The 56,853-nt window shown below is 70.1% G+C and carries 53 protein-coding genes and 1 pseudogene (1 of these 54 only partly in view); 18 read left to right on the plus strand and 36 right to left on the minus strand.

The window, feature by feature from the left end; all coding sequences use genetic code 11:
- Positions 1 to 212: 212 nt before the first annotated feature.
- From nuoN to J5X75_RS25355, 19 genes and pseudogenes are all read right to left on the minus strand, one after another.
- On the minus strand, positions 213 to 1,745 hold the full coding sequence (nuoN, locus tag J5X75_RS25265; RefSeq protein WP_208469984.1) for an NADH-quinone oxidoreductase subunit NuoN: 1,533 nt from the start codon (positions 1,743 to 1,745) through the stop codon (positions 213 to 215).
- 2 nt (positions 1,746 to 1,747) lie between these two features.
- Positions 1,748 to 3,286, minus strand: a complete 1,539-nt coding sequence (locus tag J5X75_RS25270; protein WP_208469985.1) for an NADH-quinone oxidoreductase subunit M — start codon at positions 3,284 to 3,286, stop codon at positions 1,748 to 1,750.
- Positions 3,283 to 5,205, minus strand: coding sequence for an NADH-quinone oxidoreductase subunit L (gene nuoL / locus J5X75_RS25275; RefSeq protein ID WP_208469986.1), 1,923 nt, complete (start codon positions 5,203 to 5,205; stop codon positions 3,283 to 3,285). Before nuoL ends, J5X75_RS25270 begins: the two co-directional genes overlap by 4 nt.
- Before the next feature lie 11 nt (positions 5,206 to 5,216).
- Positions 5,217 to 5,516 (minus strand): NADH-quinone oxidoreductase subunit NuoK, encoded by a 300-nt coding sequence (gene nuoK, locus J5X75_RS25280; RefSeq protein ID WP_183225904.1) that lies wholly within the window; start codon positions 5,514 to 5,516, stop codon positions 5,217 to 5,219.
- A gap of 34 nt (positions 5,517 to 5,550) precedes the next feature.
- Positions 5,551 to 6,294 carry an NADH-quinone oxidoreductase subunit J gene (locus J5X75_RS25285; RefSeq protein WP_208469987.1) on the minus strand — a complete coding sequence of 248 codons (744 nt, stop codon included), beginning with the start codon at positions 6,292 to 6,294 and terminating at the stop codon, positions 5,551 to 5,553.
- A complete protein-coding gene (gene nuoI / locus J5X75_RS25290; protein ID WP_208469988.1) occupies positions 6,291 to 6,923 on the minus strand; it encodes an NADH-quinone oxidoreductase subunit NuoI in 633 nt (210 codons plus the stop codon). The genes J5X75_RS25285 and nuoI overlap by 4 nt, the downstream gene beginning before the upstream one ends.
- Position 6,924: 1 nt before the next feature.
- Positions 6,925 to 8,310, minus strand: coding sequence for an NADH-quinone oxidoreductase subunit NuoH (nuoH, locus tag J5X75_RS25295; RefSeq protein WP_307798252.1), 1,386 nt, complete (start codon positions 8,308 to 8,310; stop codon positions 6,925 to 6,927).
- A complete protein-coding gene (locus J5X75_RS25300; protein WP_208469989.1) occupies positions 8,307 to 10,805 on the minus strand; it encodes an NADH-quinone oxidoreductase subunit G in 2,499 nt (832 codons plus the stop codon). The genes nuoH and J5X75_RS25300 overlap by 4 nt, the downstream gene beginning before the upstream one ends.
- Positions 10,805 to 12,121 carry an NADH-quinone oxidoreductase subunit NuoF gene (gene nuoF / locus J5X75_RS25305; RefSeq protein WP_208469990.1) on the minus strand — a complete coding sequence of 439 codons (1,317 nt, stop codon included), beginning with the start codon at positions 12,119 to 12,121 and terminating at the stop codon, positions 10,805 to 10,807. Before nuoF ends, J5X75_RS25300 begins: the two co-directional genes overlap by 1 nt.
- A 35-nt stretch (positions 12,122 to 12,156) precedes the next feature.
- A pseudogene (gene nuoE, locus J5X75_RS25310) lies at positions 12,157 to 12,858 on the minus strand (NADH-quinone oxidoreductase subunit NuoE); the annotation flags it as partial.
- Complete coding sequence (locus J5X75_RS25315; protein WP_208469992.1) at positions 12,855 to 14,180, minus strand: NADH-quinone oxidoreductase subunit D; 1,326 nt, start codon at positions 14,178 to 14,180, stop codon at positions 12,855 to 12,857. The gene J5X75_RS25315 and the pseudogene nuoE, both read right to left, overlap by 4 nt.
- Positions 14,177 to 14,884: an NADH-quinone oxidoreductase subunit C gene (locus J5X75_RS25320; RefSeq protein WP_208469993.1), complete on the minus strand. Its 708-nt coding sequence runs from the start codon at positions 14,882 to 14,884 to the stop codon at positions 14,177 to 14,179. Before J5X75_RS25320 ends, J5X75_RS25315 begins: the two co-directional genes overlap by 4 nt.
- The gene (locus J5X75_RS25325; protein ID WP_183225912.1) at positions 14,881 to 15,552 is read right to left on the minus strand and encodes a NuoB/complex I 20 kDa subunit family protein; all 672 of its coding nucleotides are present in this window, start codon (positions 15,550 to 15,552) and stop codon (positions 14,881 to 14,883) included. Before J5X75_RS25325 ends, J5X75_RS25320 begins: the two co-directional genes overlap by 4 nt.
- 6 nt (positions 15,553 to 15,558) lie before the next feature.
- Complete coding sequence (locus J5X75_RS25330) at positions 15,559 to 15,924, minus strand: NADH-quinone oxidoreductase subunit A (RefSeq protein WP_203737666.1); 366 nt, start codon at positions 15,922 to 15,924, stop codon at positions 15,559 to 15,561.
- A gap of 93 nt (positions 15,925 to 16,017) precedes the next feature.
- On the minus strand, positions 16,018 to 17,310 hold the full coding sequence (locus J5X75_RS25335) for a geranylgeranyl reductase family protein (RefSeq protein ID WP_208469994.1): 1,293 nt from the start codon (positions 17,308 to 17,310) through the stop codon (positions 16,018 to 16,020).
- Between the two features lie 122 nt (positions 17,311 to 17,432).
- Positions 17,433 to 17,690, minus strand: a complete 258-nt coding sequence (locus tag J5X75_RS25340; protein ID WP_208469995.1) for a hypothetical protein — start codon at positions 17,688 to 17,690, stop codon at positions 17,433 to 17,435.
- 49 nt (positions 17,691 to 17,739) lie between these two features.
- Positions 17,740 to 18,435 (minus strand): demethylmenaquinone methyltransferase, encoded by a 696-nt coding sequence (locus J5X75_RS25345; protein WP_307798253.1) that lies wholly within the window; start codon positions 18,433 to 18,435, stop codon positions 17,740 to 17,742.
- A gap of 297 nt (positions 18,436 to 18,732) precedes the next feature.
- A complete protein-coding gene (gene mqnC / locus J5X75_RS25350) occupies positions 18,733 to 19,971 on the minus strand; it encodes a cyclic dehypoxanthinyl futalosine synthase (RefSeq protein ID WP_208469997.1) in 1,239 nt (412 codons plus the stop codon).
- A gap of 46 nt (positions 19,972 to 20,017) precedes the next feature.
- Positions 20,018 to 20,773, minus strand: coding sequence for a TetR/AcrR family transcriptional regulator (locus tag J5X75_RS25355; RefSeq protein WP_307798254.1), 756 nt, complete (start codon positions 20,771 to 20,773; stop codon positions 20,018 to 20,020).
- A 67-nt stretch (positions 20,774 to 20,840) separates the two neighbouring features.
- Between J5X75_RS25355 and J5X75_RS25360 the strand changes: the two genes are divergently transcribed.
- The 4 genes from J5X75_RS25360 (at position 20,841) to J5X75_RS25375 (ending at position 26,407) form a co-directional block, all read left to right on the plus strand.
- Complete coding sequence (locus J5X75_RS25360) at positions 20,841 to 21,221, plus strand: VOC family protein (RefSeq protein ID WP_208469999.1); 381 nt, start codon at positions 20,841 to 20,843, stop codon at positions 21,219 to 21,221.
- Positions 21,222 to 21,428: 207 nt separating this feature from the next.
- On the plus strand, positions 21,429 to 24,434 hold the full coding sequence (locus J5X75_RS25365; RefSeq protein WP_208470000.1) for a DEAD/DEAH box helicase: 3,006 nt from the start codon (positions 21,429 to 21,431) through the stop codon (positions 24,432 to 24,434).
- Position 24,435: 1 nt separating this feature from the next.
- A complete protein-coding gene (locus J5X75_RS25370) occupies positions 24,436 to 25,269 on the plus strand; it encodes an SWIM zinc finger family protein (RefSeq protein ID WP_208470001.1) in 834 nt (277 codons plus the stop codon).
- A gap of 190 nt (positions 25,270 to 25,459) precedes the next feature.
- Positions 25,460 to 26,407 (plus strand): aldo/keto reductase, encoded by a 948-nt coding sequence (locus J5X75_RS25375; RefSeq protein ID WP_208470002.1) that lies wholly within the window; start codon positions 25,460 to 25,462, stop codon positions 26,405 to 26,407.
- Positions 26,408 to 26,476: 69 nt separating this feature from the next.
- On the opposite strand, the gene J5X75_RS25380 is transcribed toward J5X75_RS25375, so the two are convergent.
- The gene (locus tag J5X75_RS25380; protein ID WP_208470003.1) at positions 26,477 to 28,003 is read right to left on the minus strand and encodes a COG1361 family protein; all 1,527 of its coding nucleotides are present in this window, start codon (positions 28,001 to 28,003) and stop codon (positions 26,477 to 26,479) included.
- An 86-nt stretch (positions 28,004 to 28,089) separates the two neighbouring features.
- Positions 28,090 to 28,941, minus strand: coding sequence for a menaquinone biosynthetic enzyme MqnA/MqnD family protein (locus J5X75_RS25385; RefSeq protein ID WP_208470004.1), 852 nt, complete (start codon positions 28,939 to 28,941; stop codon positions 28,090 to 28,092).
- Between the two features lie 102 nt (positions 28,942 to 29,043).
- Between J5X75_RS25385 and J5X75_RS25390 the strand changes: the two genes are divergently transcribed.
- The 3 genes from J5X75_RS25390 (at position 29,044) to J5X75_RS25400 (ending at position 33,789) form a co-directional block, all read left to right on the plus strand.
- Positions 29,044 to 30,762, plus strand: coding sequence for an ATP-binding protein (locus tag J5X75_RS25390; protein WP_208470005.1), 1,719 nt, complete (start codon positions 29,044 to 29,046; stop codon positions 30,760 to 30,762).
- Between the two features lie 160 nt (positions 30,763 to 30,922).
- Positions 30,923 to 32,923, plus strand: a complete 2,001-nt coding sequence (locus J5X75_RS25395; protein ID WP_208470006.1) for a HelD family protein — start codon at positions 30,923 to 30,925, stop codon at positions 32,921 to 32,923.
- On the plus strand, positions 32,923 to 33,789 hold the full coding sequence (locus J5X75_RS25400; protein WP_208470007.1) for an LLM class flavin-dependent oxidoreductase: 867 nt from the start codon (positions 32,923 to 32,925) through the stop codon (positions 33,787 to 33,789). Before J5X75_RS25395 ends, J5X75_RS25400 begins: the two co-directional genes overlap by 1 nt.
- 55 nt (positions 33,790 to 33,844) lie before the next feature.
- On the opposite strand, the gene J5X75_RS25405 is transcribed toward J5X75_RS25400, so the two are convergent.
- Positions 33,845 to 34,258: a GNAT family N-acetyltransferase gene (locus J5X75_RS25405; protein WP_208470008.1), complete on the minus strand. Its 414-nt coding sequence runs from the start codon at positions 34,256 to 34,258 to the stop codon at positions 33,845 to 33,847.
- Positions 34,259 to 34,320: 62 nt separating this feature from the next.
- Between J5X75_RS25405 and J5X75_RS25410 the strand changes: the two genes are divergently transcribed.
- The 6 genes from J5X75_RS25410 (at position 34,321) to J5X75_RS25435 (ending at position 39,011) form a co-directional block, all read left to right on the plus strand.
- A complete protein-coding gene (locus J5X75_RS25410; protein ID WP_208470009.1) occupies positions 34,321 to 34,932 on the plus strand; it encodes a transporter in 612 nt (203 codons plus the stop codon).
- Positions 34,929 to 35,255 carry a winged helix-turn-helix domain-containing protein gene (locus J5X75_RS25415; protein ID WP_208470010.1) on the plus strand — a complete coding sequence of 109 codons (327 nt, stop codon included), beginning with the start codon at positions 34,929 to 34,931 and terminating at the stop codon, positions 35,253 to 35,255. Before J5X75_RS25410 ends, J5X75_RS25415 begins: the two co-directional genes overlap by 4 nt.
- Positions 35,252 to 36,133: an ABC transporter ATP-binding protein gene (locus J5X75_RS25420; protein WP_208470011.1), complete on the plus strand. Its 882-nt coding sequence runs from the start codon at positions 35,252 to 35,254 to the stop codon at positions 36,131 to 36,133. Before J5X75_RS25415 ends, J5X75_RS25420 begins: the two co-directional genes overlap by 4 nt.
- Positions 36,130 to 36,870: an ABC transporter permease gene (locus J5X75_RS25425; RefSeq protein WP_208470012.1), complete on the plus strand. Its 741-nt coding sequence runs from the start codon at positions 36,130 to 36,132 to the stop codon at positions 36,868 to 36,870. Before J5X75_RS25420 ends, J5X75_RS25425 begins: the two co-directional genes overlap by 4 nt.
- Before the next feature lie 97 nt (positions 36,871 to 36,967).
- Positions 36,968 to 37,729, plus strand: coding sequence for a VOC family protein (locus J5X75_RS25430; protein WP_208470013.1), 762 nt, complete (start codon positions 36,968 to 36,970; stop codon positions 37,727 to 37,729).
- Positions 37,730 to 37,838: 109 nt separating this feature from the next.
- Positions 37,839 to 39,011 carry a S8 family peptidase gene (locus J5X75_RS25435; protein ID WP_238489202.1) on the plus strand — a complete coding sequence of 391 codons (1,173 nt, stop codon included), beginning with the start codon at positions 37,839 to 37,841 and terminating at the stop codon, positions 39,009 to 39,011.
- 43 nt (positions 39,012 to 39,054) lie between these two features.
- Here the strand turns inward: J5X75_RS25435 and fliQ are convergent, their stop codons facing one another.
- From fliQ to mqnE, 9 genes are all read right to left on the minus strand, one after another.
- Positions 39,055 to 39,324 carry a flagellar biosynthesis protein FliQ gene (fliQ, locus tag J5X75_RS25440; RefSeq protein ID WP_208470015.1) on the minus strand — a complete coding sequence of 90 codons (270 nt, stop codon included), beginning with the start codon at positions 39,322 to 39,324 and terminating at the stop codon, positions 39,055 to 39,057.
- Positions 39,325 to 39,401: 77 nt separating this feature from the next.
- Complete coding sequence (locus J5X75_RS25445; protein ID WP_208470016.1) at positions 39,402 to 40,172, minus strand: ABC transporter ATP-binding protein; 771 nt, start codon at positions 40,170 to 40,172, stop codon at positions 39,402 to 39,404.
- The gene (locus J5X75_RS25450) at positions 40,169 to 41,218 is read right to left on the minus strand and encodes a FecCD family ABC transporter permease (protein ID WP_307798255.1); all 1,050 of its coding nucleotides are present in this window, start codon (positions 41,216 to 41,218) and stop codon (positions 40,169 to 40,171) included. Before J5X75_RS25450 ends, J5X75_RS25445 begins: the two co-directional genes overlap by 4 nt.
- Complete coding sequence (locus tag J5X75_RS25455) at positions 41,215 to 42,138, minus strand: ABC transporter substrate-binding protein (RefSeq protein ID WP_208470017.1); 924 nt, start codon at positions 42,136 to 42,138, stop codon at positions 41,215 to 41,217. Before J5X75_RS25455 ends, J5X75_RS25450 begins: the two co-directional genes overlap by 4 nt.
- Before the next feature lie 230 nt (positions 42,139 to 42,368).
- Positions 42,369 to 42,980 (minus strand): signal peptidase I, encoded by a 612-nt coding sequence (gene lepB, locus J5X75_RS25460; protein WP_208470018.1) that lies wholly within the window; start codon positions 42,978 to 42,980, stop codon positions 42,369 to 42,371.
- Positions 42,977 to 43,303 carry a PadR family transcriptional regulator gene (locus tag J5X75_RS25465; RefSeq protein ID WP_208470019.1) on the minus strand — a complete coding sequence of 109 codons (327 nt, stop codon included), beginning with the start codon at positions 43,301 to 43,303 and terminating at the stop codon, positions 42,977 to 42,979. The genes lepB and J5X75_RS25465 overlap by 4 nt, the downstream gene beginning before the upstream one ends.
- A gap of 63 nt (positions 43,304 to 43,366) precedes the next feature.
- Positions 43,367 to 43,678, minus strand: coding sequence for a DUF4229 domain-containing protein (locus J5X75_RS25470; protein WP_208470020.1), 312 nt, complete (start codon positions 43,676 to 43,678; stop codon positions 43,367 to 43,369).
- A 12-nt stretch (positions 43,679 to 43,690) separates the two neighbouring features.
- Positions 43,691 to 44,101: a hypothetical protein gene (locus J5X75_RS25475; RefSeq protein WP_208470021.1), complete on the minus strand. Its 411-nt coding sequence runs from the start codon at positions 44,099 to 44,101 to the stop codon at positions 43,691 to 43,693.
- Positions 44,102 to 44,123: 22 nt separating this feature from the next.
- Positions 44,124 to 45,293 (minus strand): aminofutalosine synthase MqnE, encoded by a 1,170-nt coding sequence (mqnE, locus tag J5X75_RS25480; protein ID WP_208470022.1) that lies wholly within the window; start codon positions 45,291 to 45,293, stop codon positions 44,124 to 44,126.
- Between the two features lie 291 nt (positions 45,294 to 45,584).
- Here mqnE and J5X75_RS25485 point away from each other — a divergent pair, with 291 nt between their 5' ends.
- The 4 genes from J5X75_RS25485 (at position 45,585) to J5X75_RS25500 (ending at position 52,240) form a co-directional block, all read left to right on the plus strand.
- Positions 45,585 to 47,132: a C40 family peptidase gene (locus J5X75_RS25485; RefSeq protein ID WP_238489204.1), complete on the plus strand. Its 1,548-nt coding sequence runs from the start codon at positions 45,585 to 45,587 to the stop codon at positions 47,130 to 47,132.
- Positions 47,133 to 47,316: 184 nt separating this feature from the next.
- The gene (locus J5X75_RS25490) at positions 47,317 to 49,026 is read left to right on the plus strand and encodes a hypothetical protein (protein ID WP_208470024.1); all 1,710 of its coding nucleotides are present in this window, start codon (positions 47,317 to 47,319) and stop codon (positions 49,024 to 49,026) included.
- Positions 49,027 to 49,333: 307 nt separating this feature from the next.
- Positions 49,334 to 51,145: a DEAD/DEAH box helicase gene (locus tag J5X75_RS25495; RefSeq protein ID WP_238489205.1), complete on the plus strand. Its 1,812-nt coding sequence runs from the start codon at positions 49,334 to 49,336 to the stop codon at positions 51,143 to 51,145.
- 471 nt (positions 51,146 to 51,616) lie between these two features.
- Entirely contained in the window at positions 51,617 to 52,240 is a 624-nt protein-coding gene (locus J5X75_RS25500; RefSeq protein ID WP_208470026.1) for a putative glycolipid-binding domain-containing protein, read from the plus strand.
- Here the strand turns inward: J5X75_RS25500 and J5X75_RS25505 are convergent.
- The 3 genes from J5X75_RS25505 to J5X75_RS25515 are packed head-to-tail and all read right to left on the minus strand — an operon-like array spanning position 52,224 to position 55,061.
- Positions 52,224 to 53,480, minus strand: a complete 1,257-nt coding sequence (locus J5X75_RS25505) for a gluzincin family metallopeptidase (protein ID WP_208470027.1) — start codon at positions 53,478 to 53,480, stop codon at positions 52,224 to 52,226. The two genes, J5X75_RS25500 and J5X75_RS25505, sit on opposite strands and share 17 nt — an antisense overlap.
- 34 nt (positions 53,481 to 53,514) lie before the next feature.
- Positions 53,515 to 54,612 (minus strand): L-cysteine desulfhydrase Cds1, encoded by a 1,098-nt coding sequence (cds1, locus tag J5X75_RS25510; RefSeq protein WP_208470028.1) that lies wholly within the window; start codon positions 54,610 to 54,612, stop codon positions 53,515 to 53,517.
- Positions 54,612 to 55,061, minus strand: a complete 450-nt coding sequence (locus tag J5X75_RS25515) for an Lrp/AsnC family transcriptional regulator (protein ID WP_183225949.1) — start codon at positions 55,059 to 55,061, stop codon at positions 54,612 to 54,614. Before J5X75_RS25515 ends, cds1 begins: the two co-directional genes overlap by 1 nt.
- A 215-nt stretch (positions 55,062 to 55,276) precedes the next feature.
- On the opposite strand from J5X75_RS25515, the gene J5X75_RS25520 reads away from it, so the two are divergent.
- A complete protein-coding gene (locus J5X75_RS25520; RefSeq protein ID WP_183225950.1) occupies positions 55,277 to 55,552 on the plus strand; it encodes a BldC family transcriptional regulator in 276 nt (91 codons plus the stop codon).
- Here J5X75_RS25520 and J5X75_RS25525 read toward each other — a convergent pair.
- Entirely contained in the window at positions 55,549 to 56,172 is a 624-nt protein-coding gene (locus J5X75_RS25525) for a UbiX family flavin prenyltransferase (RefSeq protein WP_208470029.1), read from the minus strand. The two genes, J5X75_RS25520 and J5X75_RS25525, sit on opposite strands and share 4 nt — an antisense overlap.
- 12 nt (positions 56,173 to 56,184) lie before the next feature.
- Positions 56,185 to 56,853 carry the 3' portion of a hypothetical protein gene (locus J5X75_RS25530; protein ID WP_208470030.1) on the minus strand. It continues 342 nt past the right edge of the window, so only the last 669 of its 1,011 coding nucleotides appear in the window; its start codon lies off the right edge, out of view — the gene reads right to left on this strand; it ends in the stop codon at positions 56,185 to 56,187.

Consider the following 56,853-nt stretch of genomic DNA (forward strand, 5'->3'; position numbering starts at 1 on the left):
CCGTCCATCCGGTTTCTGTCCCAGGGTGGCACGCGACAAGATCAAAAATCCGACAGCAGGGGTACGGGCGACGCGGCGCCCCCGGCGACCAGGCCGCATCCTCGACCCGGCCGGTGTCGGCCATGGCTGATAGATATCGGTCACAAGCGTCTGAGCCCCGTGGACGACGAGAGCCCCGGCCGACGGCCGGGGCTCTCGCGTACCGATCATGGTCAGCGCACGAACTCTGACGCTTCCCGGGTGAGGTCGATCAGCGGCGCGGGCACCACGCCCAGCGCCACCGTCACGATCACGCCGATCCCCAGCACCGCCGAGGTGAGGAAGCCCGGGATCGACACGGTCGGCGCCGACTCGCCCGGCTCGGACAGCCACATCAGCACGACCACCCGCAGGTACGGGAAGGCCAGCAGCATGCTGGTGATCACACCGAAGATGACGAGCCAGGTCTGCCCGCCCTCGACGGCCGCCCCGAAGACCGCGAACTTGCTGGTGAAGCCGCTGGTCAACGGAATGCCCGCGAAGGTGAGCAGGATGAAGGTGAAGACACCGGCCAGCAGTGGGCTCTTCCGGCCGATGCCGGCCCAGCGGGACAGGTGGGTGGCCTCGCCGTCCGCGTCGCGCACCAGGCTGATGATGGCGAACGCGGCGAGCACCGAGAAGCCGTACGCCACCAGGTAGAACATCGTGCCGCTGAGGCCCTCCTCGTTGAGCGCGAGCACACCCACCAGCAGGTAGCCGGCGTTCGCGATCGACGAGTAGGCCAGCAGGCGCTTGAGGTCGGTCTGGGTGACCGCCAGGATCGCGCCGATGAACATGGTGAGCACCGCGATCGTCCCGAGGATCGGCTGGAAGCTCCAGCGCACCCCCTCGAACGCCACGTAGAGGATCCGCAGCAGGGCCCCGAACGCGGCGACCTTGGTGCAGGCCGCCATGAACGCGGTGACCGGCGTGGGCGCGCCCTGGTATACGTCCGGCGTCCAGACGTGGAACGGGGCCAGCGCCGCCTTGAAGAGCAGGCCGATCGCGACCATCGCCAGGCCCACGTAGAGCAGCACCTCGCTGCGCTGCGGGTTGGCGACCGCCTCGTGCACCACGTCGAGCTGGATCCCGCCCGCGTAGCCGTAGACGAAGGCCACGCCGAACAGGAAGAACGCCGAGGCGTACGAACCGAGCAGGAAGTACTTGAGCGCCGCCTCCTGGCTGAGCAGACGCCGCCGCCGGGCGAGCGCGCACAGCAGGTAGAGCGGCAGCGAGAAGACCTCCAGCGCCACGAACATGGTGAGCAGGTCGTTGGCCGCGACGAACAGGAGCATGCCGCCGAGCGCGAAAACGGTCAGCGGGTACACCTCGGTGGCGCCGGGGCGGCCGCCGGCCTGTTGCATGTCCTTCTGCGAGCCGACGGTGATCGCGGCCTGCGAGACGAACGCCCCGCCCCTCTCGATCGAGCGCTCGCCGATCAGCAGCAGCGACACCCCGCCGAGCACCAGGATCGAGCCCTGCAGGAACAGGGTCGGCCCGTCGACGGCGACCGCGCCGCCGATGGTGATGGTCCGGGTGCCGCGCTGCCACACCACCGCGACCAGGGCCGCGACCACGGCGAGAAGAGCCAGACCCAGCTGTACGGCGTTACGCGCCCGCTGCGGGATCAGCACCTCGGCGACGACGCCGAGGCAGGCCGCCCCGAAGAGGATCAGCATGGGCAGCAGTGCCCCGTAGTCGATCGGGGGCAGTTGTAGGGATTCCATGGTCAGCCGCCCACCTTTCCGCCGGCCTCCACCGCGGGGACCGGGTCATTCGCGCCGACGTCCTGCATCGTCGCCTGCACCGCGGGGTTGATCACGTCGGTGACCGGCTTCGGGTAGAAGCCGAGCACCAGCAGAAGCAGGATCAGCGGCGCCACGACCGCCTTCTCCCGCAGGGTGATGTCCTTCGACATGGCCGGAACATCGGTGAGCGCCGGGTTGAGCGTGCCCTGGGTGGTCCGCTGGATCATCCACAGCACGTACGCCGCGGCCAGCACGATCCCGAGGGTGGCCACCACGGCGTACCCCTTGTGGGTGCTGAACGTGCCGATCAGCACCAGGAACTCGCTGACGAACGGGGCCGTGCCGGGCAGCGCCAGCGACGCCAGACCGGCGAAGAACAGCACTCCGGCCAGCACCGGCATCAGCTTCCCGGCCCCACCGAAGTCGCTGACCAGCGCCGAGCCGCGCCGGGCCACGAACATGCCGACCACGATGAACAGCAGGCCGGTGGCCAGACCGTGGTTGACCATGTAGAGCACCGCACCGGTCCCGGCCTGGGTGGTGAAGGCGAAGATGCCGATGCCGATGAAGCCGAAGTGGGCGATCGACGTGTACGACACGAGCCGCTTCAGGTCGTTCTGCCCGACCGCGAGCAGCGCCGCGTAGATGATGCCGATCACCGCGAGAACCATGGCGGCCGGTGCGAACCAGCGCGACGCCTCCGGGAAGAGCGAGAGGCAGTAGCGCAGGATGCCGAACGTGCCGACCTTGTCCATCACACCGACCAGCAGCGCCGCGGCGCCCGCCGGGGCGGCCCCACCGGAGTCCGGCAGCCAGGTGTGGAACGGGAAGAACGGCGCCTTGATCGCGAACGCCACGAAGAAGCCGAGGAACAGCCACCGCGCGGTGTTCTGGTCGATCTGGGCGGTGCCCTTCACCAGCTCGGCGAAGTCGAACGTGTGCCCGCCGAGCGCCCACAGCCCGATCACCGAGGCCAGCATGAAGAGGCCGCCGACCAGGCTGTAGAGGAAGAACTTGACGGCCGCGTACTGCTTCTGGCCGCTGCCGAACGAGCCGATGATGAAGTACATCGGGATCAGCATGATCTCGAAGAACACGTAGAACAGGAACACGTCCGCCGCGGCGAACACCCCGATCATCGTGAATTCGAAGGCCAGCAGCAGCGCGAAGTAGGCCGGCGCCGACCGGGTGCTCTGGTCGACGTCGTGCCAGCTCGCCAGGATGACGACCGGGAACAGGATCGCGATCAGCAGCAGCATGACGAGCGCGATGCCGTCGGCCGCGAAGGTGAGCCGGGCGTCCCAGGACGGGATCCAGGCGTACGACTCACGGAACTGGAACCGGTCGCCGCCGATGGTGAACGCGGCCCACATGACGGCGCTCAGCACCAGGACGGCCAGCGACCAGCCCAGCGCCACGATCTTGGCGAGCTCCGCCTTCGTACGCGGGATGAAGGCCACCACCGCCGCGCCCACCAGCGGCAGGAACGTCAGGATGGACAGGAACGGGAAGTCTTTCACGCCAACCACCCCAGCTGGATCGCGAGGAAGGCGCCGACCACCAGCATCGCGCCGGTGAGCATGGACAGCGCGTACGAACGAACGAATCCGGTCTGGAGCCGGCGCAGTCTGCCGGACCCACCGCCGACCGCGGCCGCGAGGCCGTTGACCAGGCCGTCGATGCCCTTGCCGTCGAGGTAGACGAGCGCCCGGGTGAGGTAGATGCCGGGCCGTTCGAAGACCGCCTCGTTGAACGCGTCCGTGTAGAGGTTGCGCCGCGCCGCGGTGACCAGGACCCCGGCCGGCTGCGGCTCGAGGGCCGTGCCCCGGCGGAAGAGCGCCCAGGCCAGGCCCGCCCCGATGATCGTGACGACCAGCGACAGGACGGTGATCACGGTGTGCGAGAGGACGCCGTGCGCCTCCTCACCGTGCTCGCCGAAGACCGGGGTCAGCCAGTCCGGCACGCTGGTGCTCATCAGGAAACCGGCGCCGACCGAGCCGATCGCCAGCAGGATCAGCGGGATCGTCATGATCGCCGGAGACTCGTGCGGGTGCTGGTTGTCCTCGGTCCAGCGGGCCGGGCCGTGGAAGGTCAGCACGAAGAGCCGGGTCATGTAGAACGCGGTCAGGCCGGCGCCGATCAGCGCGGCCATCCCGAAGACCCAGGCCTCCCAGACGACCTCACGCTCGAAGGCGGCCGCGATGATCGGCTCCTTGGAGAAGTAGCCGGACAGCGGCGGGATGCCGATGATGGCGAGCCAGCCGGTGCCGAAGGTCAACCAGGTGATCTTCATGTGCTTCGACAGGCCGCCGAACCGCCGGATGTCGACCTGGTCGTGCATCCCGTGCATGACCGAGCCGGCGCCGAGGAACATGTTGGCCTTGAAGAAGCCGTGCGCCAGCAGGTGCACGATGGCCAGCGCGTACGCCCCGCCGCCGAGCCCGACGCCGAGGAACATGTAGCCGATCTGGCTGACCGTCGACCAGGCCAGGACGCGCTTGATGTCGTCCTTGGCCGCACCGATGACACAGCCGATCAGCAGGGTCAGCGCGCCGATGCTCACCACGACCAGCTGGAGCGTGGTGTTCGCCGAGAAGATCGGGTTGGACCGGGCGATCAGGTAGACGCCGGCGGTGACCATGGTCGCCGCGTGGATGAGCGCGGAGACCGGGGTCGGGCCCTCCATGGCGTCCGGAAGCCAGGCCTGCAACGGGAACTGGCCGGACTTGCCGCAGGCCCCGAGCAGCAGCAGGATCCCCATGACGAGAACGGTTCCGGCGGCCAGCGAGTCGACACCGTTGAAGACGTCCGAGTACTGGGTGCTGCCCAGCTCGGTGAACATCAGGAAGATGCCGATCGCCAGGCCGGCGTCGCCGACCCGGTTCATCAGGAACGCCTTCTTGCCGGCGGTGGCCGCGGACGGGCGCGTGTACCAGAACGAGATCAGCAGGTAGGACGCCAGACCGACGCCCTCCCAGCCGAAGTACAGCATCACGTAGTTGTTGCCCAGGACCAGCAGCAACATCGCCGAGACGAACAGGTTGAAGTAGGCGAAGAACTTCCGCCGGCCGGGGTCGTGCTCCATGTACCCGACCGCGTACAGGTGGATCAGCGAGCCGACACCGGTGATCAGCAGGACGAAGACGCCGGCCAGCGGGTCGAAGAGCAGGCCGAAGTCGACGTTCAGCCGGCCGACCACGATGAAGTCCCAGAGGCTCAGCTCAGCCGACCTCTGCGAGGCCTCCAGACCGGACAGACTGACGAAAAAGATCAGGCCGAGTACGAACGAGGCCGCCACCGAGGCGACGCCGAGCCAATGGCCCCATTTGTCGGCCCGTTTGCCGAGCAGCAGCAGGATCGCCGCGCTGGCCAGCGGGATCGCCACGAGCAACCAGATGTTGCTCAGCACTCCCGTAGCCGGGGCGTAACCGATTTCCACGTCAGGCCCCTTCAGTACTTCAGGAGGTTCGCGTCGTCGACGCTCGCCGAGCGTCGCGTACGGAAGATCGACATGATGATGGCGAGGCCCACCACGACCTCGGCGGCCGCGACGACCATCACGAAGAACGAGATGATCTGGCCGTCCAGGCCGCCGTTGATCCGGCTGAAGGTGACCAGGGCCAGGTTCGCCGCGTTCAGCATCAACTCGATGCACATGAACAGGACGATCGCGTTCCGGCGGACGAGCACCCCGGCAGCGCCGATGGTGAAGAGAATCGCCGAGAGCACCAAATAGTAATCAGGTGTCACTTCGCTGATCCCCCCTGCGATCCGTTCGCTGCGCTCACTTCTCGGTTCCCTTCGGCGCGACCTCGGACGGGGTCAGCTCGCGGATCGGGAGGATCGGCGAGATGCTCCGCTCGGCTCCGTTGCCGTCCGGCAGACGACCCGGCGCGGCCACCGACATGGTGTTCGCGTAGACGCCGGGGCCGGCCTTCGGACCCGGGTAGTTGCCCGGCCGGAACCGCTCCTTCATGAGCGTCACCTGGTCCCGCTTCTCCTCCTTGGCCTTCTCGACGTGCGCCAGGATCATGGCGCCGACCGCGGCGGTGATCAGCAGCGCCGAGGTGACCTCGAAGGCGAAGACGTACTTGGTGAAGAGCAGCGAGGCCAGACCCTCGACGTTGCCGTTCCGGTTGGCCGCGTCCAGGCCGACCGACGGGGTGCCGCCGAGCGCGCGGGCCAGACCGGTGCCGATCAGGGCGGCGAAGCCCACACCCAGCACGATCGCGGCGACCCGCTGGCCGCGCAGCGTCTCGATCAGCGAGTCCGACGCGTCCCGGCCGACCAGCATCAGCACGAACAGGAACAGCATCATGATCGCGCCGGTGTAGACGATGATCTGGACGAAGCCCAGGAACGGCGCCGAGTTGATCACGTAGAAGAACCCGAGGTTCAGCATCGTGACGACCAGCCAGAGCGCGGAGTGGACCGCGTTGCGGGCCAGCACCATGCCGAGCGCGCCGATCACCGCGAGCGAGCCGAGGATCCAGAACGCGACCTGCTCCCCGGTGGATACCTCGATCATGCCGCTCCCTCCCGGCGAACCGTGCCGGCCGTCTCCGGGCGGGCGGCGTGCTCCTCGGGTTCGGACGCGTCATGCGTGGCCGACGCGGCCCACGGCGCCCGCTCCGCGCCGACCGAGGTGCCCGGGTTGGTGAGCGCCCCGAGGTAGTAGTCCTTGTCGGTCTCGCCCAGGCGCATCGGGTGCGGCGGCTGCTCCATGCCGGGCAGCAGCGGGGCCAGCAGTTCCTTCTTCGTGAAGATCAGGTCCTGGCGGCTGTCGCGGGCCAGCTCGTACTCGTTGCTCATGGTCAGCGAGCGGGTCGGGCAGGCCTCGATGCAGAGCCCGCAGAAGATGCAGCGCGCGTAGTTGATCTGGTAGATCTTCGCGTACCGCTCACCCGGCGAGAACCGCTGCTCGTCGGTGTTGTCGCCGCCCTCGACGTAGATCGCGTCGGCCGGGCAGGCCCAGGCGCACAGCTCGCAGCCGATGCACTTCTCCAGGCCGTCCGGGTGCCGGTTGAGAATGTGCCGCCCGTGGTAGCGCGGCGCCGGCTTCGGCGGGGAGAACGGGTAATCGGTGGTGATCACCTTGCGGAACATGTGCGCGAAGGTCACGCCGAACCCTTTGAAGGAGCCGGTAAACGTGCCCACGTCACACCTCCTTCGTTTCGGGCTCGCCGTCCACAGAGGCGGGGACGGTGGCCGGGGCGCGTTCGGCCACGGCACGGCGGGCACGGGGGCTCGGCGGGACCTGCAGATCCATCGGCGGGACCGGGAAGCTGCCCGGCGGCCGCTGGTGCAACTCCTCCTCGAGGGAGAGCTGCTTCGGTTTCTTCGGTGACGGCCAGCCCCAGGCGACGGCCAGGACCAGAACCGCGACGACCGCGGTGGTGGTCCACCGGGCGGTGTCCGAGATCTGGCCGCTGCGGGCGACCTTGAAGAACGCCAGGCAGAGGATCCACACCAGGTTGACCGGGATCAGGACCTTCCAACCGAACCGCATGAACTGGTCGTAGCGCATCCGGGGCAGCGTGGCCCGCAGCCAGATGAAGCCGAAGAGCAGGATCAGCACCTTGCCGAAGAACCAGAGCAGCGGCCAGTAGCCGGAGTTGGCGCCCTCCCAGAAGGTGGTGATCGGGGCCGGAGCCCGCCAGCCGCCCAGGAACAGCGTGGTGCAGAACGCCGAGACGGTGATCATGTTGATGTACTCGGCCAGGAAGAACAGTGCGAACTTGAACGACGAGTACTCCGTGTGGAAACCGCCGACCAGCTCGGACTCGGCCTCGGGGAGGTCGAACGGGGCCCGGTTGGTCTCACCGACGGCCGCGATCATGTAGATGATGAAGCTCGGCAGGAGCTGGACCGCGTACCAGCCGGGGGCGGTCACCTCGGTGCCGAAGATCTCCACCGGGGTGCCGGCGCCCTGCGCCTTGACGATCTGCGAGGTGCTCATCGTGCCGGCGGTCATGAACACCGCCACGATGGACAGGCCCATCGCGACCTCGTACGAGATCATCTGAGCGCTCGACCGCAGACCGCCGAGCAGCGGGTAGGTCGAGCCGGAGGCCCAGCCGGCCAGCACCACGCCGTAGACGCTCATCGACGAGCAGGCGAGCAGCACCAGCACGGAGACCGGTACGTCGGTGAGCTGGAGCGCGGTCTTCTGACCGAACATGGTCACCACGCCGCCGAACGGCATCACCGAGAAGGCGGTGAAGGCCGTGGTCGCGGAGATCACCGGGGCGATGAAGTAGACCACCTTGTCGGCGGTCTTGGGGATGATCTCCTCCTTGAACGGCAGCTTCACGCCGTCGCTGAGGCTCTGCAACCAGCCCTTCGGACCGACCTGGTTGGGGCCCGGCCGGACCGCCATCCGGGCCACGACCTTGCGCTCATAGTTGATCGTGAACAGCGTCAGCAGCAGGAGCAGGACGAAGACGCCGACCAGCTTGATCAGAACGATCCACCAGACGTCGTTCTCGAACGTCTCCAGGGTGGGATCGACGGCGTGCGCCGCGACCACGAAAGATCCGCTCACTGGACCGCTCCCTCGGCGAGGATCGGGCCGGGAACCCCGGCGCTCAGCTTGACCACCGCGCCGGCGGTGACGCCGAGACTGCGCCGGACCGTCGAGCCCGGTGAGTTCGTCGGCAGCCACACCACCCGCGGCGGCAGGTCGGTGATCGCGGCCGGCAGCGTGACCGTGCCACGGACGGTGCTCACCGTGACCAGGTCGCCGTCGCCGACGCCCAGCGACTCGGCGAGGTCCTTGCCGATCCGGGCCACCGGCGGCCGGGCGGTGCCGGCCAGCACCTGGTCGCCGTCGAGCAGCGAGCCCAGGTCGATCAACTGGTGCCAGGTGGCGAGGACCGCCTCGTCGCCGGCCGGCTGTGCGGGCCGGGCCGCCTCGGCGGCGGGCTGCGCCGGGTTCGGCGCCGTGCTGCCGGGCAGGGCGCCCAGCTCACGGCGGATCGCCATCACGTCCCCGGTGTTCAGGGTGACGTCGAGCAGCGCGGCGATCGCCTCCAGCACCCGGCCGTCGGTCATCGCCGTGCTCTTCAGCACCGCGCCGAACGACCGCAGCCGGCTCTCCCAGTCCATGTAGGTGCCGGCCTTCTCGACGGCCGGCGCGATCGGCAGGACCACGTCCGCCCGCCGGGTCACGGCGCTCTGCCGCATCTCGAGGCTGACCAGGAAGGGCACCGCGTCGAGCGCCTCCTCGGCCAGCCGCGGGTCGGTCAGGTCGGCCGGGTCGACGCCGCCGACCAGCAGGGCGCCGAGAGTGCCGTCCGCGGCGGCCGCGATGATCCGGTCGACGTCCCGGCCGGCCGTCCCGGGCAGCACGCCCGGCTCGACCTTCCAGGCCAGCGACAGCTCGGCGCGGGCCGCCGGGTCGGTGACCGGACGGCCCCCGGGCAGCAGGTTGGGCAGACAGCCGGCGTCGATCGCGCCACGGTCTCCGGCCCGGCGGGGCACCCACGCGAGGCGGGCGCCGCTGCGGTCGGCCAGGGCCGCCGCCGCGCTGAGCCCACCCGGCACGGTGGCCAGCCGCTCACCCACGATCAGCAGCGAGCCGGGCGCGCTGAGCGCGGCGGCCACCGCCGGGTCGGTGCCGAGCAGGTGGGCCTCGTCGCCCGGGACGGCCGCGACGAGCGCGGCGCCGAGCTTCTCCAGACCCCGGGAGAGGTACGAGGAGACGGCGGTGATCTTGAGGTTGCCCCTGCGGTGGCCCTTGCGCAGCCGCAGGAAGAGGATCGGCGCCTCCTCCTCCGGCTCCAGGCCCACGATCAGAACCGACGGGGCGTTCTCCACGTCCTCGTACGTCACTCCGGTGCCCCCGGCGACGTTCGCGGCCAGGAAGTCGGCCTCCTCGGTGATCGCGGTCGACGATCCGGTGGCACGGACCGGCCGGGCCCGGAAGTCGATGTCGTTGCTGCCGAGGACGGTCCGGGTGAACTTCGCGTACGCGTACGCGTCCTCCACCGTGAGCCGGCCGCCCGGAAGGACCCCGACGCCGCGCTCGCGTGCGGCCTTCAGTCCCTCGGCCGCGATGAGCAGCGCCTCGCTCCAGGCCGCCTCGCGCAGCTCACCGGTGGCCGCGTCGCGGACCAGCGGGGTCATGATGCGGTCGGTGGCGGTGGCGTAGCGGAAGCCCCAGCGGCCCTTGTCGCAGTTCCACTCCTCGTTGACCGCCGGGTCGTCGCCGGCCAGGCGGCGCAGCACCTTCCCGCGCCGGTGGTCGGTGCGCTGCGAGCAGCCGGAGGCGCAGTGCTCGCAGGCGCTGGGCGTGGAGACCAGGTCGAACGGGCGGGCGCGGAACCGGTACTGCTCGCCGGTGAGCGCGCCGACCGGGCAGATCTGGATGGTGTTGCCGGAGAAGTAGGAGTTGAACGGGACATCGCCGGCACCGTCGCCGACCTCACCGTCACCGGTGCCGTCGCCGCCGAAGAAGTCGTCCCGGTAGACGTTGATCTGCTCGCCGGAGGAGCGGTCCATCAGGTCGATGAACTTGTCTCCGGCGATCTCCTCGGAGAACCGGGTGCAGCGCTGGCAGAGCACGCAGCGTTCCCGGTCCAGCAGCACCTGGCTGGAGATGTGGATCGGCTTCTGGTACTCCCGCTTCTCCTCCACGAACCGGGAGTCCGCCCGGCCGGTGCTCATCGCCTGGTTCTGCAGCGGGCACTCGCCGCCCTTGTCGCAGGTGGGGCAGTCGAGCGGGTGGTTGATCAGCAGCAGTTCCATGACGCCGGCCTGCGCCTTGGCGGCGACCGGCGAGCTGAGCTGGGTCTTCACCACCATGCCCTCGGCCACCGTCTGGGTGCAGGAGGCCACCGGCTTGCGCTGGCCCTCCACCTCGACGAGGCACTGCCGGCAGGCGCCGGCCGGGGCGAGCAGCGGGTGGTCACAGAACCGCGGGATGGCGATGCCCATCCGCTCGGCGACCCGGATGACCAGCTCGCCCTTCTCGGCGGTGACCTCGACCCCGTCGATGACGAGCTTGACGGTGTCGACCCTCTTGGATACGTCGGTCATCAGTGCGCTCCAACTAGGGACTTCTCGGACAGCCGCGGGGCGGTCCGGCCCTCGATGTAGTCCAGGTAGTCCTGCCGGAACCACTTGAGCGTCGACACGACGGGCGTGGCCGCGCCGTCGCCGAGGCCGCAGAAGGACCGGCCGAAGATGTTGTCCGCGGTGTCCTGCAGGGTGTCCAGGTCCTTGTAGGTGCCCTGACCGGCGAGGATCCGCCGGTAGGTGCGCACCATCCAGTAGTTGCCCTCCCGGCACGGGGTGCACTTGCCGCAGGACTCGTGGTGGTAGAACTCCAGCCACCGCCACGTGTTGTAGACCGGGCAGTCCTGGTCCGAGAAGATCTGCATGGCCGTGGTGCCGAGGATCGACCCGGCCGCCGACACCCCCTCGAAGTCCATCGGGGTGTCGATGTGCTCGGCGGTCAGGATCGGCGTCGACGAGCCGCCCGGCGTCCAGAACTTCAGGTTGTGGCCCGGCTTCATGCCCCCGGCCAGCTCGATCAGCTCGCGCAGGGTGATGCCGAGGCCGCACTCGTACTGGCCCGGGTTGGTGATCCGGCCGGACAGCGAGTAGATCATCGGGCCGGCCGACTTCTCGGTGCCCATGCTCTTCCACCAGTCGGCGCCGCCCAGCACGATGTAGGGCACGCTGGCGATGGTCCCGACGTTGTTGACCACGGTCGGGCTCGCGTAGAGGCCGGCGATCGCCGGGAACGGCGGCCGCAGCCGCGGCTGACCGCGGAAGCCCTCCAGCGAGTCGAGCAGCGCGGTCTCCTCACCACAGATGTACGCGCCGGCGCCGCTGTGCACGACCAGGTCCAGGTCGAATCCCGAGCCGAGAATGTTCTTCCCGAGGTAGCCCTTGGCGTACGCCTCCTGGACCGCGTTGCGCAGCCGCCGGGCGGCGTGCACCGCCTCGCCACGGATGTAGATGTACGCCCGGTTGGCCCGGATCGCGTAGGAGGCGATGATCGCGCCCTCCACCAGCGAGTGCGGGTCGTACGTCATGAGCGGCAGGTCCTTGCAGGTGCCCGGCTCGCCCTCGTCCGCGTTGATCACGAGGTAGTGCGGCTTGCCGTCGCCCTGCGGGATGAATCCCCACTTGAGCCCGGTGGGGAAGCCCGCGCCGCCACGGCCGCGCAGGCCGGAGTCCTTGACCAGCTGGATCAGGTCGTCCGGGTGCACGTCCAGCGCCTTGCGCAGCGCCAGGTAGCCGTCGAGTCGTTCGTAGACCCCGATCCGCCAGGCGTCCGGCGAGAGCCAGCGCTTGGTCAGCACGGGGGTGAGCTTCTGGAGGACCTCCGGCCGTGGCTGGGTCACTTCTTCTCCTCGGTGACGCGCGGCTTGGTCTTGGTGATCGGGGTGTCCGGGTCGAAGCCGGCCACCGTGACACCGTGTTCCTGCGCCAGCCGCACACCGCGCAGCGTGGGCGCGCCCGCCACCCCGTCGGCCACCGCGCCGTCGCGCGGGTCGGCGAAGCCGGCCAGCTGGTACTGCATCTCCCGCAGCGAGCAGATCCGGGCGCCCCGGGCGGGCGTCGGCCGCTCCCCCTTGCGCAGGTTCTCCACCAGCTCGACAGCGCTCTCCGGGGTCGCCTGGTCGACGGTGAAGTCGTAGTTGACCGTCACCACCGGCGCGTAGTCGCAGGCGGCCAGGCACTCGGCGTGCTCCAGCGTGATCCGGCCGTCGGCCGTGGTCTCGTCGTGGCCGACCCCGAGGTGCTCGGACAGCTGGTCGTAGACCTCCTGGCCGCCCATCACGTTGCACAGGGTGTTGGTGCAGACGCTGACCAGGTACTCACCGGTGGGGCGCCGCTTGTACATGGTGTAGAAGGTCGCGACCGCGCCGACCTGGGCCTTGTTGATGCCGAGCAGTTCGGCGCAGAAGGCCACCCCGTTCGGGCTGACGAAGCCCTCCTCGGTCTGCACCAGGTGCAGCAGCGGCAGCAGCGCGGAGCGTTCCCGGCCGGCCGGGTAGCGGGCGAGGATCTCGAGCGCTGGCTCGAGAAGCTTCGCCGCCAGTGGTTCGGCGGCCGGCGAGAATTCCACCGTTGTCATCGGTCACACCCACCCATCACGGGATCCAGCGAAGCGCCGCCGGCGATCACGTCGGCCAGCAGGGCGCCCTCGGCCATCGCGGGGATGGCCTGGAGGTTCACGAAGCTCGGCTCGCGGTAGTGCACCCGGTACGGATGGGTGCCCCCGTCGGAGACCGCGTGTACGCCGAGTTCGCCACGCGGGTGCTCGATGGCGACGTAGACCTGGCCGGGCGGAACCCGGAAGCCCTCGGTCACCAGCTTGAAGTGGTGGATCAGCGACTCCATCGACTGACCCATGATCTTGGCGACGTGCTCGAGCGAGTTCCCGAGCCCGTCGAGGCCGAGCGCGAGCTGCGACGGCCAGGCGATCTTCTTGTCCTCGATCCAGATCGGCCCGGGACGGAGGCGGTCCAGCGCCTGCTCGACGATCTTCAGCGACTCCCGGATCTCCGCCACCCGGACCAGGTAGCGGCCCCAGACGTCGCCGGTCGTCGCGGTGGGCACGTCGAACTCGTAGTTCTCGTAACCGCAGTAGGGCATCGTCTTGCGCAGGTCCCAGGGCAGGCCGGCCGAGCGCAGCACCGGCCCGGTGATGCCCAGGGCCAGGCAGCCGGTCACGTCCAGCACCGCGACACCCTGGGTGCGCTGCTGCCAGATGACCTGCCCGGAGAGCATGGCCTCGTACTCCTTGAGCTTCTTCGGCAGGTACTTGAGGAAGTCGCGGATCTTCTTGACCGCGGACTCCGGCAGGTCCTGCGCGAGACCGCCCGGGCGGATGTAGCCGTTGTTCATCCGCAGGCCGGAGGTCTCCTCGAAGATGTCGAGGATGTACTCCCGCTCGCGGAAGCCGTACAGCATCATCGAGATCGCGCCCAGCTCCATGCCGGTGGTGGCCAGCCAGACCAGGTGCGAGGCGATCCGCTGGAGCTCCATGAACATGACCCGGATCGTGTTGGTGCGCTCGGTGATCTGGTCGGTGACGCCGAGCAGCTTCTCCACGGCGAGGCAGTAGGCCACCTCGTTCGACATGTTGGAGAGGTAGTCCATCCGGGTCACGAAGGTGACGCCCTGGGTCCAGTTGCGGTACTCCAGGTTCTTCTCGATCCCGGTGTGCAGGTAGCCGACGACCGGGCGGCACTCGGTCACCGTCTCGCCCTCGAGTTCGAGCACCAGCCGGAGCACACCGTGGGTGGACGGGTGCTGCGGGCCCATGTTGACGACGATCTTCTCGTTGCTGAGCGGGTCGACGCTGGCGGTGAGGGAGTCCCAGTCGCCGCCGGTGACCGTGAAGACCCGGCCCTCGGTGGTCTCGCGCTCGCTCGCGTACTCAGATGTGGTCACTGGTAGACCCTCCGCTGGTCGGGAGGCGGAATCTCGGCGCCCTTGTACTCGACGGGCACGCCGCCGAGCGGGTAGTCCTTGCGCTGGGGGTGGCCCTCCCAGTCGTCCGGCATGAGGATTCGCGTCAGGTTCGGGTGGCCGGCGAAGACGACGCCGAACATGTCGTAGATCTCCCGCTCCTGCCAGTCGGCGGTCGGGTAGACCCGGGTCACGCTCGGGACGGTCACGCCGTCGGCCACCGCGACCTCCAGCCGCACCCGGCGGCGATAGGTCATCGAAGTCAATTGATAAGCGATGTGGAATCGGCGCTCATCGGATCCGAGATAATCCACCGCGTCAACGGACGAACACAGTTCGAAGCGGAGTGCGGCGTCGTCGCGCATTACCTGACACACCTCGACGATGTGTTCGGCGCGTACGTGAAGTGTGAGCTCCGCCCTATCCACGACCACCTTCTCGATGGCTTCGGAGAGGGCCGGATAAGCTTCCTCCAACGCGTCATAGACGTCGTCGAAATACTCGCCGTAGGGTCGTGGGCTGCTGAAAACAGCAGGTCGCGGGCGGGTCAGGCGACCAAAGCCGGAGACGTCTCCGGTGCCTTTGACGCCGAACATGCCCTTATCCGGGCTGGGCGGCGTCTGTGCGGGAGCACCCAATTCCGCACCCACCGGAGCACTACCCTCGGTTCCGGATTGAATACTCATTTGTGAACCTCCCGCAAATGCGGCTGGAGCTTCATCCAGTTCTCGATCCGCAATTGCTCCTCGCGCCCTTCTTTCACGGCCTGGGTCCATTCCGCACGGCGGGCCTTGTCCACACGGTAGGAAGAGGGCATGGCGCCGGGCGCGACGATCGGAACCCGGCCCTCGGCCTGCCGGGCTTCGAGCATCTTGCGGCCGTTCGGGCCGAGAGGCTGGGCCATGACCTTCTCGCGCATCTTGAGAATCGCGTCGATCAGCATCTCCGGCCTGGGCGGACACCCGGGCAGGTAGATGTCGACCGGGACGATGTGGTCCACGCCCTGGACGATGGCGTAGTTGTTGAACATGCCGCCGGACGAGGCGCACACGCCCATCGAGATGACCGACCGCGGCTCCGGCATCTGGTCGTAGATCTGCCGGACGACCGGGGCCATCTTCTGGCTCACCCGGCCGGCCACGATCATCAGGTCGGCCTGCCGCGGCGAGGCGCGGAACACCTCCATCCCCCAGCGCCCCAGGTCGTAGTGGGGACCGCCGGAGGCCATCATCTCGATGGCGCAACAGGCGAGGCCGAAGGTGGCGCCCCAGAACGACGACTTACGGGCCCAGTTGGACAGTTTCTCCACGCTCGTCAGCAGGATGCCCGACGGGAGCTTCTCTTCGATTCCCATAACGCATCAGTCCCAGTTGAGTCCGCCACGTCGCCACACGTACGCGTAGGCGATGAAGACGGTGAGGATGAACAGGACCATCTCCACGAACCCGAACAGGCCGAGCGCGTCGAAGGACACGGCCCACGGGTACAGGAAGATGGTCTCGATGTCGAAGATGATGAAGAGCATCGCGGTCAGGTAGAACTTCACCGGAAACCGCCCGCCACCGATCGGTTGTGGCGCAGGCTCGATCCCACACTCGTAGGCGTCGAGCTTCGCCCGGTTGAAGCGCTTCGGCCCGACGATCGGCGCGATGGACACCGAGAACAACGCGAAGAGGGCGCCGAGGATCAGCAACCCGACGATCGGGACATAAGGGTTGATCGTCATGTCTACTCCCGTACGACTGTTAGCCGCTTCACACTAGTTACTGAGGTTGTGCTGTCCTTTGGTCGGGGGTGCCCTAATTCGTACTGACCGTGGTCAGACGGAGGGCGCCACCTTGGTCAGTCCGTTGATGATGCGATCCATGGCGTCGCCACCCCGGGGGTCGGTGAGGTTGGCCAGGAGCTTGAGGACGAACTTCATGAGCAGCGGCTGCGGCATGCCGTACTTGGTGGCCAGCCGCATGATCTGCGGGTTGCCGATCAGCTTCACGAAGATCCCACCGATCCGGTAATAGCCACCGAACCGGAGACTCAATTCGGCGGGGTACGCCTGGAGCGCGCGCTCGCGTTCCGGTCCGGCCGGCCGGGCCAGGGCTTGCACCGCCACCTCGGCCGCCATCTCACCGGACTCCATCGCGTACGCGATGCCCTCGCCGTTCATCGGGTTGACCATGCCGCCGGAGTCACCGACCAGCATCACCCCACGGGTGTAGTGCGGCACCCGGTTGAAACCCATCGGCAGCGCGGCGCCCAGCGTCGGGCCGTCCGCATTGGCCTCCTCGCGCAGCCCCCACTCCTCCGGAGTGCTGCCCAGCCAGTCGGTGAGCAGGTTTCGGTAGTTCGTCTTACCGAAGGCGTCCGAGGAGTTCAGGATGCCGAGACCGACGTTCACCCGGCCGTCACCCAGCCCGAAGATCCAGCCGTAGCCGGGCAGGAGCCGGCCCGGGTTCTGCGCGCTGCGCAGCTCCAGCCAGGACTCCAGGTAGTCGTCGTCCGCCTTCACGGCCGAACGGTAATAGCGCCGGACCGCGACGCCGAGAGGCCGATCGTCCCGCTTGGCCAGCCCGAGTGACAGGGGGAACTTGCCGGACACCCCGTCCGCGGCGATCACCAGGGGCGCGCGGAAGGTGACCGGCTCACGCTCCGGACCGGACTTCGCCTCGACGCCGATCACGTAGCCGTCGTCGTCGGTCACCGCTCCGGTGACGTTCACCCCGGTGCGCAGGAGGGCGCCGGCCTCCACGGCACGCCGGGCCAGCATGTCGTCGAAGTCCATCCGGGTACGGACGAGGCCGTAGTTGGGGAAGCTGGCGAGATCGGGCCAGTCCAGTTCCAGCCGGACTCCGCCGCCGATCACCCGCAGGCCCCGGTTCTGCAGCCAGCCGGCCTTCTCCGAGGTGTCGACACCCATCCGGATGAGCTGGCGGACCGCACGCGGGGTGAGGCCGTCACCGCACACCTTCTCGCGCGGGAACTCGGTTTTCTCCAGCAGCAGAACGCGTACGCCGTGACGAGCCAGGTGGTATGCCGCCGCGGAGCCACCGGGGCCCGCTCCGACCACGATCACGTCCGCCTCGTCTACGACGGGCCCACTCGGGTGGTCGTTCACGGTCCAACCTCCGTCTCGCCCGGACGCTCGTGAATTAGTTCACAAGCATGCCTCGATCGGAGTGTAGGCCGACTATCGAAGATCTTTGCGCTTAGGTTCCCCTAATTGTTTCCGAAGGACTATCATCCCTGCTCAGGGGCCTGGAGGACCCGGTCCGCCACGCCGAGCGCCGGGCCGTCCAGGTGGTCGCGGATGGTGCCGCCCATCGCTCGGTCGAGCGCCACGATGAGCCCCTCCACGAGGTCCTGCGCAAGATCGGGATCCTGTGCCGCGACCCGGCGGAGCCGGGCGGCCAGCTCGGTCGCGCGGCGCGCGTCCGCCTCACCCTCGTCGATCGCGAGGTCGATGTCGGTGTCGTCGAGATGCCCGAGATCAGTCATGACTCGAACTAAGCAGCACCTTCACCGCCTTGTGGGCGAAATGCCGTATTTACACCCGGGTGGCGCGGTGCAGGGCCACGATCCCGCCGCTCAGGTTGCGCCAGCCGACCCGGTCCCACGGTCCGGCCGCGGCGATCCGGTCCGCCACACCCTGCTGGTCCGGCCAGGCGCGGATCGATTCGGCCAGATAGACGTACGCCTCCGGATTGCTCGACACACCCCGCGCCACGACCGGCAGCGAGCGCATCAGGTATTGCATGTAGACGGTCCGGAAGGCGGCGTTCGTCGGGTGGCTGAACTCACACACCACGAGCCGGCCACCCGGTCGCGTCACCCGGGCGAACTCACGCAGCGCGGCGCCGGTGTCCACCACGTTCCGCAGCGCGAAGGAGATCGTCACCGCGTCGAAGACACCGTCCCCGAACGGCAGCCGCAGCGCGTCCCCGGCCAGCAGCGGCACCTCGGCCCGAACCCGGCGGCCGGCCTGGAGCATGCCCACCGAGAGGTCGGCGCCGACCGCGAACGCCCCGGACCGGCCCAGTTCCTCGGTGGAGATCCCGGTGCCGGCGCCCACGTCCAGGACCCGCTCGCCGGGCCGCAGCCCCAGCGCGGTCCGGGTGGCCCGGCGCCACCCCCGGTCCTGCCCGAAGGCCAGCACGGTGTTGGTGAGGTCGTAGCGCTTGGCCACGCCGTCGAACATCTCGGCGACCTCGTGCGGCTGCTTGTCCAGATCTGCGCGTGTCACGAGGTCAACTCTGCCACCCGCCCGCGAAACAGCGCGGGCGGGATGGATGACCATCCCGCCCGCGCCTTGTGCGTTATATATACGACCGTCGTCGGTCGGGTCCGAATGCTCGTCACCGACGCGATCGCGACTGGCGACGTATGAGTGTTCCGTTGCCTTACAAGGGCAACGTAACCAGCGGCAACGACCCGGTACAGGCAACCGGCGGGCTCGTTACGAAGGAGCAACCCAGCCTCGCCGGTCCGACGATCCGAACCTGGCCGAACGGACGACTGCCACCCCCTGAAGGGGCCAGTTTCAGCTCGCCTCGACCAGCGGAAGCTGCTTACGGACACCGCCACCGGGCAGCGCGATCGAGGAGAAGTGCGAGACCACCCGGTCGTCGGTGGGGTCGTCGGCGGCCGTCCGGTGCACGGCGAGATGCCTGTACCAGGTGTCCCGCCACGCCGGGACGCGGTCCGCGGTGCGGATCATCGAGATCAGCTCCTGGAGGTTCGACCGGTGCTTGGCGCCGGCCGAGGAGATCACGTTCTCCTCCAGCATGATCGAGCCGAGGTCGTCGACGCCCATGTGCAGCGAGAGCTGGCCGATGTCCTTGCCGGTGGTCAGCCAGGACGCCTGGAGGTGGGCCACGTTGTCGAAGAACAGCCGGGAGACCGCGATGAACCGCAGATACTCCATGGTGGTGGCCTGGGTGCGGCCCTTGAGGTGGTTGTTCTCCGGCTGGTACGTCCACGGGATGAACGCGCGGAAACCGCCGACCTCGTGCGACTGCTCGACCGGGACGTCCCGGTAGCCGTTCGCCACGGCCAGGTCCTGCACCTCACGGATCATCCGGATGTGCTCGATGCGCTCGACGTTCGTCTCACCCGTACCCATCATCATGGTGGCGGTGGACGAGAGGCCGTGCCGGTGCGCGATGGCCATCACCTCGAGCCATCGCGCGCCGCTCTCCTTGAGCGGCGCGATGGCCTTGCGCGGCCGCTCGGGCAGCATCTCGGCGCCCGCGCCGGCGATCGAGTCGAGCCCGGCCGCCTTGATCCGGATCACCGCCTCCTCGATGGAGACGCCGTCGACCTTGGCCATGTGCAGGATCTCGCTCGGGCCGATCGAGTGGATGGCGAGCTGCGGGAACGCCTGCTTGACCGAGGAGAAGAGATTCTCGTAGTAGGCCACCCCGAACTCCGGGTGGTGCCCACCCTGGAGCATCACCTGCGTGGCGCCCAGCTCGACCGCCTCGCCGGCCCGGTGCAGGATCTCCTCGATCGGGTGCGCCCAACCCTCCTTGTGCTTCGGGGCCCGGAAGAACGCGCAGAACTTGCACGCCGTGACGCACACGTTGGTGTAGTTGATGTTCCGGTCGATCAGGTACGTGACGATGCCGTCCGGATACCGGCGGCGCCGGACCGCGTCGGCCGCCTCGCCCAGCGCGTGGAACGGGGCCTCCGTGTAGAGCAGCAAGGCCTCCTCGGGCGTGATGCGCCCACCGTCGGCTCCGCGCTGCAGGATGCTGTCGATCTCCGGATTCGCGGTCACGTCAGGAAGCGTACGTCCACCGGGTGCCGGCCGTCAGCGGCGAGGGTCACCGGGAGCCGGCCGTCCCGATCAGCGCGGCCAGGCCGTCCAGCACCCGGGCGAGCCCGAACTCGTACGCGTGGCCGGGCTCGTAGGCCGCGCCCATCGCGGACCCGGCAGCCGCCCCGACCCGGGTGGCGGTCGGGTACCGGTGCTGGTCGAAGACCAGCTCGAAGACCGGTCCACGCTCCTGCCACCACTCGAAGTCGGTGCTGCCGGTCCGCGCCTCCGCGGCCCGCACGTCCGCCTCCGACCGGGCCGCGGCCTGCACGAATCCGATCAGGAAGGTGAGCGCCGCGTCCCGGGTCACGTCGTCCAGCCCGCAGTCGTCGAAGGCGCGCAGCTCGTGCTCGTACTTCGCCATCAGGCCGGGGCCCAGCGGCGGGCGGCTGGCCGGGAGGGTCGCCGCCCACGGATGGGTGGTGTAGAGCCGGCGGTTCTCCCCGGCGACCGCGGCCAGGCGCTCCCGCCACGGACGGTCCGGGTGCTCGGCACGGGGCATCTCCAGGTAGAGGCGGTCCAGCATCAGGTCGAGAAGAGCGCTCTTGTCCGGAACGTACGTGTAGAGGGTCATCGGCACCACGCCCAGCTCCTGCGCGACCCGGCGCATCGACACCGCCTCCAGGCCCTCGGCGTCGGCCAGCGCGATCCCGGCCTCGACCACCCGCGCGACGGTCAGGCCGGGGCGGCGGCCACGGCGCTTCCCCTCCGGCTCGCCGTCCGGGAACCAGAGCAGATCGATGGTGCGGCGCACTTCGGCCACGGGTGGCACTCCTTTCCTGTACGGCGTATTGTGTACAACGTACAAGTAACAGCTTCGGGGAGGCGCCATGCAGATCACCTCGTCCGCCATCTCGCTCACCGTCGACGATGCCCCGGCTTCCAGCAAGTTTCTCGCGGACCACTTCGGTTATGCCGTGCGGATGGCGGCAGACGGTTTCGCCTCGCTCGGCCGCGACGACGGTGGCGTCGACCTGATCTTCCTGCGCCGCGGCATCGAGGTGCTGCCACCCGAGCTGCGCCAGGTGCACACCGCCGGCACGATCGTCGCCTTCGTGGTCGACGACCTGGAGGCCGAGCAGGCCCGGTTGCGGGCCGAGGGGGTCGAGCCCACGCTGCCCATCCGTGAGGAGCCGTGGGGTGAGCGCCTCCTTCTGGTGACCGACCCCAACGGTGTCGTCTACGAGTTGGTGGAGTGGCCGGACCGATAGGTTCTGTTCTCACGGATCGTTCAGGGGGTAAACAACCGGAGTGGCCCGGTGGCAGCACGTGGAGCCGACCAGAAGACCCGCGTTCGCGGGCAGGTGGCCGTGAAGCGTGAACCCGGCACCACACCCGTGGGTCAGACCGGGACCGTCCCGCAAGGCAGGACTACCAACCGTGTGCTCACTAAAGCGCACTGAAAGGTAACGGTGGCAGTGCTCGTCGTTCACGGCGGCTGGGTGGCCGGGGCCGGGCGCCCGGGCCGGTTGATCATCTGGGCCGAGGACCCGGCTCTTCCCGCATCGTCGACGTCCCGGGCGCGGTCACGTCCACACCCGTTCGCGGCTTCCGTCGAGGCGCTCCAGCGGGTGGTGCCCGGCGCGGAGGGCGGGCCGCTGGCGCTCACCCTGCCCGGGAGCGGGCGTGGCCCCCTGCCCTCGCCCGAGACCGGGTTGGAGGCTGCCACCCGCGGGATCAGACTGGGCACGTGGACGGTTCCGGCGCTGTCGGTGCCCGGTGACGAGGCCATGGCGGTCCTCGGGGAGCTGGCCGACCCCGATCCGGACGGTCCCTGGCTCGCCGGGCCGTCGCTGCGCTATCTCACCCTGCTCGCCGGTTACGCCTGTGACCTGGCCGGGCGCGGGCGGATGCTGCCGCAGCTGGCGGTCGAGGCCGGGACGCCCACGGCACGCTGGCGGCCGGTGCTGACCGGATCCGACACGGCCACCTTCCGTGACTTCGCGGCCGGCATGCCGCCGGTGGTGCGGGCCGCGGGGGACGGCCAGGCCGTCGGGCGGACGGTGCGGGACGCCCTGGAGTCGCTGCTGGACGGGGCGGCCCGCGCCACTCTGCCGGAACGGCTCATGGTCGGTCAGCGGCCGGGCTCGAGATCACCCCTTCCGGACCGCTGGCTGGCCGCCCTCACCGGCGCCGATCCGGCGCTGCCCGGGGCCGCCGACGCCGACGTGCGCGACCTGCGCCGCGCGCTGGACGACTGGATGCGCGCGGCCGACGAGGCCCACGGACCGATCCGGGTCAGCTTCCGCCTCTTCGAGCCGTCGCCGGAGGCGCCGCCCGGTGCGGACGGATGGTTCCTGGAGTTCGCGTTGCAGTCGGCCGAGGACCCGGGCCTCTACCTGCCCGCCGAGGATCTCTGGGAGGGCGCCCGGTTCCCCGGTCTGCCGCGGCGGCCCGACGAGACCCTGCTCGCCGGGCTGGGCCGGGCGGTCCGGCTCTTCCCCCTGCTGCACGTGGCACTGCTCGAGCAGCGACCGTCCGCCATGCCGCTGACCACCAGCGAGGCCTATGACTTCCTGCGCCAGGCCGCGCCGCTGTTGCAGGCGGCCGGGTTCGGTGTGCAGCTCCCGTCGTGGGCCGGCCGGAAGGCGGTCGGGCTGAAACTCACCACGCGCACCCGGTCCAAGTCCGGGGCGTCGTCGCGGGCCGTGGCGGATTCCGGTTTCGGCCTCTCCGAACTGGTCGACTTCCGGCTCGACCTGGTCATCGGCGACGGCACGGTGACCGCCGAGGAGCTGGCCGAGCTGGCCCGGCTCAAGGTGCCGCTGGTCCGGGTCCGCGGCCAGTGGGTGGAGCTGGACGCCCGCCAGCTCAAGGCCGCGCTCAAGGCCGTCGGCGAGCGGCGGGAGGGGCAGCTCACCGCGGGTGAGCTGTTGCAGCGGGTGGTCGACGGCGGCGACGAGGACCTGCCCCTGGTCGAGGTCGACGCCGACGGCGACCTCGGTGACCTGCTCTCCGGTCAGGCGGCCGAGCGGCTCAGCCCGCTGCCGACGCCGGCCGGGTTCCAGGGGGCGCTCCGGCCCTACCAGGAACGGGGCCTGTCCTGGCTGCACTTCCTCAGCCGGCTCGGCCTCGGCGGCATCCTGGCCGACGACATGGGTCTGGGCAAGACCGCCCAGACCCTGTCGCTGCTGCTCACCGACGAGGGCTCGCGCAGCCTGCTGATCTGCCCGATGTCGCTGGTCAGCAACTGGCACAAGGAGGCCGGCCGGTTCGCGCCGGGCCTGCGGGTCTACGTGCATCACGGCGCCACCCGGATGCGCGGGCCCGAGTTCGACGAGGCGGTCGCCGGCGCCGATCTGGTCATCACGACGTACGGCACGGCGCTTCGGGACCTGGAGACGCTGCGCGGTGTGACGTGGAGCCGGGTGGTCTGCGACGAGGCGCAGGCGATCAAGAACAGCGGGACCAGGCAATCGCAGGCGGTCCGCGCGATCCCGGCCCGCACCCGGCTGGCGCTCACCGGCACCCCGGTGGAGAACCACCTGGCGGAGCTGTGGTCGATCATGGATTTCTGCAATCCGGGGCTGCTCGGCCCGGCGAAACGGTTCCGCCGCCGGTTCCAGGAGCCGATCGAGAGCCGGCAGGACGAGGACGCGACCGCCGCTCTGAAACGGGCCACCGGTCCGTTCGTGCTCCGGCGCCTCAAAACCGACAAGACCATCATCTCGGACCTGCCGGAGAAGAACGAGATGAAGGTGTGGTGCTCGCTCACCCCCGAGCAAGCCACCCTCTACCAGGCGGTCGTCGAGGACATGATGGCCGAGATCGAGAGCAGCGAGGGCATCCAGCGGCGGGGCAACGTGCTGGCCGCCATGATGAAGCTCAAGCAGGTCTGCAACCATCCCGCCCACCTGCTCAAGGACGGCTCCCGGCTACCCGGCCGCTCCGGCAAGCTGGCCCGTCTCGAGGAGCTGGCCGACGAGATCATCGAGGACGGCGACAAGGCCCTGATCTTCACCCAGTACGCGGAGTGGGGCACGCTGCTCCAGCCGTACCTGGCGGCACACACCGACCGGCCGGTGCTGTGGCTGCACGGCGGCCTGAGCAAGGCGCGGCGCGACGAGCTGGTCGAGCGGTTCCAGACCTCCGGCGAGCCGATGCTGTTCCTGCTCTCGCTCAAGGCCGCCGGCACCGGTCTCAACCTGACCGCCGCCAACCATGTCGTCCACTTCGACCGGTGGTGGAATCCGGCGGTCGAGGACCAGGCCACCGACCGGGCTTTCCGGATCGGGCAGTCACGCGACGTCCAGGTCCGTAAGTTCATCTGCACCGGCACCCTGGAGGAGAAGATCGACGCGATGATCGAGCGGAAGAAGGCGCTGGCCTCCTCGGTCGTCGGCACCGGCGAGGAGTGGATCACCGACCTCAGCACCGATCAGCTGCGGGAGCTGTTCTCGCTCGACCCGGCGGCGGTGCGCTGACATGCCTTTCGACAGGTCCGGTCAGTTCTACGAGGCGGCCCGCCCGATCGAGGTGGACGGCGGCCTGAGCGTGCGGTCGAAGCGGGGCAAGATCGGCGAACAGTGGTGGTCGCGCAAGTTCGTGGACGTGCTGGAGGGTGTCTGCGACGCGGGGCGGCTGGCACGCGGCCGGGCCTACGCACGCAAGGGCCAGGTGATGGACTTCGCCCTCGAGCCGGGGCGGGTGCTGGCCCGGGTGCAGGGGTCGCGGCCCCGGCCGTACGAGGTGACGATCCGGATCACCGCGTTCGACGACGCACGCTGGGCCGACGTGATCGACGCGCTCGCGGCCCGCGCGCTGTACCGTGCCGCGCTGCTGGCCGGCGAGATGCCGCACGAGATCGTCGACCTCTTCACCGAGCTGGGTCTGCCGCTGTTCCCGGACCGGCTGGACATCGACTGCTCCTGCCCGGACTGGGGCGTCCCCTGCAAACACGGTTCGGCGGTGCTGTACGTGCTGGCCGAGGCGTTCGACGACGACCCCTTCCTGGTGCTGGGCTGGCGGGGCCGCGGCCGCGACGAACTGCTCGGCGCGCTGCGCGGTACCCCCGAGCCGGAGGAGGCCGTCGACCCGCTGGCGGTCGAGGAGGAGCCGCTGGACGCCCGGCTGGCCGACTTCTACTCCCCCGCCATCAGCCTGGGCCGCCTGCGGGAGCGGCCACCACGGGGCGGCCTGCCACCGGAGCTGCTGCTGCGGGCGCTCGACCCGCCACCGATCCGGGTCCGGCATGTGCCGCTGGTCGACGTCCTCCGGCCGGTCTATCGCGACCTGGGCGCGGCGGAGGGGGAGGAATGAGCGAACCCGCTCATCGGGCCGCGCCCATCGTGAACCGATCGTGGGCGAGTCCACGATGGACGCGGTGGCTTGTCACGCTACCGGGCTTCGCCCGGTTTCGCCTCCCCGGAGCGTGACCTGAAGCCAGACCGCCGTCACCACGCGTGTCAATGGACGACTACCGATATCGGAGCACCGCATCATGAGTGAGATGACCTATCGCCGGCTGGGTGACTCGGGCCTGGTCGTGTCCGCGATCGGCATCGGCTGCAACAACTTCGGCCGCAAGCTGGACGCCGACGGCACCCGGGAGGTGGTCGACGCCGCGATCGACGCGGGGATCACTCTCTTCGACACCGCGGACATCTACGGCACCCCGCACGGCATGTCGGAGGCGTTCCTCGGTGCCGCGCTCAAGGGCCGGCGGGACGAGGTCGTACTGGCCACCAAGTTCGGCATGACCATGGAAGGGCTCAACGGGAGGGACTTCGGGGCGCGGGGCTCGCGACGGTACGTCGTCCGCGCCGTCGAGGCCTCACTCCGGCGGCTGGAGACCGATCACATCGACCTCTACCAGATGCACGAGCCGGATCCGGCCACCCCGATCGACGAGACCCTGGCCGCCCTCGACGACCTGGTCCGGGCCGGCAAGGTCCGCTACCTGGGCAACTCGAACTTCTCCGGCTGGCAGATCGCCGACGCCGACTGGACCGCGCGGACCGGGAACCTGACCCGGTTCGTCAGCGCGCAGAACCGGTACAGCCTGCTGAACCGCGGCGTCGAGGCCGAGGTGGTGCCGGCGTGCGAGCAGTTCGGGCTCGGGCTGCTGCCCTTCTTCCCGATCGAGTCCGGCCTGCTGTCCGGCAAGTACCGGCGCGGTGAGCAGGCTCCCGCCGGGACCAGGATGTCGCAGGAGCGCTACCGCTCCTGGCTGGCCGACGCGGACTGGGACACCATCGAGGCGCTGACCGCCTTCGGGGCCGAGCGCGGTCGCACCCTGCTCGAGGTGGCGATCGCCGGCCTGCTCGCCCGGCCGGCGGTGGCCAGCGTGATCGCCGGCGCCACCACCCCGGAACAGGTCCAGGCCAACGCCGCCGCCGGCACATGGGACCTCACCGCCGCCGACGTGGCCGCCCTCGACGCTCTCCTCGACTCGTAGCGCGTCGGGCGTACCCGGAAACGGTGAAGGCCGGGCACGCGGAAAGCGTGCCCGGCCCGGAGAGCGTGACTACTCGGCGACCGTGACGATGCGGCGGCGCCGAGCCGCCCGGAAGGCGATGAAGCCCGCGGCCAGCAGGGCCGCGCCGCCGCCGGCGATCAGACCGGCCGGGGCGCCGGTGATCGGCAGGCCACCGCCGGTTCCGCCCGAGGGGGTCAGCTTGACGGTGAGGGCGGCCTTGTTGTTGTCCTTCTTCTTGTCCTGCACGCCGCCGTTGATGCTGACCGAGCCGGCCTTGTGCTCGGCCACGTCGAGGATCTCGGCGGAGAGGCTGAACAGGTAGCGGCCCTTGTTCGGGACGCTGTCCACGACCAGGCATACCAGGTCGGTGACCTCGGCCAGATCGGTGACCGATTCGTCGATCTCGGTGAGCGAGGTGCCCGGCAGGCAACGCTCGTCGAGCTTCATGAGTTCGATGCCGGTCGGCAGCTTGATGTGCGCGTACTGGAGCGAGGTGATGCTCGGCGGGATGGTCCCGGACGGGCCCAGGTTGCGCAGGCCCACCTCGGCGGTGCGCTCCTCGCCGATCTCGCCGGTGAAGGAGCCACCGACGGCCGCGGTCTCCGCCGTCGACTTGGGCACGGTCACCGAGAAGATCGTGTAGTTGTCGTCCTCGTTGAGGTCGTCGGCGGCCTCCGGCTCCTCGGCGGCGGAGGTCGACGAGACGGCCTCCAGCGACAGCTCCTTGCCGGCGGCGCCGGCGGTGCGCTTTGCGAAGTCGAAGACGTACTTCTCGGTGAGGCCGACCGCGGCGATGTAGACCGGGTAGTCGAACGGCCCGGCCGCGTCGGACGGCACCTTGACCCGCAGCGGCGTGTTCTTCGGCAGGGTGAAGGCGCCCCCGCCGGCCAGCGGCTCGTTGAAGACGCAGAGGAACCCGCCGACGTCGGCGTCCCGCTCGCAGTTGCGGTAGTCCAGCACCGGCGTCACGCCGTACGGGGCCATCACCAGCAGACCGAGGGCCGCGACGTCCTTGTTGCCGGTGTTACGGACCAGGACCGGCACGTCGGCGCTCTTGCCGTGGGCCAGTTTCAGGTCGGCGACGTCCTCGACCTCCAGGTCGACGCCACCTTTGTCGGTGCGGACCACGGTGATCGACGTCTCGTCGCTGGGCTGCGCGCCGACCGTCGTGCTGAGCGCGATGGTCTTGGCCGGGTCGGCGGCGCCCGCCCCGGCGGCCGGCTTGATCGTGAACTTGACGCTGCGCCGCTGATTCGGCGCCAGGTCACCGATCGCGCAGCTGGTGGCGTCGCAACCGGCGGGCGCGGTGAATCCCAGATCCGGGCTGATCGGCTTGGCGGCGCTGCCGAACGTGAGAACCACGTCCTTGGCGGAAACGCCACTGAGGTTGTAAAGATCGAATTTGACCGTCTTCGACTGACCGTTGATCACGGTCACCGTTTCCGGGCTGAAGATGCCGATATAGGGCACCTCGACCTCGTCCGCGGCCTGAGCCGGCAGGGCCAGGCCGGTGACAGCCAGCCCCGCTGCCGTAGTGGTCAGGGCAAGACGGCTGAACAGGGCGCGCAGTCGCATGATCACCGATTTCGAACTGATGCGGCCGATCAGAGAATCGGCCGCGGAAAAAGTTCGAGGATCTTAAAGCGCCCGAACCGTGAAGATCAAACGTCGGCGAAAATCGGTCCGTTCTCCGGCAGGCTGGGCACTTCGCCCCGGTCCGCCGCACGCCGGGCGAACTCGCGAACGCCGGCGATCTGCCGGTCACCGAGGGAGAAGTCGAGCGCCCGGAAATAGTTGGCGAGCGTCGCGGCGTCGAACGGCTCCCAGCGGGCGGCCGACTCGGCCACCTCGTCCAGTTCGCCGAGGCACAGGTCACGGGACCGCTGGAAGGCCTCGTGCACGTCCTTGACGAGGCCGGGGTGCGCGACCGCGAAGTCCCGCCGGACCGCCCAGACGGCGAAGACCATCGGCAGGCCGGTCCACTCCTTCCACGCCTCGGCCAGGTCGATCACCTGGAGGCCCTTGGCGGGCGCCTCGTACATCGCCCGGAGCGCCGGGTCGCCGATCAGCACGCCGGCGTCCGCCTCCATGAGCATCTGCGACAGGTCGGGCGGGCAGCGGAAATACTCCGGCTCGGCGCCGAACCGCTCGGAGAGCAGCATCTGGGCGAGCATCACGCCGGTCCGGGAGGTGGAGCCGAGCGCGACCGGCCGCCCGTCCAGCTCGGCCGGCGGACGGGTGGACACCAGGTTGACCGAGAGCACCGGCCCGTCGCTGCCGACCGCCAGATCGGGCAGCAGGAGCAGCTCGTCGGCATGGCGTAGGTACTCCACCAGGGTGATCGGCCCGATGTCGAGGTCACCGGCGACCAGGTCGGCGCTGAGCCGCTCCGGGGTGTCCTTGCGCAGGTCGACGTCGAGGAGAGCGCCCGAACGCATCAGCCCCCAGTAGATGGGCAGGCAGTTGAGGAACTGGATGTGCCCGACCCGGGGCCGACGGACGCTGTCGCTCATGCTGCGACGTTATCCCCGATGCCCTCGGACGGCTGACTGGCGTGGCCCAAATCGCAGAATCCCCGCTAAAGTCTTTTGCAAAAGTCTTTAGCAAGGGTGGCCATGACGTCCGAAGAGATCGCCCGACTGGTCGCCCTTCTGCGCCAGACCGGAACCGACCTTCGCGATGTGGAGGTCAAGGCAGCCGGGGGCGGCCTGCCCAAGTCGATACGCGACACGCTCAGCGCGTTCAGCAACGACCGGGGCGGCACGGTCATTCTCGGGCTGGAGGAGAAGGCCGGGTTCCAGCCCGCTGCCGGCTTCGACGCCGGCCGCATCCGCGACGCTCTCGCCTCCGCGTGCAATGACGACCTCCATCCACCGGTACGCGGTGAGATCGAGATGGTCCCGTTCGAGGGCGCCCTGGTGGTCGTCGCCGAGATCGGCGAACTCGATCCCCGTTTCAAACCGTGCTACGTGGCGGCACGTGGCGAGTACAACGGCTCGTTCACGCGTGGTGGCGACGGCGACCGGCGCCTGACCGACTTCGAGATCCACCTGCTGCACACCAACCGTGGCCAGCCCGACGACGATCGGGAACCGGTTCCCGGAGCGACTGAGGCCGACCTCGACGACACGGAGATCCAGTTCTTGCTGGCGCGGGTGCGGCAACGGCAGCCACGGGCCTTCGCGGATCTCGACCGGCAGCAGGTGCTACGCCGGCTCAACATCCTCACCGAGGACTCCGCCGGGGTCCTCCGCCCCAGCCTCGGCGGACTCCTCACACTGGGGATCTACCCACAGCAGTTCTTTCCGCAACTGAACGCCACTCTGGTGGTCTACCCCGGCACATCGGCTCAGGACATCCCGGTCAATGGACCCCGTTTCCTGGAGAACCGCACGTTCGACGGCCCGATCCCGGTGATCGTCGACGAGGCGGTCACGGCGGTGCTGCGGAACACGTCGGTCCGGTCGTTCATCGACGGCAGCGGCCGGATCGACCGGTACGACTATCCGGCGGAGGTGATCCGCGAGGGAGTGGCGAACGCGCTCCTGCATCGGGATTACTCGTCCTACTCACGAGGCACACCGGTCCAGATCACCCTCTACTCCGATCGGCTTGTCATCGCCAACCCGGGCGGGCTGTTCGGCGCCGTGACCGAGGACGATCTCGGCCGCGAAGGAGTGACCTCCACTCGTAATCCGGTCCTCGCACGTCTGCTCCAGGACGCTCGTCTACCCGAGACCGGCCGGATGGTGTGCGAGAACCGGGCCAGCGGGATTCCCACCATGCTCCGTGAGCTGCGGCGCACCGGCTCCCCGCTACCCGAGTTCCACAACCGCATCACGCGCTTCAAGCTGCTTCTCCCGCGCCATACCCTGCTGGACGACGAGACGACCACATGGATCGGCGGCCTGGGACAGCAGGGCCTGACGACCACACAGCAATTGGCCTTGGCCGAGATGCGGCTGGGGCGGGCGGTCACCAACTCCACCATGCGCAACCTCGGTCTTGAGGCGCACCGAGCGACGAGCGAACTCGCCGATCTGGTCAGCCGAGGGATTGTGGTCCGCGTCGGAGAACGCCGTCATGCCCGCTATCTGATTGCTCCGCGAGCCGAACAACTGGCCCTGTACGCCGCCACGAATCTCAGTGACACCGAGCTCATCAAGGAGGCACTCAGGGATGGGCGGGAGTTGAGCCGCCGCGATCTCGAGCAGCGAACCGGGCTCAGCTACATGAAGGTACTGCGCGCCCTGAAAGACCTCGAGATCGCGGGCACGGTACGACCCACCGCTCCCGCCCGTTCCCCTCTACGGCGGTACCGGCTGGCCCCCTGACTCGAAATTCGGTGGACAGGAGCGTGGGATCGCGTAGCGTGGAGGGCCGCTTGACGGCCGTGGTGAACATGCACCGCAGCGGGCGTCCCCGCGCCGAGGGGCGGCCGACCCGCCCTCCCGGATACGCGAGCAGACTCGATCCGCCTTCTGAGGACGACCTGTGCCCACTACCGATCTGGACACCGAACTCGCCGCCGAACGCACCCATCTCACCGAGTCGCGGGCCGCGCTGCGGCGGATGCGCGACCGCGCCGAGTCGCTCTTCGCCACCGGTGACAAGGTCGCCGGCGACTCGTACACCGCCGAGCAGCTGGGCCGGCACATGGCCCGTCGGGTCAAGGAGCTGGCCGACGACCCGGACACCCCGTTGTTCTTCGGACGGCTGGACATCGACGACAGCCCCTATCACGTCGGCCGGCGGCATGTCACCGACGACGCCGGCGAGCCGATGGTGCTGGACTGGCGGGCGCCGCTGTCCCGGTCGTTCTACCGGGCCAGTGTGCGCGACCCGCAGGGGGTGGCGGTCCGCCGCCGGTTCGGTTTCGTCAAAGGTGAGCTGACCAGCTTCGAGGACGAGCACCTGGACCGCGGCGAGGAGTTGGGCACCAGCAGCCGGATCCTGACCGCCGAGATCGAGCGGCCCCGTGTCGGGCCGATGCGGGACATCGTCGCGACCATCCAGCCGGAGCAGGACGAGCTGGTCCGGGCGGACCTGGCCGACTCGATCTGCGTGCAGGGCGCTCCCGGCACCGGCAAGACGGCGGTCGGCCTGCACCGGGCGGCCTACCTGCTCTATCTGCACCGGGAGCGGTTGCGGAAGTCGAAGGTGCTGATCGTCGGGCCGAACACGGCGTTCCTGTCGTACATCTCGGCGGTCCTGCCCACGCTGGGCGAGGTGGAGGTGCTCCAGTCCACCCTGGACGAGCTGGTGAGCCGGGTTCCGGTCCGGGCGACCGACACGGATGCCGCGAAAACCATCAAACATGACGTACGGATGGCCGAAGTGCTGAGCCGGGCGCTGTGGAGCCGGATCAGCGGGCCGACCGAGCCGATCATGGTGTCGGACGGCTCGTACCGGTGGCGGATCGACATCGAACCGCTGCGCCGGATCGTCGACGAGGCCCGCCGCGAGGGCCTGCCGTACGCGGTCGGCCGGGAGCGGGTCCGGGCCCGGGTGGTGGGCCTGTTGCAGCGCCAGTCGGAGTACCGGACCGGCAACTCACCGAGCGAGTCCTGGCTGCGCCGGATGAGCCGGATCGCGCCGGTCACCGCGTTCCTCGATGCGGTCTGGCCGGCCGTCACCCCGGAGTCCCTGGTGGCCGGCGTGCTGACCGAGCCGCCCACCGGCCTGCTCACCGAGGAGGAGCGGGAGGCGATCCGCTGGGTGAAGCCGCCCAAGACGGTGAAGTCGGCGAAGTTCAGCGCGGCCGATCTGCTGCTGATCGACGAGGCTGCCGGGCTCCTGGAGCGGGAGACCAGTTTCGGTCACGTGGTCGTCGACGAGGCCCAGGATCTGTCGCCCATGCAGGCCCGCGTGATCGCCCGGCGCAGCGAGCACGGCTCGATCACGCTGCTCGGTGACCTGGCGCAGGGCACGGCGCCGTGGGCCACCACCGACTGGCGGGACATTCTGGGTCATCTGGGCAAGCCGGACGCGGCCGTGGTGCCCCTGACGGTCGGCTTCCGCGTACCGGAAGTGGTGGTGAGGCTGGCCAACCGCCTGCTGCCGGCGCTCGGCGTGAATGTGCCCGCCGCGGTCTCGCTGCGGCCCGACGGCGATCTCGCCGTCGTGCCGGTCGCCGATCCGGCGGATCTGGACACGGTGACGATGGCCGAGCTGACCGCGGCGCTGGGGCATGAGGGGTCGGTCGCGGTGATCGCGGCGGACGCCGCGGTGGAGCGGCTGCGCGCGCATCTGGACGCCGCCGGCATCGAGCACGCGACCCCCGACGACGTCGATGCCGGGGCGCGCGTCACGGTGGTGCCCGCCACGCTGGTCAAGGGCCTGGAGTACGACCATGTCATCGTCCACGAGCCGGCCGACATCGTGGCCGCCGAGCCGAAGGGCCTAAACCGGCTGTACGTGGTCCTCACCCGGGCCGTGACCCGGCTCTCGGTGTTGCATGCCAAACCGCTGCCGGAAGCGCTTACCCTCGCGTGATGCCTCGTATCGGTGTGATGTTCGACCGTGACCGTGCCCCCGAAGAGCTGACCGGTTTCGCCACCGCCCTGGAGGCGGCCGGCGCCGACGACCTGTGGGTGGTGGAGGATCTGGGCTGGACCGGTGGCGTGAGCGCCGCCGCGCTGGCCCTGGCCGCCACCTCCCGGCTGCGGGTCGGCATCGGCATCGCGCCGGCCCCGCTGCGCAGTCCCATGCTGTACGCCATGGAGATCGCCAACCTGGCCCGGGTGCATCCCGGCCGGGTGGTGGCCGGTCTCGGGCACGGCGTCCGGGACTGGATGCGGCAGGTCGGCGTGGCCCCGACGTCGCCGCTGGCCCTGCTGGAGGAGAGCGTCACGGCGGTCCGTGGCCTGCTGCGCGGCGAGACCGTGACGCTGGACGGCCGGGAGGTGCACCTGGACGGGGTCCGTCTCGTGCACCCGCCCGAGGTGGTTCCGCCGGTGGTCACCGGGGTGATCCGGGAGAAGTCGCTGGAGCTGTCCGGCCGGTCGGCGGACGGCACCATCCTGGTCGAGGGCCTGAGCCCGGAGCGTCTCGTCGAGGCGATCGGCCATCTGCGGCGCGGCGGGGCGGGCCCGGAGCACGAGGTCATCGGGTTCACCTTCCTGCACGTGGACGAGGACGCGGAGCGCGCCGCCCGGACCGCCGCGGCGGAGCTCACCGGTCAGGCCGGCTTCCTGGGCATCGCGCCGGAGGAGGTGTTCGGCCTGCTGGGTCCGGCCGAGGACATCCCGGCGAAGGTGCACGCCCTGGCCGAGGCGGGGGTGGACACGGTGATCCTGCGCCCGTTCGGCGACGACCACCTGGGCCAGTCGCTGGCCGCCCTCAAGGCCCTGGGCCACTGAGACCGGGTTATCCACAGCCTGGCCCGGCAGGCTGTGGATAACGTGCGCGCCCGTCTCAGAGGGGCTTGACCCAGCGGGACCACTCGGCCTGCGGGGCGTAGCCGTGTCGTTTCCAGATCCGGTGGGCGGTCTCGTTGGCGTCCAGGACCATGGCGTCGGCGCGCGTACCCCCGAAGGATCTGAAGCGCTCCTCGGCGGCGGCGATGAGCCGCCCTCCGATGCCGGCCCGTCGCCTGGCCGGCGCGACCGCGAGCCGGTAGAGGTGGCACCGCCAGCCGTCCCAGCCGGCGATGACCGTGCCGACGATCTCGTCGCCGTCGAGGGCGAGGATGAGCGCCGCCGGATCCCGCCGGTGGAGTGCCGTGACGGCCTCCACAGTGTCCACCGGCCGGTTGTCGTTCTCCGCCGCCTCCTGCCAGAAGGTGAGCACCGCCGGGAGTTCCGAGGTCGTGGCCGCACGCAAGATCATGTATTCAGCCTAGTCAACTTTATGGCACAAAGTTCTTTGACTTTGCGTCGTAAAGTAGAGGCATGGCATCGATGGATCCCTCTGAGGCGCTGGATCTGATCCGGCAGGAGCGGGCCAACACCGGCCGCGCACTGACCCCCGACCCCCGGTTGATGTATTGGCCGTGGGGCCTCACCTGGCTGATCGGTTTCGGACTGTCGTTCTTGCGTTATGGCCCCGGCGGCCGGACCCTGGTCGCCCTCCCCGAGTGGGTGCCGCTCTTCGGCCTGACCGCGTTGATGATCGCGGCCGGCCTCTTCACCGGCCTGGCCGGCGCGCGATCCGGCCGGTCGGTCTCCGGCCCGACGACCCGGCAGGGCATCTGGTACGGGATCGCCTGGTCCGCGGGCTTCAGCGGTCTGGCGGTCGTCTTCGGTCAGATCAGCGAGGCGCTTCCGGAGCACCTGCTGGGCCTGCTCTGGGGTGGCGGCATGGTGGCCCTGGTCGGCGCGCTCTACATGGCCGGCGGCGCGATCTGGAACGAGCGGACCATGTTCTCGCTCGGCGCCTGGATCAGCGCGGTCAACGTGGTCGGCGTCCTCCTCGGTCCGGGCTGGCACGCGCTGGTCGTCTCGCTCGCGGGTGGCGGCGGCATGCTGGTGGCCGGGCTGATCGGCTGGATGCGGCTGCGATGACCGTCGACGAACCCACCCTCCCCGACCTCGACCCGGTCATCCACGCACAGGCCCGGCTCCGCGTGGTGGCCGCGTTGTCACAGCTCAACAGGGATGACCGCATCGCCTTTCCGCGCTTGCAGGAGATTCTGCGGATGACCCCCGGCAACCTCTCGGTGCACCTGCGCAAGCTCGAGGAGGCCGGCTACGTCGAGGTCACCAAGACCCACCGCGGGCGCACCCCGGCCACGCTCGTCCAGCTCACCCGCCGGGGCCGGTTCGCCTTCGAGGAGTACGTGGCCGCCCTGCGCACCCTGATCGATCCCGGAGAGGAGCCGTCATGATCCACGCCCGCGCCGAGGGTGTCACCCGCCGGTTCGGCGCCACGATCGCCCTGGACCACGTCGACCTCGAGGTCCGCCGCGGCGAGATGGTCGGCCTGCTGGGCCCCAACGGCGCCGGCAAGAGCACCCTGGTCGGCCTGCTCACCGGCGGCCGGCGGCCGACGTCCGGGCGGGTCGAGCTGTGCGGCGGCGATCCGCGCGATCCGGCGAGCCGGCGCACGCTGGGCGTCACCCCGCAGGAGACCGGTCTGCCCGCCTCGCTGCGCGTCGGCGAGGTCGTCGATTTCGTACGGGCGCACTTCCCCGATCCGCTCCCCCGCGACGAACTGCTGGACCGGTTCGGACTGTCCGATCTGGTCCGCCGGCAGACCGGTGGACTGTCCGGCGGGCAGCGGCGGCGCCTGGCGGTGGCCCTCGCGTTCGCCGGCCGCCCGGAGATCGTCTTCCTGGACGAGCCGACCACCGGACTGGACGTGGAGGCCCGTCGCGCCCTCTGGGAGAGCATCCGGGATTTCCACGCGGGCGGCGGCACGGTGGTGCTGACCAGTCACTACCTGGAGGAGATCGAGGCGCTGGCGAGCCGGGTCGTGGTGCTCGCGCAGGGCCGGGTGCTGGCCGACGACAGTGTGGCGGCGGTGCGCGGGCTGGTCGGGATACGGCGGATCAGCCTTACGTCGGCCGTACCCCTGACTGATTTTGATTTTGATGGTCTGGTGTCCGTGGAGCGTGCGGGTGACCGCGTGCATCTGCTCACGCCGGACGCGGACCGGATGGTTCGCACCCTGGTCTCGCACGATGTGCCGTTCCGCGACCTGGAGGTGCGCCCGACCTCTCTCGAAGAGGCGTTCCTGGCGCTCACGGGGAAGGAGTCATCATGACCGTTCTCGCCCTCACCCATGCCCGGTTCCAGATCACCGAGCTGTTCCGGATCCCGATCGCGGTGTTCGGCAGCGCGTTCTGGCCGGCCGCGTCGATGCTGGCGTTCGTGGTGCCGTTCGTGCGCCACGAGCCGGCGTACGCCACCTACGCGACCGCCTCGATGATCACGTTCGCGGTGATGAACACCAACCTCTTCCAGTACGGCGTCGGCGTCGCCGAGGACCGCGCCCAGGCGTGGGATCCCTATGTCCGGACCCTGCCGGCCGGGACGGCGCCGCGGTTCGCCGGCCGGATCCTGGCCGGATTGCTGATGATGGCGATCTCACTGGCCCCGGTCGTGCTGATCGCCGCGCTGTTCACCGAGGCGGCCGTGACCCCGCTCGGCTTCCTGGCCGCCGTGCTGACCTGCGTCGCCGTCTCGATCCCGTTCATCCTGATGGGCCTCTCGATCGGCTACGCGCTGCCGCAGAAGGCGGCGCTCGTGGTGGCACAGGTGCTGTTTCTGCCACTGGCCTTCGGCGGCGGGCTGCTGACCCCGCCGGGCGCCGCGCCCGGCTTCGTCGAGGACCTGGCGCCCTACCTGCCGACCGGCGGCGCGGTCCGCCTGATGTGGGCCGCGGTGGGCGATTTCCCGTTCGATACCGCTTCGATACTGGCCCTGGCCGCCTGGACCGCCCTCTTCGCCGCCCTGGCCATCTGGTCCTACCGCCGGGACGAGGGCCGCCGTTTCGGCTGAAACCGACCACCGCGGCCGGTGCGGCGCGGCCGCCCGGTCAGCCTGAAGGTTGACACTTTCATACGAATGCTGGCATGGAAATGCCACGATGCCTGACATGACCGTTCCATCGCCCGGCGCGCCCAACTGGGTGGATCTGGCCACCGCCGACCTCGATGACGCGATCCGCTTCTACAGCGCGTTGTTCGGCTGGACGGCGGAGATCTCCGGCGACGACTTCGGGGGTTACACCACCTTCCAGCTGAACGGGCTGCCCGTGGCCGGCGCCGGGCCGCTCTTCGGCGAGGGTCAGCAGACCGCCTGGAGCACGTATTTCGCGGCCGGTGACGCGGACGCGGTCGCCGGCCGGGTGGAGAGCGCGCAGGGCAAGGTGCTGGTGCCGCCGTTCGACGTGATGGACCAGGGGCGGATGGCGGCGTTCCTGGATCCGGCCGGGGCGCCGTTCAGCACCTGGGAGGCCGGGATGATGCGCGGCGCCGAGGTGTTCGGACTGCCCGGCGCCCTGACCTGGAACGAGCTGAACACCCGGGATCTGGAGGGCGCGATGGCCTTCTACGGCGCGGTGTTCGGCTGGACGTTCCGGCAGGCGCACGTCACCGGCCTGCCGTACGTGATCTGCGAACTCGACCGCATCCCGGTCGCCGGCCTCCAGTTGATGGTCGGCAGCGGCTGGCCGGACGATCTCCCGGCGCACTGGCTCGTCTATTTCGCGGTGGGCGACTGCGATCGCGCCGCCGAGCACGCCGTCGCCCTGGGCGGCCGGATCGTGCATCCGCCCACGCCGATCGCGGTCGGGCGGTACGCGGTGCTGTCCGATCCGCAGGGCGGCACGTTCGCCATCCTCAACAATCATCGATAAAAGTCGTTGTCCGGGTCCTAACGAATCGTTGATCTTCAATCAAAGGTTTCTCTCTAGCGTCTTCGCCAGGCGTCCAACCAGGACACCGGCCACGACCATGGAGGAACCCATGCGACCCGCCATCCGAGGTGCCGCGATCCTCGCCGGCTCCGCTCTCGCCCTCTCCCTCGGCACCCCCGCGTTCGCCACGCCGGCGACCGGCACGGTCCGGTACGCGGACAGCGCCGCCGCGATCGACGGCTCGTACGTCGTCGTCTTCAAGAACGGCGACGCCGACCGGACCCGCGCCGACCGGCTCACCAAGCGTTACGGCGGAAGTGTCACCCGAGTCTTCGGCAGCGCCGTCGAGGGCTACTCGGCGAAGTTGAGCGCCGCCCAGGCCGCCCGCCTCGCCGCCGATCCCGCCGTCGCGTCGGTCGAGGCCGACCAGGTCGTGAGGATCGCCGCCACGCAGACCTCGGCGCCGTGGGGCCTGGACCGCATCGACCAGCGGGCGCTCCCACTCAGCGGCACCTACACGTACGGGGCGAGCAGCGGCGTCACCGTCTACGTGGTGGACACCGGCATCACGATCACCCACCGGGACTTCGGGGGCCGGGCGTCGTACGGCTACGACGCGGTCGAGGGTGACAACGTCGCGCAGGACGGCAACGGGCACGGCACCTTCGTGGCCGGGGTCGCGGTCGGCAGCACCCACGGCGTCGCCAAGAGCGCCAACGTGGTCGGTGTCCGGGTGCTCGACGACAACGGCTCCGGCACCACCGCCGGGGTCATCGCCGGCATCGACTGGGTGACCGCCAACGCGACCCCCGGCCGTTCGGTGGCCAACCTGAGTCTCGGGGGCGGGGCGAGCAGCACCCTGGACGCGGCGGTGCGGCGGTCGATCACGGCGGGGATTCCGTACACGATCGCGGCCGGCAACTCGGGAGTCAACGCGAGCAACACCTCGCCGGCCCGGGTCACCGAGGCGCTCACCGTCGGCGCCACGAGCAACACGGACGCCAAGGCCTCCTGGTCGAACTACGGTTCGGTGCTGGACCTCTTCGCACCCGGCGTCTCGATCACCTCGGCGTGGCGGACCGGCGACACCGCCACCTACACCGGTAGTGGCACCTCGTTCGCGGCCCCGCACGTGGCCGGCGCGGTCGCTCTCTACCTGGCCGCCAACCCGGGCGCCTCGGTCAGCACGGTCAACTCGGCGATCGTGAACAACGCCACCACCGGAGTGGTCACCAGCCGCGGCACCGGATCGCCGAACCGGCTGCTCTACGTCGGTTCCTGATCCTCCCCTGGACCGAAGGGCCGCCCGGTTCGGGCGGTCCTTCTCAGGCGAGCAGGCTGGGCACCTTCTCGAAGAGCTGGGTGGTGTAGGTCATCATCTCGTGGAGCATCCAGTTGCCGGCCAGCAGCAGGGCCGCGCCGATCGCCACCGCCTTCGGGACGAAGGAGAGGGTGGCCTCCTGGATCTGGGTGACCGACTGGAACAGCGAGATGGCGAAGCCGACCACGAGCGCGGTCAGGAGCACCGGCGCCGCCATCTTCGCCGCGATCGTCAGGGCCTGCATCGCGAGCTCAACCACCATCGTGTCCGTCATGCCCATCAGTTCGGAGACTTGAGGAAACGCCGGAGGGCAGACCGGGCGCGTCCCGGTTGCCGTCGCGTTGCTCAAGATCAGCCGCGGACGGCCACCACGAGCGGTCCCCGGTCGCCCTCGATGATCCGGACCTTGACCCGGTAGTGCTCGGCCAGGTGCGGTTCGGTCAGCACCTCGGCGGGCGTTCCGGACGCGACCACCCGGCCGGCGGCCAGCAGGAACATCCGGTCGGCGTACTCACCGGCGGTGGTCAGGTCGTGCATGGTGGCGAGCACGGTCAGGCCCCGCTCGGCACGCAGGTGGTCCACCAGCTCCAGCACCTCCTGCTGGTGACCGATGTCCAGGGCGCTGGTCGGCTCGTCCAGCAGCAGGATCCCGGCACCCTGGGCGAGCGCCCGGGCCAGGAAGACCCGCTGCCGCTCCCCTCCGGAGAGCGTCTCCAGGCGCCGCCCGGCGAAGGACTCCAGGTCCAGCGCGGCCAGGACCTCCTCCACCGCGGCCAGGTCCGTCGCCGACTCCCGGCCCAGCGGCGGGATGAACGGGGTACGCCCGAGCAGCACGTAGTCGAACACCCGCATCGCCGGCGGCACCACCGGCGACTGGAGCACGGTGGCCACCGCCTTGGCCCGCTCACGCCGGGACAGGCGGTCGGCCGGGACGCCGTGCCACCGGACCGTCCCGCCGAACGGCAGCAGCCCGCCGATGGCCCGCAGCGCGGTGGACTTGCCGGCCCCGTTCGGCCCGATGACGGTGACCCATTCGCCCTCGGCCACGTCCAGGTCCACACCGTCGACGATGAGGGTGCCGTCCAGCCGGACCGTGAGTCCCTCCACCTCGATAGCGCTCATGACGGCACCGCCCGGTTGGTCCGCAGCACCAGCACGAAGAAGGGCGCGCCGAGAAACGCCGTGACCACGCCGATCGGGATCTCCGCGTCGCCGCCCGCGGTCCGGGCGACCAGGTCGGCGAGGACCAGGAAGGCCGCCCCGAACAGCAGGGACAACGGCAGCAGCGCCCGGTAGCTGGGCCCGGCCATCAGGCGCAGCGTGTGCGGCACGATGATCCCGACGAAGCCGATCAGCCCGGAGGCGCTGACCGCGGCGGCCGTGCCCAGCGAGGCCGCGATGATCAGCAGGTAGCGGGACCGCTGCGGGTGCAGGCCCAGGCTGGTCGCCTCGGCGTCACCGACGGTCAGCACGTCCAGCTCGCGGCGCTGGGCCAGCACGATCGCGGCGGTCACCACCACGTAGGGCAGGATCACCCGAACCTCGTGCCAGCCCGCGGTGGACAGCCGGCCGAGCGTCCAGGAGAACACCTCACGGACCGACTCGACGTTCCGTTGCAGCAGGTAGGTCTGCGCCGCGGACAGGAACGCCGACACCGCGACCCCGGCCAGGATCAGGGTGGCGGGCGAACGGTCCCGGCCCCCGGCCGCGCCGAGCAGCCAGGTGAGGGCCACCGCGCCGACCGCTCCCACGAACGCCGCCATCGGCGCCCCGATCGGCAGTTCGGCCACGTCACCGGTGGCCCGCAGGACGATCACCGCGGTCACCCCGAGACCGGCGCCGGCCGCCACCCCGAGCAGGTGCGGATCGGCCAGCGGGTTGCGGAAGGCGCCCTGGTAGGCGGCGCCGGCCAGGGCCAGCATCGCGCCGACCAGCGCGCCCAGCACCACACGGGGCAGCCGCAGCTGGGTGAGGATCGCGACCTCACGGTCGGTCAGGCCGCTGTCCAGGCGTACCCCGGGAAGGAGATTGAGGAGCTCCACCGCGACGCCGCCGGGCGGCAGCCGGACCGACCCGAAGGCCAGCGCCAGGACCATCGCGCCCAGCAGCGTGAGGACTCCGGCCGCCAGCCACGCCGGGCGCAGCCCGGCGGGCCGGCGAAAGCTCACTGGGGTACCTTGCTCACCGCGTCCCCGACGGCCTTGACCAGATCGACGGTACGGGGACCCCAGCGCGAGGCGATGTCGTCGTCGAGGGCGTAGATCTGCCCCGAGCCGACCGCGGCGATCGACGACCAGCCGGGCCGCGCCTTCACCGTCTCCGGAGACTGCTGGCAGCACTTGGTGTCGGCCAGGAAGATGGTGTCCGGGTTCGCCTTGACCAGCGACTCCTGGGCGAGCTGCGGGTAGCCGCCGAGCTTGCCGTCCGGGTCGGCGGCGTCGGCCACGTTGGTCATCCCGAAGAGGTTGAAGACCGAGCCGATGAAGGTCTTCGAGGTGGCCGAGTACAGGTCCGGGCCCAGCTCGTAGTAGTAGCTGAGCGGCTTGCTCCGGGCCGGCACCGACTCGACGATCGCGTCGATGTCCGCGGCCATCCGCTCGTTCAGCGCCTTCGCCTCGGCCGGGTGACCGGTGAGCGCGCCGAGTTCGGTGATCTCCCGGTAGGTGTCGTCGAGGGTGGCGGCGGCCGGCGACACGAACGCCGGGATCGACAGTTTGCCGAGCTGGGCCACGATGCCGTCGGAGTCGTTGGACAGCACCACGAGGTCCGGGTCCTTGGCCGCGATCGCCTCGGCGTTCGGCTTGAAACCGGACAGGTCGGTCTTCGGCGCCTCGGCCGGGTAGGTGGACTGGTCGTCGACCGCGGTGACCTGCGGCCCGGCGCCGATCGCGTAGAGCATCTCGGTGGCCGTCGGGCTCAGCGAAACGATCTTCGCGGGCGGGGCGGTCAGGGTCACGGCCCCGACCGTGACCGGGTACGCCCCGGGGGCGGAACCGGACGCGGTGGTGGTGGGCGCGGTTTCGTCGCCCGCACATCCGGCGAGGAACAGTGCGGTGGCCGCTATGGCAGCGGTGAGCAGGCGTTTCATCGGTCCTCCTGTCGGCCGGTCAGGTGGTGCTTCGCCGACAGGGGCCACGCTGGCCGCCGCCCGCGAGGCGCCCCTCCCCGGGAGCGCTGAATCGCGACCGACGCCCAGGCGACCTGGCTAGACCTCCGAAGAGGGATCACAGTTGCGGGACAGCTCCGGTTTCACACCGGCTTCGCTGCGGCGCGGTCCCTGAAACGCTAACCCACGGCCGTCCCGCAACCGCAACGGCATCACACGACGAGCCGTCCGGTCACATCGTCCGCGCTGATCAGGCCCCAATGGCGGGAGTCCTGGGCCACCGGGCGGCTGTCACCGAGCACATAGACGGCGCCGTCCGGGACGGTGACCGGAGCACATTCCGTGCCGACCACCTGTGACTCGAACGACAGGTACGGCTCGTCGAGCGCCGTACCGCCGCGCAGCACCTTCCCGTCCCGGCACTCGATGTGGTCGCCGGGCAGGCCGATGACCCGGAGCAGGGTCTCGTGCGCGGGCGCGTCCGGTATCGGCAGAGCCACGATGTCGCCGTGATCGACACCGGTCACCCGGTAGCCGATCCGGTCGACCAGGTGGTGGCTGGTGACGGCGAGGGTCGGGGTCATGGCGTTGCTCGGCACATACCAGACCGAGAAGGAGAACGACGTGGTCACGGCCAGGAGCACGGCGGCCAGAGCGACCCCGTAGGCGACCGGCCGCTCCCGCGCCGCCACCCACAGTCCGCCGGCCGTCCAGCGCAGCGCCTCCCCGCTCCCGGACGTCTGATCGAACTCGGCCAGCACCGCCTCACCCCACGGCCTGCCCCCGACCGCGATCTTCAAGATCCGGTACAGCACCCGCCTCATGCCGGCCTCACGATCGCCAGGCTCGTGCCCCGGCGCGCGGCGGCCTTGGCCGCGGCATCGGCCAGGCGGACACGGGCCAGCGCCACCCCGTCGCCGGTCAGGCGGTAGGTGTGCCGGGGCGGGCGGCCCGGCTGATCGGAGGGCTCCCAGCCGGCCTCCAGCAGCGACTGCTCGGTGAGGCGCATCAGGATCGGGTAGAGCGTCCCGGACGCCAGGCCGGTCTCCCGGCTCAGGTCGTAGCCGTAACGCCAGGTGGTCGGGTCCTTCATCAGCGCCTCGAAGAGCCGCAGGGTCTGCGGCGAGGCATGCGGTGTCCTCGGCATACGGAAACTCTACATAACTCGAGTTACCCGAAGTCAAGGGCCCGGCATCGATCGGATGCCGGGTCAGGACTTCTTGCGGTGCTCCACGATGTCGGCGGCGGCGACCCGGTCCCCCGCGGCGGCCGCCTCCTCGTCGCCGGCGAGCGCCGAACGCAGCCGGTCCTTCTCCGCGCTGCGGCGGGCCGAGATCTCGCCGAGCTGCTCGGCCATCTCGTCACGCCACCCGCGCAGCAGGATGAACGAGAGACCGGCCGAGGCGACGAACGCCACCATGACGCAGACCAGGACGTTCAACGGCGTCAGGAGAAACAGCACGGCGAAGGCGGCCAGGAACAGTCCCAGGCGGCCGAGTGTGTACTTGACGGCGGGCTTCATGCGTTATCTCCCTCAGCCGGACCGGTGACTGAGCCACCGGAGGCCGTAGAACCAGACCAGGCAGTACACGACCGTACCGGTCAGGGCGCCGGAGCCGCCGCTGACCAAGGACGGAGCGACCTCGGACACCAGACCGGCCACGGTCATCCCGGCCGCGACACCGAAGCCGGCGGCCAGACCGCTCACCATGATCCGGTGAGCGCCGAAGCCCTCGGCCCGGAACTCCTCGACGAACAGCCAGACGGGCAGGATCAGCGCGAGCCAGCCGTTCGACTCACCGAACTCACCGAGGCCGGTCAGCGCCATCACCGCCTCGAACACCAACAGTACGGCGGCGCCGACGGCCAGCCCGGCGAAGGCGGAACCCAGCAGGTCACCGATCGTCGCCAGGCGGCCCGTCGCGTCCTTCTTCAGCTGGGTCATCAACGTCACCGTCCGTGTGGGGTCAGGCCCAGATCTTCTGGGGCTCGCTGCGGCGCTCGGCCAGCGACGGCGCCTTCTCGTACTCGCGTACCACCTGATAACGAGTGTCCCGCTCGACCGGCTGGAATCCGGCGTCCCAGATCAGGTCGAGCAGGTCCTCGCGGTGCATGGTGTGCGGGGTGCCGTACGAGTCGGCGTCGTGCGTGATCTTGTACTCCACCACCGAGCCGTCCAGGTCGTCGGCGCCGAAGTTGAGCGACAACTGGGCCACCGACAGACCGTGCATGACCCAGAAGCACTTCACGTGCGGCACGTTGTCGAACATCAGCCGGGACACCGCGAACGTCTTGAGCGACTCGGCCGGCGCCGCCATCGTGGTGCGCTCCTGGATCCGGTTACGGACCTTGCCGTCCGCCGAGTCGTGGAAGTCGTGCTGGTAGCGCAGCGGGATGAAGACCGCGAACCCACCGGTCTCGTCCTGGAGCTCGCGCAGCCGCATCACGTGGTCGACCCGGTGCCGCGGTTCCTCGATGTGCCCGTACAGCATGGTGGCGGGCGTCGTCATGCCCTTCTCGTGGGCCAGCCGGTGGATCCGCGACCAGTCCTCCCAGTGGCACTCGTGGTCCACGATGTGCTGCCGGACCTCCCAGTCGAAGATCTCGGCGCCGCCACCGGTCAGCGACTCCAGGCCGGCGTCCATCAGCTCGTCCAGGATCTCGCTCGCCGACAGCCCGCTGATCTTCTCGAACCACTGCACCTCGGTCGCGGTGAAACACTTGAGCTTCACGTTCGGCAGCGCGGCCTTCAGCTCACGCAGTACCTTCGGGTAGTACCGCCAGGGGAGGGTGGGGTGCAGGCCGTTGACGATGTGCAGCTCGGTGAGCTGCTCGTCCTCCATCTCCTTGGCCTTGCGGACGGCCTCGTCGATGCGCATCGTGTACGCGTCCTTCTCACCCGGCTTGCGTTGGAAGGAACAGTAGGCACAGCTGGCCGAGCAGACGTTGGTGAGATTGAGGTGCCGGTTGACGTTGAACATCACCCGGTCACCGTTCAGCTCGGTGCGCCTGTGGTGCGCCAGACGGCCGAGCCAGGCGAGATCATCGCAGTCGTAGAGCGCGACGCCGTCCTCGCGGCTCAGCCGCTCACCGGCGTAGACCTTCGCTTCCAGCTCACGCTTCAACCCCGCATCCATGCGGTCGAGGGTACGTGCCGTCGCCCGGGCGGCCCGCGGCACCGGTGAGACGAAGAATTCTCAGCGTCCTTTCACCTTCATTGGATCGACATGGGTGCGCGGCTTGCGGTATGAACCAATAGGAACGACAAGCGACGGCCACTCACCGGCGCGGACGGGGAGCTGATGTCCAAGGCATTGCGGCACGGATCGCCGAATCGCATGCGCTTCGTGCGGTCCCGCTTTCGACCTGTCGTGTGCTCGGCCGCGGTCGCGGCGGCGATCGCAGCGCTCTTCCAGCCGATCCCGGCGATGGCCGATCCCGTCTCGGTGACCGCCTCCACCTCGGTTCCGGACGCTGGAGCCCGCCCCCCGCAGCTCACCTCGCTCGTCCTGCCCGGCGCGCCGACCACCAGCCCCACCCCGACCACCCCGTCGCTCATCACGCCCGGCGTCGTCGCCAGCCCGGTCATTCAGAAGGTCGAGAAGGGCCGCGCCGAGATCGCCGCCCTCGGCGACCAGCTGATCCGGCTGGGCCAGGATCGCGACCTCGCCCAGACCCACCTCACCGCCGCCGCGCAGCGGGTCACCGACACCCAGCAGGCCGCCGCCCAGGCGAAGACGGTCGCCGCCGAGGCCGCCGCCGCGACCATGCAACAGGCCGCCGCCCTGCCGCCCGGCACCCTCGACTCCGGTCTGCTCGACCTCGACGCGCTGGCCCGCATGCAGCGTGGTGACGCCACGTCGTACGAGGCGGCCGCCTCACGCCTGGCCGCCGCCGAGGCCGCGGTGAAGACCGCCACCGACGAGCACCTGCTCGCGACCAACCGGCACAGCAGCCTCGCCGCACAGTGGACCGCGCTGAACACGCAACTCGGCCAGAAACAGGCGGCCCAGAAGAAGTACGAAGACGCGCACCGCGACGAGATCAGCGCCGCCGAGAGCACGGCGAACGCGGCGGACCAGCAGCTCGGCGCCGAATACCTGGCCGGCTCCCAGGAGGGCCGCGACGCCGACCCCCGCGCGGTCAAGGCGCTCGAATACGCGCTGGCCCAGCGTGGCGACCCGTATGTGTGGTCCGAGGAGGGCCCGGATCGGTACGACTGCTCCGGCCTGATGTACGCGGCCTACCGCTCCACCGGCTACCCACTCGTCCGGGTCTCCCGCGATCAGTACTACCAGACCCGTGACCGGGTGGTCTCCCGCTACTCGCTGCTCCCCGGCGACCTGCTCTTCTTCAGCTCCTCCAGCAGCTGGACGGGCATTCACCACGTCGCCATGTATGCGGGCGAGGGCATGATGGTCGAGGCCCCGCGGACCGGCCTGAACGTCCGTCTCACCCCGGTCCGGTGGAGCCGCCTGTTCGCGGCGACACGGGTGTACGGGTCGATCGAGGGTGACACCGAGACGCCGGACCTCGGCGCCCCCGACCCGGACGAGCCGGCCACCACGTCGCCGAGCCCGGGTTCGACCACCAGCAAGCCGCCGACCAGTCCGTCGAGCAGCCCGTCGAGCAGCAAGACGCCGAAACCGGGCACCTCCGGTTCGACGTCCCCGTCGGCCTCGCCGTCGACGTCGCCGTCCACCTCACCGTCACCGTCGGCGTCCCCGTCCACCTCACCGTCGACGTCGCCGTCGACCAGCCCGTCACCGACGACCCCGACGACCACACCGGCTCCGGCCGAGACCAGTTCGTCGGCCTCGGCCGCCGCGACGACGTCGACCGGCTCCGCGTCCGTGACGTCAGCGTCGAAGACCACGTCCACGTCCGCTTCGAAGACCACCTCCGAGTCCGCTTCGAAGACCGCCTCCGAGTCCGCTTCGAAATCCGCCTCCACGTCCGCTTCGTCCGGCGACTGAGCCGGCCGCGTCGGCCCAAAACGAGTAGTACGCCCGGAAAACGGCCCATCCGCCGGTCGGATAACCGTCCCGGAGCGGGTGCCGTTGATGCCGGGTGTGTTCACACCGGCTGATGTGGCACGGTTAAGGTCAGCGCCCGACGTCCGAAACCGTCGGCAGCGGTGGTCGGTTCGGGAGGATTTCCATGGACGAGCAGCAGGCGACCAAGGACGGCGAAGTCGGGACGCCGCCCGCTTCGCCGCCGCCCGCTAACGACGCCGAGGGGTTTGCTCCACCACCCCCACCGGCGCCGGGCGCCCTGTGGGCCGCCCCCTCGGACAGCGCGGAGTCCGCCTCCGACGCCCCGGCCGTCAAGGCGTCCGCTCCGGTCCCGGTCTCCGCAGCCCCCGCCGCCGATACGGCCAAGCCGGCCCCGGCCGCCCCCGCTGTCGGCTCCGCGAAGCCCGTCTCGGCCGCACCCGCCTCCGCAGCCCCCGCAGTCGGCTCCGCCAAACCCGTCTCGGCCGCACCCGCAGCCGGGTCCGCCGAGCCGGTCTCGGCCGCACCCGCCTCCGCAGCCCCCGCAGCCGGGTCCGCCAAACCGGTCTCGGCCGCACCCGCGCCCGCAGCCCTCGCAGTCGGGTCCGCCAAGCCCGTCTCGGCCGCACCCGCCGTCGGCTCCGCCAAACCCGTCTCGGCCGCACCCGCCGTCGGCTCCGCCAAACCCGTCTCGGCCGCACCCGCCGTCGGCTCCGCCAAACCCGTCTCGGCCGCGCCCGCAGTCGGCTCCGCCGAGCCGGTCTCGGCCGCACCCGCCAGCGGGGCCGCGCGCGCCGCCGTGCCCGGCTCCGTCAAGCCGGCCGCCGACGAGGTGCCCGCCGCCGCACGCGCCACGGCACAACCGAAGGTCTACGGCTCGATCGCCTCGCTCGAGGAGCCCGCCGACCCGAAACCGGCCGAGCCTGAGCCCGCCGACCCGCAGAAGCCTGAGCCCGCCGACCCGGAGAAGCCCGAGCCGACCGAGCCGGAGAAGAAGCCGGAACCGGAGAAGCCCGCCGACCCGGACGAGCCCGAGCCGTCGCAGCCGAGGCCGGTGCCCCGCCCCGCGCCGTCGAAGCCGTCCGAACCGGCCCCGATCGAGCCGGAGAAGCCTCCGACGCCGTTCCCGGCGCCGACTCCCGCGCCCGCGCCCGGCCCGGTCCCGCCGATCCCGGGGCCGCCGAGCCCGACCCCGCCCGGTCCGATCCCACCCACCCCGGTGCCACCGAGCCCGACGCCACCCGGCCCAGGCCCCAGCCCGGTGCCGCCGGGTCCCGGACCCAGCCCGGTGCCCCCGGGACCCGGCCCCAACCCGGTGCCCCCGGGTCCGGGCCCCGGCCCGATTCCGGGCCCGGTGCCGTCGCCTCCGGTGATCGGAAACGGTCTGCCCAGCTACACCCTGCCGCCCAGTGACGCTCCGGCAGGCCTGCCACCGACCTCGTACGGCACCCCGCGCGGAACGTCGTACCGGGGCTTCCCGTCCTCGCCGGAGAACATCGAGATGACCCAGCCGGTCCACAGCGGAACGCCGCACCCGACCACCTACGGCAATCCGCCGACCACTCCGGTCAACCCGACCTCGGGCGGCGACATGCCGCAGCGCGGGCAGGCCGGCACGGTTTACAGCACCGGCGGCTACCCGGCCATCGACATGACCATGCCGGTCTCCGATCCGGTGGAGAACTCCGGTTCGCTGACCGGGCACATCCTGGCCCAGGGCTGGTACGACGCCCCGGTCGACCAGCGCCGCAGCAACCTCAAGGTGGTCATCGCCATGCTCGCCGTCCTCGGCCTGCTGGTGACCGTGAGTCTGGTGTTCGTCTTCACCGCCGGTGACGCCTTCACCGACTTCGTCGGCAATCTGACGGGTAAGTAGCCGACGTCACGTCACCGCCTGAGCAACTGACGCGAGTCCGACAGAAGCCCGAGGCCCCGGCGTTTTGCTGCTCGGGGCCCCGGGCGCCTAAGCTGGCGAGGTTTGCGCTTCGGGGTGAGCCGGCCCACTACCCGGCCGGAATGCGGTCGGATGTTTCGACGTTCACCCGTACACTGACTGTTAGTTGTTGACGCGGCGTGCCCACCCGGTGCACGCCACGGGCGTTCTTGCGGGCATTTCAGCGGGCGGTTCCATCAGGGGCCGCGGCGGGCCATTCGCGAGCATGCGCCCCCGTAGAGAGGTTCTCTTGACCACTTTCGCTGACCCCAGCACGTTCCCGTCCGTCTTCGAGAGCACGACCCCCGACAGCGAGCCCGTCGAGCAGCCGGTCACCGAAAGTGACGTGCGTAGCTTTGCCGACCTGGGGCTCCCGTCCGAAATCGTTCGAGTCCTCAACCGTGAGGGCATCACCACCCCGTTCGAGATTCAGGCCGCGACCGTTCCGGACGCGCTGGCCGGCCGTGACGTGCTCGGCCGTGGCCAGACCGGTTCCGGCAAGACGCTGGCGTTCGGCCTGCCGGTCCTCGCTCGGACGGCGAAGGGCGGCCGCGCCCGCCCGCACCACCCGAAGGCCCTGATCCTGGTGCCGACCCGCGAGCTGGCCATGCAGGTCGCCGACTCGCTCATGCCGGTCGGCCGGGCGGTGGGTGTCTTCCTGAAGACCGCGGTCGGCGGCGTTCCGTACGACCGTCAGATGGACGCCCTGCGCCGCGGCGTCGAGGTGATCGTCGCCACTCCGGGCCGTCTCGCCGACCTGATCGAGCGGGGCGCCTGCAAGCTCGACGACGTCGAGGTCACCGTGCTCGACGAGGCCGACCAGATGGCCGACATGGGCTTCCTGCCCGAGGTGACCGAGCTGCTGGCGAAGACCCCGGAGAATGCGCAGCGCCTGCTGTTCTCGGCCACTCTGGACGGTGACGTCGACACCCTGGTCAAGCGGTTCATGCACGACCCGGTGACGCACTCGACCGCCCCGGCCGAGGCCAGTGTCTCCACGATGGACCACCACCTGCTGCTGATCCCGCCGGCCGACAAGTTCCCGATCACCTCGTGGATCGCGAACCGGGACGGCAAGACCATCGTCTTCGCCCGCACCCAGATGGGCGTGGACCGGCTGGTCGAGCAGCTGGCCGCGGTCGGTGTCCGGGCCGGCGCCCTGCACGGTGGCAAGACCCAGCGCGTCCGCACCCGGACGCTCGCCGAGTTCAAGGAAGGCCGGACGAACGTCCTGGTCGCGACGGACGTGGCGGCCCGTGGCATCCACGTCGACGGCATCTCGCTGGTCGTGCACGTGGACCCGCCGAAGGACCCGAAGGACTACCTGCACCGGGCCGGCCGTACCGCCCGTGCCGGCGAGTCGGGCGCGGTCGTGACGCTGGTTCTGCCGAAGCAGCGCCGCAGCACCCAGGCGATGATGTCCAAGGCCGGTGTCGCGCCGGGCGAGGTCCGCGTCCGTCTGGGTGACGAGAAGCTGGCCGAGATCACCGGCGCCCGCGAGCCGAGCGGCGTCCCGGTGGTGGAGGAGCCGGAGCCCCGTCGCGAGCGTTCCGGCGGTTCGCGTGGCCGCTTCGGCGACCGTCCCCGTGGCGACCGCCCGCAGCGTTCCTACGGTGACCGGCCGCAGCGCTCCTACGGCGACCGCGACCGCAACGAGCGCAACTTCGGCGACCGCCCGCAGCGTTCGTTCGGCGACCGTCCCCAGGGCGACCGCTCCTACGGCGACCGCCCGCAGCGTTCCTACGGTGACCGTCCCCAGGGCGACCGTTCCTACGGCGACCGGCCTCAGGGTGACCGCTCGTACGGCGACCGCCCCCAGCGCTCCTACGGCGACCGCCCCCAGGGCGACCGCTCGTACGGCGACCGCCCGCAGCGCTCCTACGGCGACCGCCCCCAGGGCGACCGTTCCTACGGCGACCGCCCGCAGCGTTCCTTCGGTGACCGCCCGGCCGGCGACCGCTTCGGCGACCGCCCGTCGGGTCAGCGCCGCGACGGTCAGCGCACCGACCGCCGCGAGGGCCCGAACCGTTTCGGCCCCTCCCGCCCGGCTCGCAGCCACTGATCAACTGACACACCACGAAGCCCCGGCCGCCTCGGCGCCGGGGCTTCGCCCTTTCTGACGTCTGCCGCGGCCTCCGATTCCCTCTCCCGCCTCTTCCTTCCGGTACGGGCTGCGCCGCCCTCGCCGAATCCTCCCCGTCCCGCCACTCCACGCGAGCCCGAACCGGGCGACCGGCACCGCACGGTCCACGTGGTCCGGCTGGCCACCAGAGCTGTCTCAATGCGGTTGAAACAGCCCTCACGACCAGCCGGACCCGGGGACCCGTGCGGCGCCAGCCGCCCGGGTCGGGCCGTGCGGCGCCAGCCGCCCGGCCAGGCTCGCCCACCGATCTACGCCCGGCGGGCGCGGCACGGGCGTGACCCGGCAGGTGGTCGCGGGGTGCCACGGGACGGCCGGGATTCGGCGGGGCGGCGCAGCCCGTACAGGAAGGGAAAGCACGCCGCGGCAGGGCGGAAAGGGTAGGTTACCGGCATGCCGTTGCCTGTCGCCCTGTTCTGGGAGCGCAAGGACGTGCCGGGCGCCGAGCACGCCCTGCTGGATGTGGACCGGTATGCGCAGGGCACGATCCTGGCCGCCGCGCCGGTGCCCTATTCCTGCCGGTATGAGGTGCAGACCGGGCCGGACGGGGCGACGAGCCGGCTGGACGCGCGCGCGGAGGGCGCCGGCTGGGCGCGGACCGTGCGCCTGGAGCTGGCGGCGGGACGCTGGCGGGTGACCGCCTCCGAGCAGGGTGATCTCGACGCGGCGCTGATCGCGAACGGACATGCCCGCGCGGGGCAGCCCGGATGTGAGGACCCGGATCTGCTGTACGGCGCGTTCGACGCCGATCTGGGCGGCTCCCCGCTGTTCAACACGCTGCCGATCCGCCGGCTCGGTCTGCTGCGGGCGGAGGCGGGCGTGTCGCATCGGCTCAGCGTGGCCTGGGTGCTGGTGCCCAGCCTGGAGGTGGTGCAGGCGGACCAGATCTACACATCGCTGGGCGACGGGCGGATCCGGTTCGCCAGTGAGACGTTCAGCGCCGACCTGACGTGTGACGCCGACGGTTTCGTCGAGGACTATCCGGGCCTGGCGCGGCGGGTCAGGTCCGCTGCTTGATCCAGCTGACGCAGGCCTTGTCGACGGTCTTGAAGGGCGTGCCGAAGGCGGCCCGGGAGGCCGGGTCGAGTTCTTCGCCGAGCTGGACCACCCGGTCGACGAAGTCGAGCAGCTTCTTGTCGCCGTACTTGGCGGCCATGCAGCCGGCCGCGAAGTGCCCGGTGGCGTAGAGGGTGGCGACGGTGAGGTCGTCGGATTTGGCGCTGAGCGGCTTCACGACGACCGTCTTCAGGTCGCCGCGCCGGCCGAACGAGTAGCTCAGCACGTCCTTGTTGTAGGTGGCCCCGGGCTTGTCGGGCAGGAAGCCGATGTACTCGGCGATGCCCTCGATCAGCCAGAGGTCCTCCTCCTCGTCGTAGTTGGTGGACGAGGCGCGGGTCACCACGTGGGCCAGCTCGTGCTGGATGATCGTGGTGAGTTCCTTGTTCGAGGACGGCATCTCGCTGATCCGGACGACCACGTCGCCGCCGACCCGGCCGAGCGGCAGTTGGTAGGCCACCGACCAGGTCGGGTACTTTCCGCCGTACCAGCTGTTCCACGATTTGTTGTCGGCCAGGTAGACCCGGTAGCGGGCCTGCGGGTTGCCGGTGTAGCCGGCGTAGCGGTCGGCGACGGCGGCGGCCTTCTCGGCGACCTGGAGAACCCGGTTCAGGTGTTTGCGCTGGGCCGGCGGCGCGGCCACGATGACCCGCCGGCCGGTGGCGAAGACGAGCTGGGTGTTCTCCCACGGCGCCGGCTGGAGGTAGTTCTCCTTGCCGGAGCCGGCCATCCCGGTGATCACGTAGGAGCTGCCGCGGGGTTTCCAGGTGAGCTTGTAGCCGACGTTCGGGTTGCCACCGCCGTCCCGGCAGAGCTGGGTGCTGAAACAGTAGTCGAGCTGGAAGCCGACGTTCATCGAGCCGGCGGTCTGCGGCAGCTGCTCGATGGTGAGCTTGGTGTAGGAGATCTCGAGCGCCCGCAGGTTGCGGAAGATGGCCCGGTAGCGCGTCTGCAACTTGGCGTCGACCGGGGCCAGCCAGCCCTTCTCGTCGCCCTTCATCAGCGCGTCGACCTGGCCTTCGAGCAGCGCCTCGACCTGCTCGAGCGGGGTGGGCGGGGCTTTCGGCTCGATCGTCACGCGGCGGGCCGCGACGGCTGTGGTGTCGTCGCCGGTCGGCCACAGCACGATGCCGGCCGACGCCACCGCCACCAGGGCCACGAGCAGTACGGCCCCGAGACGTGAGCTTTTTCCATCCCCCATGGACGAGGATCTAATCACGCCTCGTCAGGGCACGTCACCCGGGCCATCCACCATCGTCAAGGAATCGGCGGATCACCCCGGAGTACGACGAAAGGTCCAGTTCCTGGGCGCTCACCCAGGCGTCGGAGTAGTAGGTGTCGGCGTAGCGTTCGCCGCCGTCGCAGATGAGCGTCACCACCGATCCGGTACGCCCGGACGCGAGCATCTCGGCGATGAGCCGGAACGCGCCCCACAGGTTGGTGCCGGTCGAGCCGCCGACCCGCCGGCCCAGGACGGCCGAGCCGGCCCGCATGGCGGCCAGGGACGCGGCGTCCGGGACGTGGATCATCCGGTCCACCACCGAGGGCAGGAAGGACGCCTCCACCCGGGGGCGGCCGATCCCCTCGATGCGGGAGCCGCGGCCGGTCACGACGTTCCAGTCACCGGCGAGATAAGCCTGCCAGAACGCCGACCCCTCGGGGTCGACAACGCAGACCTTGGTGTCGAGGCGGCGGTAGCGGGCGTACCGGCCGATGGTGGCGCTGGTGCCGCCGGTGCCGGCGCCGACCACGATCCAGGCCGGGACCGGGTGCCGTTCGCGCTCCAGCTGGTGGTAGATCGACTCGGCGATGTTGTTGTTGCCGCGCCAGTCGGTGGCCCGCTCGGCGTACGTGAACTGGTCCATGAAGTGCCCGCCCAGCTCGGCCGCGAGCCGGCGCGCCTCGGCGACCACCTGCGTCGGGTCGGCCACCAGGTGACATCGGCCGCCCTGGAACTCGATCAGCGAGATCTTCTCCGGCGAGGTGGCGGCCGGCATCACGGCGATGAACGGCAGGCCGAGCATTCGGGCGAAATACGCCTCGCTCACCGCGGTCGATCCGGACGACGCTTCCACGATGGTCGTGCTCGGCCCGATCCAGCCATTGCAGAGCGCATACAGGAAAAGCGATCGTGCCAGGCGATGCTTCAGTGAACCGGTGGGGTGCGACGACTCGTCCTTGAGGTAGAGGTCGATGCCCCAGGCGGCGGGAAGCGGGAAGGGCAGCAGGTGGGTGTCGGCGGACCGGTTGGCGTCGGCCTCGACCTGGCCGATGGCCTCGCGGGCCCAGTCACGGTTGACCCGCTCGCAGCGCCCGAAGTCGGTGATCTCCATTACCCGAGGCCCGGCTGCGGACGGTTCTCCCACTTGGTGGAGAGGGCGATCGCGGTCCGGGTCGATGCGACACCCGGGGTCCGGTTGATGCGCACGATCAGCTGCTCCAGCTCGGCGATCGTGCCGACCCGCACGATGAGCTGGTAGGACTCCACGCCGGCCATGAAATAGCAGCTCTCCACCTCGGGCATGGCGCGGACGGCGGCGAGGACGTCGTCGGTGTCGGCGCCGGAGTCCTCGATGATGCCGATCAGCGCGGTCACGCCGAGCCCGATCGCCTCGTGGTCGATGTCGGCCCGGTAACCGCGGATGGTCCCGGCGGTCTCGAGCTTACCGACTCGCTCGTGCACGGCGGGGGCGGAGAGGCCGACCTTGCGGGCGAGCTCGGCGTACGACGAGCGGGCGTTCTCTCGTAGCAGGTCGATCAGCCGGAGGTCGATGGAGTCCATGGGAGAAACCCTAATCGGGTGGCGCTCCGGCCTTCACGCCCGGTAGCGGCGAATGGGCGGCAGGATAATGACCACTGTCGCAATCGGGGCTTTTTCCGCATTTCACGGACTTGGTTCAGGGGCGGTGCTCTAATGACTTTACGTCCCGATCGAGCACGCCGACACTCACCGTGACCACCGGCCGCTCCAGATAACCGAAAACCGAGGAGGGGGTTGTGGACACTGGAGATCGTCTGCTGACACCGGGCGAGGTGGCCGCGTTGTTCCGCGTCGACCCCAAAACGGTCACGCGCTGGGCCGCCGCCGGACGGATCGGCAGTATCCGTACTCCGGGTGGACACCGCCGATTCCGTGAATCCGAAGTGCGTGCGCTCCTCGAAGGCGATGGTGTGATCGAGGAGATGCGCGAGGACGACGCCGCCAACAAGCCCCGCAACAACGGCCCGAGCCATCCCGGGCCCGGCTACGGCCCGCCCAACGGCCTGCGCTAGGCGCGTCCCTCACCCAGATCGCCGGTCCATCTGCGGAAGAGCGTGTGGGGTACGCCCAGCGCGTCGAGCACTTTACCGGCCACGAAATCGATCAGTTGCTGTGCCGTCGCGCCGGCCCCGGAGCCGTAGAAGCCGGGGCTGGCCGGCAGCACCACCGCCCCGGCGTCGTGCAGGGCGATCAGATGCTCCAGATGACTGCGGGTGACCGGAGTCTCCCGGGGCACGATCACCGTACGGCGCCGTTCTTTCAGATTCACCTCGGCCGCTCGCTGGAGCAGGTCCTTGGAGAGCCCGATGGCGATGCCCGCGCAGGCCGCGGTGCTCGCCGGCACCACGGCCATCCCACGGGCCGGGTAGGAGCCGCTGCTCGGGCCGGCGGCCAGGTCCCCGGCCGGCCAGTAGGCCAGATCGCCGAGGTCCCGGCCCAGCCAGGCGGCCACGTCGTCCTTCCAGTGCGCGTCCCGGATCGTCGCGCCGGTCTCGTCCAGCAGGGTCAGCCGGGCGGCCCGGGAGACCACCAGGTCGACCGATTCGCCGGCGTCCAGCAGGGCGGTGAGCACCGCCTTGGCGTACGGGGTGCCGGAGGCTCCGGAGACGCCGACGATCCAGGGTTCACGCATGCCACCAGTGTGCTACTCGCCCTTGTACAGGTACTCCTCCGGGATCGCCTCGGCGACCGGGACCCAGGTCGAGAAGTCGCCCGGGGTGGACACCTCCAGGGAGTCGAGGATCTTCCGCGCCTCGGCCTTCGAGATCGAGCCGGTGATGACTATCTCGTGGCCGTCGCCGACCGTCCGGTATCCGATGCAGCCACAGTTCGGCTCACCGGCCGGGTCCCGCCCCTGTAGCACGATCTGGATGTTGCCCTTGGTCCCGTCGATGGCCTCGTAGCGGCGGATCGCCGGATCACGCATCGACGCGATCGGAAGGAAGGTAACCGTGGCGAACTCGTTGGGCGAGTCCTGACTGACCGCCCGCAACCGGAACCCGTCGGGCACATGGCCGAGCTTGAAGGGAATCCTGACCGGCTGCTCCGGGGCGATGCCGAAGCCGTCGGCCACCTCTCTCACCTGCGCGTTTGTCGCGACCGGGGGTTCCGGCGTGAGCACCGCGTAGGCGTTGTCGGCGTACTCCCAGACAAGGGTCTCGCTGGGGAACCCGGCCCCGGAGACCGTGAACGCCGGCCGGCCCTTGATCGGGTCCACGTCGGCGACCCGCTTCAGGCCCAGACGGGTCAGCGGGTCGACACCGGGTTCGTAGACCAGCAGCGACATCGTCGGCGACATGCCCTTTTTCGGAAC

The sequence above is a fragment of the Actinoplanes flavus genome (assembly GCF_017592555.1).
Taxonomy (GTDB): domain Bacteria; phylum Actinomycetota; class Actinomycetes; order Mycobacteriales; family Micromonosporaceae; genus Actinoplanes; species Actinoplanes flavus.

Coding starts and splice junctions, on each gene's coding strand:
- lepB (WP_208470018.1), bottom strand. CDS start 42,980: ATGAGGCGGGTGCTGTACCGGATCTTGAAGATCGCGGTCGGGGGCAGG.
- J5X75_RS25455 (WP_208470017.1), bottom strand. CDS start 42,138: ATGAAACGCCTGCTCACCGCTGCCATAGCGGCCACCGCACTGTTCCTC.
- J5X75_RS25300 (WP_208469989.1), bottom strand. CDS start 10,805: ATGACCGACGTATCCAAGAGGGTCGACACCGTCAAGCTCGTCATCGAC.
- J5X75_RS25375 (WP_208470002.1), top strand. CDS start 25,460: ATGACCTATCGCCGGCTGGGTGACTCGGGCCTGGTCGTGTCCGCGATC.
- mqnE (WP_208470022.1), bottom strand. CDS start 45,293: ATGGATGCGGGGTTGAAGCGTGAGCTGGAAGCGAAGGTCTACGCCGGT.
- J5X75_RS25500 (WP_208470026.1), top strand. CDS start 51,617: ATGCCGTTGCCTGTCGCCCTGTTCTGGGAGCGCAAGGACGTGCCGGGC.
- J5X75_RS25360 (WP_208469999.1), top strand. CDS start 20,841: ATGCAGATCACCTCGTCCGCCATCTCGCTCACCGTCGACGATGCCCCG.
- J5X75_RS25485 (WP_238489204.1), top strand. CDS start 45,585: ATGGCCGATCCCGTCTCGGTGACCGCCTCCACCTCGGTTCCGGACGCT.
- nuoN (WP_208469984.1), bottom strand. CDS start 1,745: ATGGAATCCCTACAACTGCCCCCGATCGACTACGGGGCACTGCTGCCC.
- J5X75_RS25410 (WP_208470009.1), top strand. CDS start 34,321: ATGGCATCGATGGATCCCTCTGAGGCGCTGGATCTGATCCGGCAGGAG.
- J5X75_RS25505 (WP_208470027.1), bottom strand. CDS start 53,480: ATGGGGGATGGAAAAAGCTCACGTCTCGGGGCCGTACTGCTCGTGGCC.
- J5X75_RS25420 (WP_208470011.1), top strand. CDS start 35,252: ATGATCCACGCCCGCGCCGAGGGTGTCACCCGCCGGTTCGGCGCCACG.
- J5X75_RS25475 (WP_208470021.1), bottom strand. CDS start 44,101: ATGACCCAGCTGAAGAAGGACGCGACGGGCCGCCTGGCGACGATCGGT.
- cds1 (WP_208470028.1), bottom strand. CDS start 54,612: ATGGAGATCACCGACTTCGGGCGCTGCGAGCGGGTCAACCGTGACTGG.
- J5X75_RS25415 (WP_208470010.1), top strand. CDS start 34,929: ATGACCGTCGACGAACCCACCCTCCCCGACCTCGACCCGGTCATCCAC.
- J5X75_RS25380 (WP_208470003.1), bottom strand. CDS start 28,003: ATGCGACTGCGCGCCCTGTTCAGCCGTCTTGCCCTGACCACTACGGCA.
- J5X75_RS25325 (WP_183225912.1), bottom strand. CDS start 15,552: ATGGGAATCGAAGAGAAGCTCCCGTCGGGCATCCTGCTGACGAGCGTG.
- J5X75_RS25390 (WP_208470005.1), top strand. CDS start 29,044: ATGACGTCCGAAGAGATCGCCCGACTGGTCGCCCTTCTGCGCCAGACC.
- J5X75_RS25405 (WP_208470008.1), bottom strand. CDS start 34,258: ATGATCTTGCGTGCGGCCACGACCTCGGAACTCCCGGCGGTGCTCACC.
- J5X75_RS25430 (WP_208470013.1), top strand. CDS start 36,968: ATGACCGTTCCATCGCCCGGCGCGCCCAACTGGGTGGATCTGGCCACC.
- J5X75_RS25320 (WP_208469993.1), bottom strand. CDS start 14,884: ATGAGTATTCAATCCGGAACCGAGGGTAGTGCTCCGGTGGGTGCGGAA.
- J5X75_RS25525 (WP_208470029.1), bottom strand. CDS start 56,172: ATGCGTGAACCCTGGATCGTCGGCGTCTCCGGAGCCTCCGGCACCCCG.
- J5X75_RS25385 (WP_208470004.1), bottom strand. CDS start 28,941: ATGAGCGACAGCGTCCGTCGGCCCCGGGTCGGGCACATCCAGTTCCTC.
- J5X75_RS25425 (WP_208470012.1), top strand. CDS start 36,130: ATGACCGTTCTCGCCCTCACCCATGCCCGGTTCCAGATCACCGAGCTG.
- J5X75_RS25285 (WP_208469987.1), bottom strand. CDS start 6,294: ATGATCGAGGTATCCACCGGGGAGCAGGTCGCGTTCTGGATCCTCGGC.
- J5X75_RS25435 (WP_238489202.1), top strand. CDS start 37,839: ATGCGACCCGCCATCCGAGGTGCCGCGATCCTCGCCGGCTCCGCTCTC.
- fliQ (WP_208470015.1), bottom strand. CDS start 39,324: ATGACGGACACGATGGTGGTTGAGCTCGCGATGCAGGCCCTGACGATC.
- J5X75_RS25340 (WP_208469995.1), bottom strand. CDS start 17,690: ATGACTGATCTCGGGCATCTCGACGACACCGACATCGACCTCGCGATC.
- J5X75_RS25490 (WP_208470024.1), top strand. CDS start 47,317: ATGGACGAGCAGCAGGCGACCAAGGACGGCGAAGTCGGGACGCCGCCC.
- J5X75_RS25470 (WP_208470020.1), bottom strand. CDS start 43,678: ATGAAGCCCGCCGTCAAGTACACACTCGGCCGCCTGGGACTGTTCCTG.
- J5X75_RS25370 (WP_208470001.1), top strand. CDS start 24,436: ATGCCTTTCGACAGGTCCGGTCAGTTCTACGAGGCGGCCCGCCCGATC.
- J5X75_RS25465 (WP_208470019.1), bottom strand. CDS start 43,303: ATGCCGAGGACACCGCATGCCTCGCCGCAGACCCTGCGGCTCTTCGAG.
- J5X75_RS25400 (WP_208470007.1), top strand. CDS start 32,923: ATGCCTCGTATCGGTGTGATGTTCGACCGTGACCGTGCCCCCGAAGAG.
- J5X75_RS25330 (WP_203737666.1), bottom strand. CDS start 15,924: ATGACGATCAACCCTTATGTCCCGATCGTCGGGTTGCTGATCCTCGGC.
- J5X75_RS25515 (WP_183225949.1), bottom strand. CDS start 55,061: ATGGACTCCATCGACCTCCGGCTGATCGACCTGCTACGAGAGAACGCC.
- J5X75_RS25445 (WP_208470016.1), bottom strand. CDS start 40,172: ATGAGCGCTATCGAGGTGGAGGGACTCACGGTCCGGCTGGACGGCACC.